This window comes from Sphingobacterium sp. UBA2610, assembly GCF_002339225.1.
Classification (GTDB): domain Bacteria; phylum Bacteroidota; class Bacteroidia; order Sphingobacteriales; family Sphingobacteriaceae; genus Sphingobacterium; species Sphingobacterium multivorum.
Genome location: NZ_DDKA01000022.1, coordinates 1 through 52,149, shown reverse-complemented (window position 1 = coordinate 52,149; position 52,149 = coordinate 1). Strand labels below are relative to the sequence as shown.

Annotated in this window: 39 protein-coding genes and 1 tRNA gene; 16 read left to right on the top strand and 24 right to left on the bottom strand. The window is 40.4% G+C overall.

The annotated features are described in order from the left end of the window. The first annotated feature begins 128 nt into the window (after positions 1–128). Entirely contained in the window at positions 129–470 is a 342-nt protein-coding gene (locus tag B4Z47_RS15505; RefSeq protein ID WP_112375452.1) for a phage holin family protein, read from the top strand. A gap of 212 nt (positions 471–682) precedes the next feature. Continuing rightward, entirely contained in the window at positions 683–2,599 is a 1,917-nt protein-coding gene (locus B4Z47_RS15500) for a heavy metal translocating P-type ATPase (protein WP_286727528.1), read from the top strand. Between the two features lie 83 nt (positions 2,600–2,682). Here the strand turns inward: B4Z47_RS15500 and pgi are convergent, their stop codons facing one another. After that, complete coding sequence (pgi, locus tag B4Z47_RS15495) at positions 2,683–4,353, bottom strand: glucose-6-phosphate isomerase (RefSeq protein ID WP_070565858.1); 1,671 nt, start codon at positions 4,351–4,353, stop codon at positions 2,683–2,685. A gap of 217 nt (positions 4,354–4,570) precedes the next feature. On the opposite strand from pgi, the gene prfB reads away from it, so the two are divergent. The 3 genes from prfB (at position 4,571) to B4Z47_RS15480 (ending at position 8,890) form a co-directional block, all read left to right on the top strand. Continuing rightward, positions 4,571–5,654 (top strand): peptide chain release factor 2 gene (gene prfB / locus B4Z47_RS15490; protein WP_112375267.1). Its coding sequence is split into 2 segments (ribosomal slippage): positions 4,571–4,630 and positions 4,632–5,654, totalling 1,083 coding nucleotides; the frame shifts between segments, so codons are not numbered across the junction. A 454-nt stretch (positions 5,655–6,108) separates the two neighbouring features. Then, positions 6,109–7,554 (top strand): glycosyltransferase, encoded by a 1,446-nt coding sequence (locus B4Z47_RS15485; RefSeq protein ID WP_286727527.1) that lies wholly within the window; start codon positions 6,109–6,111, stop codon positions 7,552–7,554. A gap of 34 nt (positions 7,555–7,588) precedes the next feature. Beyond that, a complete protein-coding gene (locus tag B4Z47_RS15480; RefSeq protein WP_112375265.1) occupies positions 7,589–8,890 on the top strand; it encodes a nucleotide sugar dehydrogenase in 1,302 nt (433 codons plus the stop codon). A gap of 293 nt (positions 8,891–9,183) precedes the next feature. Here the strand turns inward: B4Z47_RS15480 and B4Z47_RS15475 are convergent, their stop codons facing one another. Together B4Z47_RS15475 and B4Z47_RS15470 are read right to left on the bottom strand one after the other, a co-directional pair. Further along, complete coding sequence (locus tag B4Z47_RS15475) at positions 9,184–9,819, bottom strand: carbonic anhydrase family protein (protein ID WP_070565856.1); 636 nt, start codon at positions 9,817–9,819, stop codon at positions 9,184–9,186. Between the two features lie 164 nt (positions 9,820–9,983). Further along, positions 9,984–10,856, bottom strand: coding sequence for a phosphotransferase (locus B4Z47_RS15470; protein WP_236560332.1), 873 nt, complete (start codon positions 10,854–10,856; stop codon positions 9,984–9,986). Between the two features lie 1,565 nt (positions 10,857–12,421). On the opposite strand from B4Z47_RS15470, the gene B4Z47_RS15465 reads away from it, so the two are divergent. Beyond that, positions 12,422–12,829, top strand: a complete 408-nt coding sequence (locus B4Z47_RS15465) for an Arm DNA-binding domain-containing protein (protein WP_070565854.1) — start codon at positions 12,422–12,424, stop codon at positions 12,827–12,829. Between the two features lie 193 nt (positions 12,830–13,022). On the opposite strand, the gene B4Z47_RS24745 is transcribed toward B4Z47_RS15465, so the two are convergent. The 3 genes from B4Z47_RS24745 to B4Z47_RS15455 all read right to left on the bottom strand — a co-directional run bounded on the left by B4Z47_RS24745 (position 13,023) and on the right by B4Z47_RS15455 (position 14,010). Further along, positions 13,023–13,331: a DDE-type integrase/transposase/recombinase gene (locus B4Z47_RS24745; RefSeq protein ID WP_159333489.1), complete on the bottom strand. Its 309-nt coding sequence runs from the start codon at positions 13,329–13,331 to the stop codon at positions 13,023–13,025. 15 nt (positions 13,332–13,346) lie between these two features. Then, entirely contained in the window at positions 13,347–13,589 is a 243-nt protein-coding gene (locus B4Z47_RS15460) for an IS3 family transposase (RefSeq protein ID WP_262886153.1), read from the bottom strand. A 121-nt stretch (positions 13,590–13,710) separates the two neighbouring features. Next, positions 13,711–14,010, bottom strand: a complete 300-nt coding sequence (locus B4Z47_RS15455; RefSeq protein ID WP_145328042.1) for a transposase — start codon at positions 14,008–14,010, stop codon at positions 13,711–13,713. Positions 14,011–14,281: 271 nt separating this feature from the next. Between B4Z47_RS15455 and B4Z47_RS15450 the strand changes: the two genes are divergently transcribed. The 6 genes from B4Z47_RS15450 to B4Z47_RS15425 all read left to right on the top strand — a co-directional run bounded on the left by B4Z47_RS15450 (position 14,282) and on the right by B4Z47_RS15425 (position 20,259). Continuing rightward, positions 14,282–15,121, top strand: a complete 840-nt coding sequence (locus B4Z47_RS15450; protein WP_286727526.1) for a helix-turn-helix domain-containing protein — start codon at positions 14,282–14,284, stop codon at positions 15,119–15,121. Between the two features lie 69 nt (positions 15,122–15,190). Further along, positions 15,191–16,015: a class I SAM-dependent methyltransferase gene (locus B4Z47_RS15445; protein WP_159332613.1), complete on the top strand. Its 825-nt coding sequence runs from the start codon at positions 15,191–15,193 to the stop codon at positions 16,013–16,015. Between the two features lie 749 nt (positions 16,016–16,764). After that, positions 16,765–17,490, top strand: a complete 726-nt coding sequence (locus tag B4Z47_RS15440; protein ID WP_159332612.1) for a TMF family protein — start codon at positions 16,765–16,767, stop codon at positions 17,488–17,490. A gap of 133 nt (positions 17,491–17,623) precedes the next feature. Further along, entirely contained in the window at positions 17,624–17,896 is a 273-nt protein-coding gene (locus B4Z47_RS15435) for a helix-turn-helix domain-containing protein (RefSeq protein ID WP_145328040.1), read from the top strand. Then, positions 17,889–18,206 (top strand): hypothetical protein, encoded by a 318-nt coding sequence (locus B4Z47_RS15430; protein ID WP_115045974.1) that lies wholly within the window; start codon positions 17,889–17,891, stop codon positions 18,204–18,206. Before B4Z47_RS15435 ends, B4Z47_RS15430 begins: the two co-directional genes overlap by 8 nt. Positions 18,207–18,717: 511 nt before the next feature. After that, complete coding sequence (locus B4Z47_RS15425) at positions 18,718–20,259, top strand: Fic family protein (protein ID WP_070565846.1); 1,542 nt, start codon at positions 18,718–18,720, stop codon at positions 20,257–20,259. 764 nt (positions 20,260–21,023) lie between these two features. Here B4Z47_RS15425 and B4Z47_RS15420 read toward each other — a convergent pair. Both B4Z47_RS15420 and B4Z47_RS15415 read right to left on the bottom strand, forming a co-directional pair. Continuing rightward, positions 21,024–22,232 (bottom strand): site-specific integrase, encoded by a 1,209-nt coding sequence (locus B4Z47_RS15420; RefSeq protein ID WP_286727525.1) that lies wholly within the window; start codon positions 22,230–22,232, stop codon positions 21,024–21,026. A 308-nt stretch (positions 22,233–22,540) separates the two neighbouring features. Then, positions 22,541–22,612, bottom strand: a tRNA-Glu gene (locus B4Z47_RS15415). A 140-nt stretch (positions 22,613–22,752) separates the two neighbouring features. Here B4Z47_RS15415 and B4Z47_RS15410 point away from each other — a divergent pair. Then, on the top strand, positions 22,753–25,269 hold the full coding sequence (locus B4Z47_RS15410; protein ID WP_159332611.1) for a family 20 glycosylhydrolase: 2,517 nt from the start codon (positions 22,753–22,755) through the stop codon (positions 25,267–25,269). Positions 25,270–25,456: 187 nt separating this feature from the next. Here the strand turns inward: B4Z47_RS15410 and B4Z47_RS15405 are convergent, their stop codons facing one another. From B4Z47_RS15405 to B4Z47_RS15395, 3 genes are all read right to left on the bottom strand, one after another. Then, a complete protein-coding gene (locus B4Z47_RS15405) occupies positions 25,457–27,946 on the bottom strand; it encodes a TonB-dependent receptor (protein WP_083295814.1) in 2,490 nt (829 codons plus the stop codon). A gap of 143 nt (positions 27,947–28,089) precedes the next feature. After that, a complete protein-coding gene (gene nagB / locus B4Z47_RS15400; RefSeq protein WP_376746605.1) occupies positions 28,090–30,018 on the bottom strand; it encodes a glucosamine-6-phosphate deaminase in 1,929 nt (642 codons plus the stop codon). Between the two features lie 141 nt (positions 30,019–30,159). Then, positions 30,160–31,308, bottom strand: coding sequence for a methionine aminotransferase (locus B4Z47_RS15395; protein ID WP_286727524.1), 1,149 nt, complete (start codon positions 31,306–31,308; stop codon positions 30,160–30,162). A gap of 72 nt (positions 31,309–31,380) precedes the next feature. Here B4Z47_RS15395 and B4Z47_RS15390 point away from each other — a divergent pair, with 72 nt between their 5' ends. Continuing rightward, complete coding sequence (locus tag B4Z47_RS15390; RefSeq protein ID WP_286727523.1) at positions 31,381–32,064, top strand: peroxiredoxin family protein; 684 nt, start codon at positions 31,381–31,383, stop codon at positions 32,062–32,064. A 151-nt stretch (positions 32,065–32,215) separates the two neighbouring features. On the opposite strand, the gene radA is transcribed toward B4Z47_RS15390, so the two are convergent. From radA to B4Z47_RS15375, 3 genes are all read right to left on the bottom strand, one after another. After that, positions 32,216–33,601 (bottom strand): DNA repair protein RadA, encoded by a 1,386-nt coding sequence (gene radA, locus B4Z47_RS15385; RefSeq protein ID WP_201669844.1) that lies wholly within the window; start codon positions 33,599–33,601, stop codon positions 32,216–32,218. Positions 33,602–33,696: 95 nt separating this feature from the next. Next, complete coding sequence (locus tag B4Z47_RS15380; protein WP_286727522.1) at positions 33,697–34,857, bottom strand: dipeptidase; 1,161 nt, start codon at positions 34,855–34,857, stop codon at positions 33,697–33,699. After that, positions 34,854–36,578, bottom strand: coding sequence for a serine hydrolase domain-containing protein (locus B4Z47_RS15375; protein ID WP_286727521.1), 1,725 nt, complete (start codon positions 36,576–36,578; stop codon positions 34,854–34,856). Before B4Z47_RS15375 ends, B4Z47_RS15380 begins: the two co-directional genes overlap by 4 nt. Before the next feature lie 230 nt (positions 36,579–36,808). On the opposite strand from B4Z47_RS15375, the gene xseA reads away from it, so the two are divergent. Both xseA and xseB read left to right on the top strand, forming a co-directional pair. Next, positions 36,809–38,095: an exodeoxyribonuclease VII large subunit gene (xseA, locus tag B4Z47_RS15370; RefSeq protein WP_070562391.1), complete on the top strand. Its 1,287-nt coding sequence runs from the start codon at positions 36,809–36,811 to the stop codon at positions 38,093–38,095. A gap of 49 nt (positions 38,096–38,144) precedes the next feature. Continuing rightward, the gene (xseB, locus tag B4Z47_RS15365; protein ID WP_070562394.1) at positions 38,145–38,366 is read left to right on the top strand and encodes an exodeoxyribonuclease VII small subunit; all 222 of its coding nucleotides are present in this window, start codon (positions 38,145–38,147) and stop codon (positions 38,364–38,366) included. A 25-nt stretch (positions 38,367–38,391) separates the two neighbouring features. Here xseB and B4Z47_RS15360 read toward each other — a convergent pair whose 3' ends face one another. From B4Z47_RS15360 to B4Z47_RS15315, 10 genes are all read right to left on the bottom strand, one after another. Then, a complete protein-coding gene (locus tag B4Z47_RS15360) occupies positions 38,392–39,036 on the bottom strand; it encodes an MgtC/SapB family protein (protein WP_070562397.1) in 645 nt (214 codons plus the stop codon). A gap of 148 nt (positions 39,037–39,184) precedes the next feature. Beyond that, a complete protein-coding gene (locus B4Z47_RS15355) occupies positions 39,185–39,679 on the bottom strand; it encodes a hypothetical protein (RefSeq protein WP_286727520.1) in 495 nt (164 codons plus the stop codon). Positions 39,680–39,778: 99 nt separating this feature from the next. Beyond that, the gene (locus B4Z47_RS15350) at positions 39,779–40,525 is read right to left on the bottom strand and encodes an aspartate/glutamate racemase family protein (RefSeq protein WP_286727519.1); all 747 of its coding nucleotides are present in this window, start codon (positions 40,523–40,525) and stop codon (positions 39,779–39,781) included. A 58-nt stretch (positions 40,526–40,583) separates the two neighbouring features. Then, complete coding sequence (locus B4Z47_RS15345) at positions 40,584–41,567, bottom strand: DUF4973 domain-containing protein (protein ID WP_286727518.1); 984 nt, start codon at positions 41,565–41,567, stop codon at positions 40,584–40,586. 15 nt (positions 41,568–41,582) lie between these two features. Next, entirely contained in the window at positions 41,583–43,640 is a 2,058-nt protein-coding gene (locus B4Z47_RS15340) for a RagB/SusD family nutrient uptake outer membrane protein (protein ID WP_070562409.1), read from the bottom strand. Between the two features lie 11 nt (positions 43,641–43,651). Then, on the bottom strand, positions 43,652–46,741 hold the full coding sequence (locus tag B4Z47_RS15335; protein WP_286727517.1) for a SusC/RagA family TonB-linked outer membrane protein: 3,090 nt from the start codon (positions 46,739–46,741) through the stop codon (positions 43,652–43,654). 13 nt (positions 46,742–46,754) lie between these two features. Beyond that, positions 46,755–48,221, bottom strand: coding sequence for an IPT/TIG domain-containing protein (locus B4Z47_RS15330; protein ID WP_286727516.1), 1,467 nt, complete (start codon positions 48,219–48,221; stop codon positions 46,755–46,757). A gap of 1,652 nt (positions 48,222–49,873) precedes the next feature. Further along, positions 49,874–50,461, bottom strand: coding sequence for a M15 family metallopeptidase (locus B4Z47_RS15325; RefSeq protein ID WP_286727515.1), 588 nt, complete (start codon positions 50,459–50,461; stop codon positions 49,874–49,876). A 50-nt stretch (positions 50,462–50,511) separates the two neighbouring features. Next, a complete protein-coding gene (locus B4Z47_RS15320) occupies positions 50,512–51,036 on the bottom strand; it encodes a hypothetical protein (RefSeq protein ID WP_115046006.1) in 525 nt (174 codons plus the stop codon). Further along, positions 51,033–51,971, bottom strand: coding sequence for a hypothetical protein (locus tag B4Z47_RS15315; protein WP_286727514.1), 939 nt, complete (start codon positions 51,969–51,971; stop codon positions 51,033–51,035). The genes B4Z47_RS15320 and B4Z47_RS15315 overlap by 4 nt, the downstream gene beginning before the upstream one ends. Between the last annotated feature and the right edge of the window lie 178 nt (positions 51,972–52,149).

Here is a 52,149-nt window from a genome sequence, read left to right as displayed (position 1 = left end):
TCCATCCATCCATCCATCCATCTAACCCCAAAGATTAAAAACGATAATTTAAACAAAGTTTGGCATTGGGTTTGTACGATAAGTATTATATTATTACTTTATTTACTCGTTATAAATTAGCACATATTATGAAATTTATTATTAGTCTTTTAGTTACTGGCCTGGTAGTCGCAATTGCTTGCTGGGTTGTCCCTGGTGCGGAAGTTGCTGGTTTCGGCTGGGCGATCGTTACAGGACTTGTCATTGGATTTGTCAACGCCACTGTGGGATCGATTTTAAGGTTATTTACTTTCCCATTGAATTGGATTACCTTGGGTCTAGTTTCCTTTATTATTACCGTATTAATGGTCTTGTTGACCGATTCACTTCTCGGCTCCAAATTTGATGTACATGGATTTTGGACCGCAGCGCTGTTTGCCATTGTCGTTGCCATATTGGAAATGATTATTGGCAGTATGTCAAAAGATTAAGAGTACATTCATTACATAGCATAAGGGGCTATCCAAAAAATTGGATAGCCCTTTTTCACATTCCTCCATTGAAATAACCTATCAGTTGAAATATATTTTTTACCGGTCCGATTCCTCTAAAATAGTCGTCTTTATGGATGAGTTTATCCCCATTCCCTCGCTTTTTACAGCAGAATTCGCTAAATTTAATTCTCATAAAGAACCGCTGATATATGTGCGAACACAACCACGAGCATAGCCATGCCACACCGGAGCACGGTCTTACAACAAAGGAACAGCCTTGGTGGATTACCCAGCGTAAGCTGGTCATGGCTCTCGTCATCTTACTTACTTTACTCCTATTGAAATATGCGTTTAAGATCAGCCTTCCCTTTGGCATCAGCTTGACCTTAAATAGCGTTGCCTACCTTCTCGCGGGAATCCCCGTTATTCAAATGGCATTGCGCAAGGCAAGCCGCGGTGATATTTTTAATGAATTTTTTTTAATGACCGTTGCAACCTTGGGTGCTTTCGCCATTGGAGAATTTGAAGAGGGTGTCGCGGTAATGGTATTCTACCAAATCGGAGAGTGGTTTCAGGATACTGCCGTCGATAACGCCAAGAAATCAATTAAATCGCTATTGGATATCCGTCCCGATAAAGTAACGGTGCTGCGCAACGGGCAACAGCAGCAGGTAAATCCAAAAACCGTCACAATCGGTGAAATTATCCTTGTAAAAGCAGGAGAAAAAGTGGCGCTGGATGGTAAATTGAAAACGGAGAAAGCTGCATTTAATACCGCAGCATTGACTGGAGAGAGTAAGCCCGATACAAAATATAAGGACGAAGCTGTTTTTGCAGGCATGATTAATCTGGAAACGGTTGTTGAGATCGAGGTTTCCAGTACATTTGAGGATAGCAAATTGAGCAAAATTCTCGAAATGGTACAGGATGCTACCGCACGGAAGTCCAAAACACAATTGTTTATTGCCAGATTTGCCAAAATATATGTTCCTATTATTTTCGGCCTCGCGCTTTTGGTTCTTATTTTACCCCTGTTTTTTGTTCAGGACTATAGTTTTAAAGAATGGTTCTACCGGAGTTTGGTCTTCTTGGTGATCAGCTGTCCCTGTGCCCTGGTTGTTTCGATTCCCTTGGGGTATTTTGGTGGTATAGGTTTAGCCTCCCGAAATGGCATACTATTTAAGGGCGGGAACTTCCTCGATGCCATCACCGCTGTCGATACCATTGTCATGGATAAAACGGGGACACTTACAGCGGGTGTATTTGAAGTAACGGAAGTTTTTGCTGTCCATCGAGATCCAACGGAATTACTGAGTTACGCTAAGGCTGTCGAGGCACATTCAACACATCCCATCGCAAAGGCGATCGCAAGTTATCATCCCGGCAGGCCCGCATTGCAAGCTGAGAAAACCCAGGAAATAGCAGGCCACGGACTCCTCGCCACTGTTAATGGAAAACGTACACTCGCAGGCAACAGCAAGTTACTGGACAAATTCAATATAAGCTATCCTGCAGAGCTAAGGCAAGTGGCCTACTCCATTGTATTGCTTGCCATCGAAGATCAATATGCGGGTTATATCACTGTGGCGGATCGGATTAAGCCCGATGCCAAGGAAGTGATCCAAACCATGCGTGCTCAAGGTTTATATACCGTCATGCTATCTGGGGATAAAACAGCGGTAGTAAATGAAGTTGCCAAAGAACTTGGGCTAGACAAAGCTTATGGGGACCTCCTTCCGGAAGATAAGGTAAATCATGTACAACAACTGATCGATCAAGGTCGCCGTGTTGCCTTTGCAGGTGACGGCGTAAATGACGCACCTGTAGTAGCTTTGGCGCAGGTCGGCATTGCCATGGGTGGACTCGGAGCCGATGCAACCATCGAAACGGCTGATGTGGTGATCCAGAACGATGAACCCCACAAGATCCTGTCTGCCATCAAAATCGGTAAAATTACCCGAAGCATTGTCTGGCAGAACGTCATTCTCGCGATGGGGATCAAAATCATTGTCTTGGTTCTTGGTGCCGGTGGTGTTGCAACGCTCTGGGAAGCCGTTATCGCCGATGTTGGGGTAGCACTTTTGGCTATTTTAAATGCCATTCGAATCCAGCAGAAAAAAGTCTAACTAAAAGCGGGGCTGTCCAAAAGTTGAACAGCCCCGTTTCTTCTATTTCATCCCGGATCTAATTTAGATCACAGAGAGCAATTTTAATCCCGCCAAGCTTTGTACGCATTGATCAATCCATTTGTCGAAGAATCATGACTTGTAACCGGATTGGCGTCGCTTAATTCCGGGAGGATTTGATTGGCCAATTGTTTACCGAGCTCGACACCCCATTGATCAAAACTATAAATATTCCAGATCACACCCTGGACAAAAATCTTATGCTCATACAATGCGATAAGTCGTCCTAAAGTGCGTGGCGTCATTTTTTTGAATAGGATGGAATTCGTTGGGCGATTACCTTCAAAAACTTTATAGGCTTTCAGTGCTTCAATTTCCGGGTCCGACTTTCCGGCTTTCTTAAATTCAGCAACCACTTCGGCTTCCGTTTTGCCATTCATCAAAGCCTCAGTCTGCGCAAAAAAGTTAGACAACAGCAATTGGTGGTGGTTTCCGATCGGATTAAGACTATTGGCAGGTGCAATGAAATCACAAGGAATCAACTTGGTGCCCTGGTGAATCAACTGATAGAAGGCGTGCTGCCCGTTCGTACCAGGTTCACCCCAGATAATCGGTCCAGTCTGATAATCCACCTGTTGACCATTGCGATCAATATACTTACCGTTACTTTCCATATCCCCTTGTTGGAAATAAGCGGCAAAACGGTGTAGGTATTGATCGTAAGGAAGAATTGCGTGACTTTCCGCTTGGAAAAAATTATTGTACCATACACCAAGCAAAGCCAATATCACGGGAATATTGGATTCAAAGGAGGTTTCCTTAAAATGAACATCCGCTTCATAGGCACCTTTCAACAGTTCCTCGAAATTATCGAAGCCTATTGCCAAACTGATTGAAAGACCTATTGCAGACCACAGGGAATAACGTCCGCCCACCCAGTCCCAAAACTCAAACATATTCTGGGTATCTATTCCAAAGGCACGTACTGCTTCTGTATTGGTGCTCAATGCAGCAAAATGCTTAGCGACATCTTCCTGAAGGGCACCACTGGCCAGAAACCAATCTTTAGCGGTATGGGCATTGGCCATCGTTTCCTGTGTTGTGAAAGTTTTTGATGCAATCAAAAACAACGTTGTTTCAGGATCCACAGCTTTCAATGTTTCAGCAATGTGCGTACCGTCTACATTAGAAACAAAATGGACATTTAACCGCGTCTTATAAGCTTTTAATGCTTCTGTTACCATCACAGGGCCGAGATCTGAACCTCCAATACCGATATTAACTACATCGGTAATTTCTTTTCCTGTATATCCTTTCCACTGGCCAGATAGAATCTCTTCGGTGAAAGTTCTCATGTGTGCCAACACTCGTTTAACATCAGGCATGACGTCCTTTCCATCCACATATACGGGTTGGCCGGATTGGTTTCTCAAAGCGGTGTGTAACACCGGTCTGTTTTCGGTCACGTTGATCCGCTCGCCCGAGAACATAGCCGCTATCGCTTCTTCAAGACCACATTCTTTAGCCAGCTGTACCAAGAGCGCTTTTGTCTCTGCAGTAATCCGATTTTTGGAGTAATCCAAAAGTATATCTTCAAAAGCGATCGAGAACTTCTCAAAACGTGCGGGATCTGCGGCGAAAAGTGTGCGTAAATCATTTTTTTCGCTATTGTTAGATAGCCCTGATAAAGAACCAAAATGCTGTGCTAGATTCGTATAGGCCGCAGTCTTTGTAAAATTAATTTTTGGGAACATACTGTTTTTACTGAAATTAGTTGTTTTAAACATCAATAAGAGCCTTCTGTATTTCATTGTTACACATCGTGTAGATCCTTAAATGAAGGTTTATTCTGTTGACAATACCAAAACTAAAAAAAAAAGGTCAAATTATCTCTATTTGACCATCTATAGGACGCGAAGTTATTAAGATAGAAGCGCGAATTTATTAATTAAAATTTCTACTTTAGCGGATATGACAAAAGAACAAATTCAAGACTTGAGGGATCGTGTTACTTCCCTGAGGAGGCATCTTTGACATCGATGCACGCAAAGAAGAAATAGAAAGAGATCAAGCTATTACGCTTGAAGCAAGCTTTTGGGATGATTCCAAAGCTGCAGAAAAAATACTCTTGGCCATAAAAAACCAAAAGGTATGGACAGACCACTTCGACGAAGTTGCAGCGGCGGTTGAAGACGCCTATGTTATGTATGAATTCTTCCAATCTGGCGACGCGAGTGAAAAAGAAGTGGACGATCAATATAGAGTAGCTTTAGAGAAAGTCGAGGAGCTCGAGTTCAAAAACATGCTTAGTGCCGAAGAGGATCAGCTGGATGCAATCTTACAGATTACAGCTGGTGCCGGAGGAACTGAAAGCTGTGACTGGGCTGCCATGCTGATGCGGATGTATATTATGTGGGGCGAGAAAAATGGGTATAGGGTGACCGAACAAGATTCGCAGGAAGGTGATGTTGCAGGTATCAAGAGTGTAACGTTACAGATATCCGGAGATTTTGCTTATGGCTATCTGAAGGGCGAAAATGGTGTACACAGGCTCGTTCGGATTTCTCCATTTGATTCCAATGCAAAACGCCATACCTCGTTTGCTTCTGTTTATGTCTATCCTTTGATTGATGATAATATTGAGATTGATGTTAAGGATTCAGAAATCGAATGGGATACTTTCCGCTCGGGTGGTGCAGGAGGTCAGAATGTCAATAAAGTGGAAACAGCTGTTCGATTACACCACAAACCTACTGGCATTATTATTAAAAATCAGGAATCCAGATCGCAATTACAAAACAAAGAAAATGCGATGCGCTTATTGAAATCACAGTTATATGAGATTGAAATGCGTAAACGCCAGGAAGCTACCGCTGCTATTGAAGGAAACAAAAAGAAAATCGAATGGGGATCCCAAATTCGAAATTATGTCCTCCATCCTTACAAGTTAATTAAAGATTTACGGACCAATTACGAAACCTCCAATACACAAGCTGTCCTGGACGGTGATCTAAATGATTTTCTAAAAAATTATCTAATGGAATTTGGTGGATAAAGACTATTCCGAAACTTGATGATATTGAAGACGTCCCCCTTTGGAGGCGTCTTTTTTTTGTACTATCCTTTGCTTTTTTTATTTGGCTTAAGCTGAATTTCTTCAACCTGCACATTGCCCCCTTTCCTACACAGTTTGTCACAAAAACTGTCAATTTCTTTTAACAATCTGCATGCAAATGTTAAAAAACCTTAAAAGTCTATTGAATCAATCGTCGTTATATTTTGGCATAATTCTGTTACAATAAAATCACAAAACACTAAAAATCAACAGATTAATTACTTATTATTTGTATCAAGAACGTTACAATTAGAAGGGATTGCTTATTTTTGGCACGAAATAAAGGCATGTCTTTTGCGTTTATGGAATCGTAATATTTTCATTACAAAAGATACCGACAGCGGTATCTCTTTAAACACTGAACGAAAGAATGTATATCTAAAATAGAACGGTTATGAATTACATGAAAGACAACTCGATCGTATCCAAGCAGATGGCCAAACAATGGAAGCCTGCGGTATATGATGTAAATGCAGGAGAAAAGCGATCTGATCACACAGTGAGCAAAAACGAGGAAAGCAACTTTGGACCAAAAGAATATGGTATTTTTGGAGCCACTTTTTTTATACTATTTGCGTCAGTTTTTGGCGTATACATGCTTCAACCAGATTTTGACGCATTACGTTTCCAACGTTTAGACAGCATCGGCGGAACATTTTTAATTGCGTTGGGAATATTTCTTGCTGTTGTTGCTATCAGCTTTTTGATTTTTTTGATTGTACTGCATCGTAAATATAAACCCATTGCTTCAGTATCGGACGATGAGCTACCGACTTGTACGATTATCGTTCCAGCTTATAACGAAGGACAATTAGTTTATGATACCTTACATAGTTTGGCTAGCAGCGATTATCCGGAGAAGAAATTGCAGATTATTGCAATCGACGACGGTAGTAAAGATAATACCTTTGCTTGGATACAACGTGCCAAAATGGAATTGGGCGATCGTGTTGAAATTTATCAGCAGCCCAAGAATATGGGTAAGAGACATGCCTTGTACCGTGGATTTAAGTTAGGTACGGGAGAGATTTTCATCACGGTTGATAGTGACTCTATTGTTAAAAAGGATACCATACGTAATATGGCGAGTCCATTTGTAACAAACAAGGAATGTGGGGCAGTTGCGGGTAATGTGCGTGTATTGAATACTAAAAAAGCGATTATACCGCGTATGTTGAATGTGAGCTTCGTATTCAGTTTTGAGTTTGTGCGTTCTGCACAAAGTATGTTGGGTACTGTCATGTGTACACCAGGAGCATTATCTGGCTATCGTAAAGAGGCTGTCATGAACTGTTTGGAAGATTGGATTAACCAGACTTTTATGGGACAACCGTCTGATATCGGTGAAGATCGCGCGATGACCAATATGATCCTGAAACAGGGGTATCATGTTCTATTTCAATCCAACGCATACGTTTATACCGACACACCTGTACGTTACAAAAATCTGTACAAGATGTTTATCCGTTGGGAACGAAGCAACGTGCGTGAAAACATTGCGATGAGTCAATTTGCATTTAAGAATTTCCGTCAGGGACCTAAATGGGGAGCACGTATCTTATTGCTTATGCAATGGAAAAAAGTGTTATTGTCTTATCCGATGATATTACTGATGTTATGGACCGTATTTCATTATCCACTGATGTTCTTAAGCTCAACATTGGTCGGTATCTTAATATTTTCCAGCGTCCAGGCCTATTTCTTTGCTTCCAAAAACTCGGATGCCAAAGAAGCTTTCTGGGCATATAGTTACAGTATATTCTACGCCTTCAGTTTATTCTGGATTACACCCTATGCCATAGCAACAGCTGGACGCAGAGGTTGGTTGACAAGAGGTTAAATTTAAAGCAAAGAACGTATATTTACAGCTATATATGAGAGATTTTCAGGTAAAAAAAATTGCCATCATTGGTCAAGGATATGTCGGATTGCCGTTAGCAATAGCATTTTCCGATTATTTCCCCGTGATTGGATTTGATATTAATGAAACACGTATTGATGAACTTAGGCGCGGTGTTGACCGTACACTGGAAGCTGATAAAAAAGAACTGGAACGTGCAAGAGAGCTATTTATCACATCAAACCAAAGTAAGGGATATGATGCGAGTAATTCTACCGCAGACATTGCTGATGCAAACGTATACATAGTCACTGTACCAACTCCGATAGATCGCTATAATTCACCAGACTTGTCACCATTGTTGGAGGCATCTAAAATGATTGGCGGATTATTAAATCCGGGCGATTTGGTTATTTATGAATCTACCGTCTATCCTGGTTGTACTGAAGAAGAGTGTATACCTGTTTTGGAAAGTTGCTCGGGATTAAAATTTAACCAAGATTTTTTTGTTGGTTATTCACCAGAACGTATTAATCCAGGCGATAAAGTAAATTCACTTCAAAAGGTCATGAAAGTGACTTCTGGAAGTACACCTGAGGCAGGATTGGTGGTAGATGGACTTTATAAGAATATTATTGAAGCCGGGACACATTTGGCGCCCTCAATCAAAGTTGCCGAAGCTGCCAAGGTGATCGAAAATGCGCAGCGCGATGTAAATATTTCCTTTATGAATGAGCTCGCGCTAATCTTCGACCGTGTAGGAATAGATACACAGGATGTGTTAGATGCTGCGGGCACAAAATATAATTTTCTACGTTTTAAACCAGGACTAGTGGGCGGTCATTGTATTTCTGTAGACCCCTACTACCTCGCTCAAAAAGCAACTCAACTAGGTTATCACCCACATGTTATTTTATCTGGAAGAGAAGTAAATGATCAGATCGCCTCCTTCATCGCATCAAAAGTGGTGAAATTGATGATTCAGAAAAACATCAAATTTGAAGGGGCAAAAGCGTTAGTATTGGGCATCACCTTCAAAGAAAACTGTCCTGATATGAGAAATAGTAAAGTTATAGATATGATTCAGGATCTTCAAGAATTTGGTCTAAAAGTCGACATTTATGATCCATGGGTCAATAGAGATGAAGTGAAATCACATTTTAATTTAAAACTATTATCGGATCTTCCCGAATCTGCAGATTATGACAGTGTTATTCTGGCTGTGGGACACCGAGAGTTCTTACATTTAGATCTCAATAATTTAAAAAAGAACCCATCCGTTGTTTTTGATATCAAGGGCATACTCGACAGAAAATTTGTAGATGCCCGCTTATAAAGATCCGTTCTAATTGTCTTTTTTCAAATCCTGATCTACTTGTCAAAAATTTAAGCAGATCAGGATTTTTAGTATCTGGCATTTTGTGCAATCGTTTGATAAAAAAACATTACTATATTTCTGTTTTTAATATTAACTCAACACCACAATTATAATTTAACCTAATTAAACTAGGGATGTTACACAAATTGCGGTAATCATGAAACAGTTAGATGACACAGAACTATTCGCATGGATTCAAGCAAATGACCGTCATGCTTTTTATTCTTAAAAAGTATACACGACCTTTCGGCTTATAGCCAACTTACGCTACCAGTTTCGACGTCATAGTTCGCTCCGACAATTTTAATTTTACCCTCTTCTTCCAATTTCCGGAGCGTTGAACTCTGTTTGCGAATGTCACGGATTGCATGTTTAATATTCTGTTGATTTAGTTTTTCAAGCAGTACACTATTTTTAGAAGAACGTTCTTCCCCCTGCTCGATCACTTCATTGATGATCGGGTCGAAATGATTAATCAAATGATTTAGGTTATCCATTCCCATACCCTCGATCTGCGCCGCATCCAATCCTCCTTTTAATGCCCCACATTTGGTATGCCCCAAAACGACAACAAGTTTAGAACCGGCCACATTGCAACCAAACTCCATCGATCCCAAAATATCCTGATTGACAAAATTTCCGGCAATCCGGATACTGAAGATATCACCCAGTCCCTGATCAAATATAAGTTCAGCTGAAGTACGGCTATCGATGCAGCTTAGCACCACGGCGAATGGCCACTGCCCTTCACGTGTAGCATTCACCTGTTCGAGAAGATCGCGGTTAGCTTTCAGGTTATTAACAAAGCGCTGGTTTCCTTCTTTCAGGAAGTCCAATGCCTTTTGTGGGGTAATTGTTGATTGTGTTTCGTACGTATGTGCCTTCATAAAATTATATTATTTGGAATAGTAAAGGTAAAATTAATACGTTACATTTTAATTACCAACAAGACAAAATACCTGTAATTGGTTTATAGTTTCACCCAACGCTTATGCAAGAGTTGTTTTCCAGCCTTCAACGTAAAACCGAATTAATATTCCTTAATCTTGCCTTATTTAACCACAGTGACTTCTTTCTTTTCGTAATAGTCCATCCAAGCTTTAATTCTTCCGACAAACATTTTAAGATAGTTTTCTGTCAAAAATATATTGGACCAATCAAATCTTTGCGCCTGTACGCCAAGATAAAAAATAAAAATAGCAGCGCCAGCTTTCGGTATTAACCTGAGCTCTTTTTCAGATAAAGGTCTATTACTTTGGTATCCACGCAGGAAACTTTGGATTTTTAATTCATACTGCTCTTTATCTGATTCTATGAAAAACAGCTGTTTGCAGAAATATCCAACGTCTAAAATTTGCCATCCATTTCCACAAAAGTCAAAGTCAAAAATGGTAATCTCATGCTCGTCTGTAACAGCCATATTATCATACCAGATATCCATATGTATAATTCCGGTTTTCGTATGATCAAAATCTGAATTTTGAAAATTTCTGCCAAACTCCTTGATGAATTCCATTTTTGGCAACTTGTCTGAGAAGAATTGTTGTAAATACGCATAAGGTAATTCTATAAGCGACTTCTTATTGTAAGACACACGGTTAATGTTCTTGTTTTCGGTATGGTTATGGATATTTGCCATTAGAGAACCTATCCGAAAGCACGTTTCGATGTCCATAAATCGAATTTTCTCCCCTTGAGCAAAGGAAAAAAGTACAACGTATCTGATTCCTTCAGGCGCATTTATTTCTTGAATGAACCCTCCGTCTTTATCTTCAATTGGAAAAGAAACGCTTAAATTATTCTTCTTCAATGATTTCAAAAGTTCAAGTTCTTCAATAATTTCGGATTTTGACCGCCAATTATGACTATAAATGCGCAAAACGTATTTCGTTTCGCTGTTGGAAAGAAAATACGTATGGTTCATTCCTGTTCTGAATAAGGAACATTGGTATTTGTCGTCTAGGCCATATCTATTTATCACAAAATCGCCTAATTGTTTGGCAGAAAGAGTAGAAGCTATAACAGGAAATGTTGTCATTTTTTTTCTGGAAGTTCGTATTGGTTTTGTAGATACTCAAAGATAAAAAAAGCTTGCAATATGAATTGCAAGCTTTTTTAAGTTTTTAATCTTTCGATCTGTAGCCCGTAGGGGAATAACACTCTTCTGGCAATAATCTCTTTATCAGAGTTTTACAAACTTTCGTTTTCCCAACTCACTGAATCCCTCACTGGTTTGACATACGTTTTAGCTGCAATTGCTATACAACTTAAATATAGCAAATTGCGTTAAACTTGGCAAGTTAAAATTTAAAAAAGCCTCCTGATCTTTCAAACAGGAGGCTAACAAACACTTCGAAACAAAATGTCGGTGCAAAAGCCAATAATTAAGATGTGCCAGATTCTTCCGAAAGAATAGGAGGCTACAAAACTTGGTACCTTGATCTTGGGCACTAAAATTTTATTGCAGAGAAATTCGTTGTCGACGATCTGAAACAAGGTTGAGGGGAATGTTGAAGGACTGAGATGTGAGAATTAAATGCAGAAAAGTCCGGCCTCGCAAAAGGGTGTTTTCCCTTTTTTAATTCATGCGGATGATATATTAAAGGACACGTTAACCAATAAATTTTTTGTACAATTGTGTTTGTCTCACGAAAAAAAGTATAGAAAGGCTCGATGATGCTCGAACCATCGAAAATCACTGCCACAAGAGGCTGATCTGGCGTTGCTAAGAGAAAAACCGATTGAATTCCTCGTCCGTATAACTTAAAATGTGTAAATCTATCGGCCAACAAACAAGGATACACTTGACCTGAAGATGCGCAACCGTTATGTCGATTGTCTTGTCCAGAGAGTCTTCACCTCTAACAGAGAAATGTCACTAGACCTCCTATTGCGATGAAAGAACTGAGGTACAGCCAGTGGAACGCAAAGTTTTCACTTATTTAGAGCATTATTGTCATAATTTTCACTTGCATGTACACATCGAGGAATAATATGCATGTATTGGATTAGGAATCGATGCGTAACTATAAATTCCGGAACCGAAGGAAAATAAGAACAGCACTCTTGCGAAGATAAAACCTTTGACTATTTGTCTCACGTTATTAGGCAAAGTGTCTGCTTTGTATCGCTGAAAATCAAAAAAATATACAGTGTTTATCTAAGGAATTTCTGTTGTTTTTGGACTCCAAAACAACAGAAAAGATATATCAGTTCATTTTTTTTCTTAAAAAATACTAGAAGAAAGCAAAAATAAGCAAAATGGTTAAGACCATTCATATACAGTAGTTTAGAAAACGTGAGGCAAAATTTGGAAGTAGGTGTCCGACAAGTTTTGGGCTTAAAATTACAAGGTTAGGTTACTAAATCGTTACTGAGTACAACCAACCGAATGATAATATAACAATCTATATTTCAGTCATTTGAACAAATTTTCATATTCCCTTGTAACTCAATAAAATTTAATTTTAAACGTTAAACAATTGAGTTATGGAACAAGAGAAAAGATCCACGTTCAAACTGCTTTTCTACCTGAAGAAGAATGAACCTAAGAAGAACGGAAACGTGCCTGTTATGGGACGTATCACTATTGACGGAATACCAAAATCCTTTAGTACCAAACTGGACATCAACCCCAATAATTGGGATTTAAAGCACGGAAGAGTTTTAGGTAAAAGTGCCCAGGCCCTGGGTACCAATCTCAAATTGGACAATATTCGTGTGCGTATCAACAAGATTTACGATGATATGCTCAAGGATGAAGGCTTTGCAACTGCACAAAAAGTAAAGCTGTCCTTTTTAGGGGTTGGTGTAATGGATGATGCCATTCTTAAAGTATTTAAAGAACAGAATGAGGATTTTGAAAAGATGGTCACTTCACGCCCCGTGGGGCGGTGAAGCAAGCCTTGACACAGTTCATTTTACAGACCCTTTCTCTTTCCAATAGCATCTCCTCGATCTGCTTAGGGGTTTTATACCGCAGAGCAGAATGTATTCTTTGGGTATTGTAAAATCCCTTTAATGTATCAAAAGATTTCCAATCTAGCTGACTGCTGATCCATTAATTTTCTATGGTAGACAATTTCAGCTTTTAATGTCTTGAAAAGCTCTCAGCTGCTACGTTGTCCCAGCAATTCGCCTTCTTGCTCATGATTTGAAGTCTCCTGTTTTCTACAATTATCTTCCTGAATTCATCGCAAGCATATAGCATCCCTATATCCGAATGGAAGATAAGGCCAACTTTGACACCTCCGTTTCTAATAGCCATCCTGATGGCTTCTACGGTAGTGTTTGTAGCGGTCATGTCAGTGCTCAAAGACCATCCGATCACTTTTCTGTCCGCTAGATCGATGAATGTTGTTAGATAAAGCCATCTTGTACTTGTATGGATGTAAGTAATGACTCCATCCCATTTCTACGACAGGGAATCCGCCGAAAGATCTCTTTTGAGGAGATTTTCAGCTATCCTGTAGCTATGGCTCGAATCTGTGGCCACCCTAAATTTTTTCTTCACCTTACTTCGTATTCCATGTTTCTTCATCAACCCTTCAACATAGCTTCTTGACACCTTTTCACCTTTTTTGTGCAGCTCTGCGGATATCCGTGGGCTACAATAGATATACTTACTATCCATGTGTGCCTGATTTATTTTATCCACGAGTGATTTACTTTGCTGTTCCCTAGGTGACTCGGGAGAAACTTGCCAACGGTAAAAACAACTGCTGCTAACGTTCAATACCTCGCCATCTTCTCTACGTAATTTACCTCTCGGTTAGCCTCTATGAATCGGTATATGTATCGTCTCCCCTGGAGAAGATGGCTATGACCTTTTTTAATATATCACACTCTAACTCTGCATCTCTTAATTTTTTACGTAAAATCCTCAACTCCTGTTCCCCAGTGCTAATTTTAGGATTATCAGGGAAAACTTTATCCTCATTATAATGAGGGTTTCTACACCTCTTACTGAGCAAACTGGGTCCTATATCCAGCTCCTTTGCAACTTCTGCCACTGACCCTCTAACAACGCTCAGATCCACTGCCATTATCTTAAATGAATCATCAAACCTTCTATGCAACTCTACAAATTTTAAATTACTTATTAAATCTGTCTCGCACCAAAAGTAGCAACTCCACACGATGCTGTCTATGATTCAACTGATATAGATTTACCTACAGAAAGTTAGTCTTAGTATTCGACTTTTTGTCAACTGACATTAAAAATATTGCCGAAGAATCGAGATATTAGCCCCTTTCGGGAATGATTGCTACGGTCTGAACATCTCCTGTACACAAAAAGGTTGGAAAAAATAAGTTAACTTACCGCTATCAGAATTCACGAAGCCCCTGTTGCGCGACTGGCCCATTATTCCGATATTTGCTTTTTTACATGCCGGCATGCAGTATTATCCCGTACCTGACAGTTTATCTCCATTGATTGAGTCCATCTGGTCGTTCGAAAGCCCGGAGCAGCTCCCCGAGCACGAGCAGGCCCTAGTGATCCCGACCGGTAAATGCGTATTGCTGTGGAACTACCAAAGTACTTACGAGCATGTCGTGGACGACACGGTCTTTCATCATCCGCTGTACGACCTGCATCTGGTGGGCCCTCACAACAAAAATATTGTGCTCCGCGGTTCTGTCCCGGTCAGCTCCATCGGCATCACCTTCAGGCCCTATGGCTATTATGCCATCGCAGGTGCTGCCATGCCCACATTAGTCAACAGGGTAGCGTCCATCTCCCGCCTGAAGCGGGACGGCAGCATGGTACTGGACTCCTGCACTGGTTTGCCTGCGGACAGTATCGGTTCGCTGCTGCAGCTGCTGGCCGAGCGGATACAGTTTGCAGCCGATGGGCGCGTCATCAGTGCAGTGGATGCCATCGACCAGCATAAGGGTAATATCCGAATCCGGGAGGTATTCGAAAATATTCCCGGCTCGCAGAGACATCTCAATAAGCTGTTCAAGCAGCAGGTCGGCCTGACACCGAAAGAATATGCTTCCATCGTGCGCCTGCAGGCGATGTACAACCTCTATATCCGTGATCATCAAAGGGAAAACAAAGACCATCTGTATGACCTTTACTATGACGAATCCCACTTCCTGCAAAACTTCCGCAAGGTATTCGCACAGCGGCCCCGGCAGTTCATGCGCGCCCCCAACCAGCTGGGCAATGCCTTCAACAAATAACGATAGGTCTACTTTTTCCTATTTTGCCATCCCGGGGAGCTGTTACTTTGCAGAAAAAAACACACAATCATGAGATTAAAACAAGTAACAGATACCGCCAGCGCCTTGCTGGCCTTCAAAGCGGCCTCAGGCTCCATTCCCTTTGCGGAAGAGGTAGCCGCCTATTTCGGCATCGAAATCCCTGCCGCTCCGCAACAGGATTTTGGTTTCTGGGCAAGCGTGGTGCACTTCGAAATGCGGTACCGCTCCCTAGATTACTTTCTGGAAAAGACCTCAGCACCTACCGTACTCGAGCTTTCCGCGGGCTTCTCGTTGCGCGGTCTGGACTACGCCCGCAAGCACCCCGACGCCAGCTACATCGACACGGACCTGCCGGCCATCATCAGCCAGAAGAGTGATATGCTGAGTACCATGCAGCAGGCTGTCCCGCAAAACCTGCAGTTACAGCCGCTCGACGTCCTGCACGCCGAAAGCAATCCGGAGACCAGCAGCGACCTCGCCATCATCAATGAGGGGCTGCTGCTGTATTTCGACGATGAAGACAAAAAGCAGATCCTACAGCATATCCGCAGGCTGCTCGAGCGGCAGGGCGGCACCTGGACCACCGCCGATATTTATATCCGGCATGAGACCCATGCCGTGGGAAGCGACAGAGACGGACAATGGAACGATTTCTTCCGGAAAAACAACGTGCACGCCAACTACTTCGAGTCTTTCGACCAGGCCGAGCAGTTCTTTTATGATCAAGGCTTCCGGGTGCTCGAAAAGTACCCGCCCGAATTTGACAAATACAGCAGCCTGCACAAGCTACTGGCGGCAGCCACGGGTGAACAGCTGGAGCTACTCAAAAGCCGGGGCAAAGTCCAGGAGACCTGGCAACTGGGACTGAGGTAAGTCCCCCGCCTCAATGGCTGACAAGCAGCCTTTACATACACTACCTTCCGGAAACATACCCGGAGGTAGGCCGCTCTGCTTGGTTACCTGATGCTTGCGCAATACCAGTGCGCATCTAGCCTACAGGCTGATCTAGATTCCTAGATTCACAACACACTGGTTCTAGTAGGCGTCGCCTGCACTGTTGGCCGTCACCTCCGGATCCTGCTGGTACAGCGAATAGTTGGTCCAGGTCATTAAGCTGTAAAGCTGTTTCAGGAAATTGATTAAATTTTAAAAGAAATGTGTAAACTTATTTCAGGACGAGTCATTAGAGCAAGCAGAAGTTGGGCAGAGCCCTACTTTTCTTGCCCCATGCCCTGCAAATGGGGTTTAGAGTATCCTCCGGGGATACTCTATAGCCTCTACAATATCGTAAAGCTCATTTTTGGTATACTGAGTAGTATACTTTAAATCATATTCGATTCCTTAACAATAGGCCAGATAACTATATAAAAATATGAGGAGTTAATAAGGGGACTGCATAAAAAACTCCTGCCTGTCATTGGGAGACTAAAGCAGGAGTTTCATTATAAAACCTAAATATGAAAAAATTCATTAAAGAAGATGAAACGCCTTGGCGTCCTTTCTCTCTTTAATATACAAAAAAGTTGAAAACCTCAGACAGATTTGCCGAATATAACTTCTTACACTAAACAGGCCATATCCATCTTTTTATTAAGAAAATATTTTTTCGCTAAATTAGAGTTATGGCATTATATTACTTTAAACCCAGAAGAGCTTTCGATTTCGATCCACATCCATTTAAACTGGGAACTATCATGGGACTTAAAAGGGGCTATGAAGACAATCATTTCCCACTGAAGATATACGGTATGAAAGAGAAATCTTTTGATGATTACTATAGGTACCATCTAAAATATTATCTATCGGCTGGAGACCGAACAGAGAAGGAGTTCTTTTCCCACCTTTGGTACATCGTTTCTACCAGGATAGATTACTTCAATCACCAGAACCCATTTTCCAAGAAACATCCACTTTACGTTTCCAATATCAAAAAGCTGAGCGGATTTCTGGATTTCCTATCACCAAAGGACAGGTGGAATGTTCGCCCAAATGATATTCTTCTCAAGGAAAAAGATGAACTGATCGCAAAACTACAGGAGGAGAATAAAAAGCTATCCGATTTCACGATAATGCGCAAGATCGAAATATACGATGATTATCATACCACAGTGATCGACCTATTTCAACAGATGCAAAAATTAAAGCTTCCTAACGGCGCCCCCTTGTTACGAAAGGATATGCTCAGTCCCTATTATAAAATTGTGTCCAATTATTTTAGCAATAACAAAAAGAAGATCAGTATAGATACTGCTAAAAATTATTTTGTAGGTAAAGATAATTCACAGAAGGAAGTAAAAATTCCAGAAGATCGGCAACTATTCGTCATCGTTCCTAAAAAGAAGGATTGATCCCATCCTGTTTGATCCCTGAACATGACCATCGCGCCGAGTTGGTCATCCAAACTTCATCGCCAGATCCCAACTTTGTAGCAGTGGCCCCGCGTATAACCGGGGTACATATTGTTCACAAAATTGGTATACCATGCTATTAGACATCCTGACAAAAGAAGACCTGTCGCAGTTCAAGAAAGAACTGCTCGAAGAAATCAGACAGATCCTAACAAACGAAAAAACTGACGCCGAAAGGGAATGCTTCCGCAGCCGTGAGGTAAGAAAGAAACTGAAAATATCTCCGGGTACGCTACAAAACCTGCGGATCACAGGCACGCTCCCATTCAAGAAAATCGGCGGTAGCATTTATTATCGCGCCAGCGATGTGGATAAGATGATGGAAGGAGGAGAAGGTAATGGATAACAATACACAAGACCATGACTTTGAAGTTTACTTTGAGCACATCGCAAAAGATAATAGACTGCTGCCATCACATATCGAACTGGTTATGGCACTTTTTTATTTTCATAAGCAACCCGGCTTTCATGATTTTTTCTATACCAGCCGCAGGAAACTGATGCATTTTTCGCGGATCCGTTCAATCGCTACCTATCATAAATGCCTTTCCGAACTCGTCTTATATGGCTATCTGGAGTACATCCCCTCCTGGCACCCTACCAGGGCCAGCAGATTTAGGTTTATCGCTAACAATAATTCTGACAGCAATGGCTAGATCTAATGAAAACACAAGACGCGTCCGCTTCTCTATGGAAGTGAATCGCAGACTTAAACATCTTTCCCCTAAACTCGGCAGGACAAAACTTCTATTCCTGATAAAGATGTTTAATTATTTCAATAGAATCAAAAAGGATACTGCCGATCTGAATGACGGGGTGCTGAAAAATGAACTTTACAGTGGCGTATACTTTCCTTTCTCCAAAAGCAGGAATCCGGTCTCCCTGAGTTCCTATGTACCCCTTGATAGGAGAGCTAACCGCTCCATAATTAAAATAATTTGTAAAACAGACGGGTTTATCCGGAAAAATTTGTAGACCAAAGCTTTTTTGAAGAGTTTAGTAGGAAATTTTTGAAAAAAGTAATTATAGCTTTCCAATACAAATCTGAAAAATCTGTATTTTTACTTAAATTAGTTTGAAAAATTCGCATAAATACACTTTGTTAGTTTGAAAAATTTGTTCTGACATGTTGATTACTATAATTAATCTCAAAAGTTTGTAAAGATCATGGACAAGGATATCCCATTACACCTACAGGAGATACTGTTTTCTTCCAGCGATTCCAACATAAGCAGAGCCATTGGCAAGCTTGTCAAAGAAGGAAAACTGAAGAAGATTGCACCGAAGATATATACCCCAAATTTGGAGGAAGCTCCGGAGGCTATCGTGCTTCGGAATAGGTTCAAGATCATCGGGCATCTATATCCAGGTGTTTTGCTCAGTCACCGCTCCGCCCTTGAATTTAAACCTACTGATACTGGTGATATCTTTCTAACTTATTCCTATGATAGAAAGGTCAAACTCCCGGGCCTTACGTTGAACTTAATGCAGGGACAAGGGCCACTCCCAGGAGATTTACTTTTTTCCGATGGACTCTATGTCTCAGGACAGGACCGTGCATTATTGGAGAATCTTCAGGAATCCCGTAAAGTTGGAGGGGAGTCCAAAACATGGACAATTCCTCAGATAGAAGAAAAATTGGATCAGATCGTACGGGTTAAAGGCGAACAGGGACTAAATGAATTGCGGGACCGTGCAAGTGAAATCAGTACCAGGCTGGGTATGGATAGGGAGTTCGATAAGCTGAACCGGATGGTCGGCGCAATGCTGTCGACTAAGCCCTCGGGTATCCTGAAATCCCCGGTGGCCATTGCCCGGGCATTTGGGCATCCGTATGATCCGGCACGGTTGGACCTCTTCGAAAAGCTCTTTGTGGAATTGCAGCAGCGTGAGTTTGCGGATATATATGACGCAAACCAAACAACTAGGGCCTTCCGCAATTTTGCCTTCTACGAAGCCTACTTCTCTAACTTTATCGAGGGTACCCGTTTTGAGGTAGAAGAGGCTCTGAAGATCATTGATAGCGGAAAACCCTTGCCCGCAAGGGGAGAAGATTCTCACGATATACTGGGAACTTACCAAATGGTCAGTAATCGTGAGGAAATGCAGGTTGTCCCCAAGAATTCTGATGAGCTCATTCATATCCTTCGCTATCGGCATAAGACCATGCTAACTGCCAGACCTGACAAAAATCCGGGCGAGTTCAAGGACCGCAACAACCGGGCTGGTGATACTGAATTTGTCGACCATGAGCTTGTTGGAGGTACATTGGTACAGGGGTTTGATTTCTACAGAGCATTAAGGCACCCTTTTGCCAAAGCTGCATTCATGATGTTTATGATCAGCGAGGTACATCCCTTTTTGGATGGAAATGGGAGATTGGCGAGAGTGATGATGAATGCTGAGCTGACCAGCCAGGGACAGACCAAGATCATTATACCAACCGTTTTCCGGGACGATTACCTTGGCGCACTCAGACAATTGACACGCAGGCAGGAACCTGATACCTTTATCCGAATGTTGCAAAGAGCACAGTTGTTCAGCGAAACGATTAAGGGAGAAGATCTCTCCGCTATGCACCATGTGCTTGAAGCGAGTAACGCTTTCAAAGAAGACGACGGGTATATTCTTCGAATTGCTACCCCAGACCGAAAGCCATGGGAACAGGATGACGATGGACAGGACAGGGGTAGTAGTCTCAGACGTTAATTTCTCAAATAAGTCTTGAGAAAATTAGTTGAATAGGTGATACAAAATACCACATTTTAGCATTTTGCAAATCCTATTTTGCGCTATCCCCAGATTTGGAAAGAAAGACCGAGTTGCGAAGGTTGTTCTCCCTTTACCCTGCAATGCCCCAATTGAGGCATTGCAGAGTAAAGGCAAGATGGTTTTCGGGGTCCCCGAAAACACAACTTGCGCGTATTAAAACACTTCATTTTTTTGTACTCAGAACGAATCTCAGTTCCAAACAGCGTGATTCGATAGCAGGAGGGCAAGCCTAATAGCATAAAAGCAATATTGCCCAATAGCTTATCTTCCTAGTACCCTATTCGAAAGTTTGTTTATTATGTTCCTTGTTAAGATTCTTTAACTGTTGCTGGCATATCAGATGGGTCTAGAACATCGCTCAGCTGAACAGCATGGATAGCTTCCGTATAGTAATCCACTCGGATAGGGCCCGTCAATTTTCTGGCTGGTAGTGATAATACCTCCTGTAGGATTGATCAGGCTTATCCGGTACTAGGTACAGGCATGTCGGTTCATTGAGCAATTGGCGATAAATAAACTATTATATCTAAATTTCTAAATTCTTACTACAAATATGTAATATGAAAGCGATGTATGAAAACATCACTTTCTTCCTGAATTAAGCAATATTTCTTCGACTATGATTTGCCTTTATTAGAGTAAGCACCTTAGGTGGCCCATAGCGCTGCGATTTTAGCATGACCTGTTGGCGCAGTTTTATTCTAGATCGTTCTTTCCAGTTTTTCCATGTCTATTGCGACCCTATTGTCCAATAACTTCGCATAATGCTGCGTAGTCTTAATGTCCGTATGTCCAAGCATCTTGGAAACAGTTTCGATAGGTACACTATTTGCCAATGTAACAGAAGTGGCGAACGTATGACGTGATTTGTGAAAAGTGAGTTCTTTTGTTATCTCACACACATCCGCTATTTCTTTAAGATAGCTGTTCATTTTCTGATTGCTGAGAACTGGAAGAACCATATCCTTGGCTATGCACGGCGGATAATCACGATACCTTTCAATGATTTCAAGAGCTTTGGGAAGTAGTGGAATATTTGACGACGTTTCGGTTTTTTCTCTGCTGGTGAAGATCCAGAGTTTTCCGTCCACTCCTTCAGAAATATCAATCCATTTTAGTTTCTTTACATCTGCATAGGAAAGTCCAGTGTAACAACAAAAGACAAAGATATCGCGGACATGTGCAAGTCTTGGTATTTTGAAGTTCTTTTCTTCTATCCTCCGAAGTTCCGCATCTGTCAGAAATTCCTTCTCTTTAGCTTTGACCTTGATCTTATAAAAGGCAAATGGATCGTCCGTTATCCATCTGTGCGCGATACATACCTTGATGATCTTGCGAAGGTGCTTCATGTATTTTGCTGCCGACACGGCTGAACAGCCTATCGTGGCACGAAGAAAGAATTCGTAGCCTGTGACAAAAGCATGGTCAATCTTTCTTGTGTCGATATCTGCTAGTCTAAATTCTTTCTCAAGGTATTCACAAACATGCAATAAAGAGGTTTTATATCCTTTGAGTGTATTGGGCTTGAATCCATTGCCGAGCAATGCTTCCATCTGCATATTATGCTCCCTGAAGACATCTAAGAAATTTTTACATTTAGTATCCTTTCCCTGATACTTAAGTTTGATCGATTCCGCTGTGATTTCCTCTGCGGCAGCCGTCATAGCGGTATGGATCGTACTTATTTTAGTTACGAGGGTATCAAGATAGCTGTTCAGGGTCTTGACAGCTTCTGTTGTGCCTTTCACACGGTTGGCTTTAGAATTCCATTTGGACGGATAGCATTCTCGTCCAGTGGAAACTTCTTTTGGGATACCATCTACGGTAATCCGCATGTAGATCGACTTGGGGCCGCTAACATAATTTTTTGGTTTCTTCAGATAGAAAAGCAAGGAATAATTTGTACTCATGACAACATCATTTAAGTGAAACAAACCGAGCCGCCTTTGCGGCGAGCTCTGCATCACCACTGAAAAACAGATTTCAGCGATGCAAAATTAGCCTTGCAACTAAAACAGATCAAGATGTTTGATTTTTAAACATCTTGATTATAAGAATGTTATTGTCATTTCAGTGAGTGAGTAAATGAGCGAAAATGACTCACTGAATGACTCACTTTTTTCTTTGGATTTATTATAGGTTTTGTAGATACTGAAAAACAAAAAAGCCTGCAAATTAAACATTTGCAGGCTTTTGTACGTTTTGACTTTTAGATCTGTAGCCCGTAGGGGAATCGAACCCCTGTTTCAAGAATGAAAATCTTGCGTCCTAACCCCTAGACGAACGGGCCGTTTTCTGTTTCGGTGTGCAAATATAGAAATATTTATAAATCTGTCAAAATTTTTATCTTTTTTTTATTCATTTTTTTTGAAATAGATCATAAAACCCTCTAAAATAGCTATATTTAAAGTCATTGAAAAAGTAACCAACATGACTAATTTAAAAAAAATCAAAAAACCGCTACTCTATGCCGGACTAGGCTTGGCTTTGTTAAGCCAGGAAGCCTATGCTCAGAAATCGAGTGCAATCGCAGATCAACTGCAGCTCACCTGGAAGGTCAAAGACGGAGAGAATATCCGTAAAAATCCGGTTTCTACCCTAATTTTAAAAAACAAGGGGAAAAGTGCTGTTCAACTCAACGACTGGAGCCTTTGGTTTAATTTTATCCGATCTATCGATCCCGATAAGGTCGACAAACGTTTTGCGATAGACCACCGAAACGGGGATCTCTTTCAGGTTAGCTTTAAGAAAAATAACTTTTCATTAAATGCACAAGATACGGTCCACATCGATTTTATCACAACCGGACTGGTCAATTATACGGATGGGCCAATTGGTCTATACCTAAAAAATAATAAAACTGGGCTTGCAACAAATATTTCGGATTATTCTGCTGTTAAAATCGCTCCCCAGTCGGACGCTGAAAAAACAGATTACTTTGCTTATAAATACGATCAAAACAAGCTTGTGGAGGGGACAGCAGCACAACATGTCATTCCTTTACCAAGTAATATCAGCATCAATAATAACGAGAAATTCAATCTATCGACAGGTACAAAACTTTTTGTCGATAAGGATTTTGCGAGCGAATCGGACTTTCTGACAAACTTTTTTTCAGCATATTCAGGTATTAAGCTAACGGCTTCATCTAGCCCTCAGGGTGGCATCGAGATTGTCAAAGCAAATAACTTAAAGCCGGAATCCTATCACTTGACGATTGGTGCAAAAGGTATACGAATAGAAGCTTCCGATAAAGCCGGTGCATTTTATGCCATACAATCTTTAAAATCGTTGATCAATCACAATCAATGGAATAAAGCCACAAAATCAATCGCTTTACCATACGGTAACATTGAAGATAGTCCACGTTATGGCTACCGTGGATTTATGCTGGATGCTGCCCGTAATTTCCATAGCAAAGCCGAGGTTTTAAGAATATTGGATCTCATGGCTTTTTACAAGTTGAACAAATTCCATTTCCACTTCATTGACGACGAAGGTTGGCGATTGGAAATTCCTTCGCTACCTGAATTAACGGCTATCGGAGCCAATCGTTCGGCTAATTTTGAGGATGGAAAAGCGATACAGTCTGCTTATGGTTCTGGAGCGACCACCAAATCGCATCAATTCTACAGTGTTGCTGACTATATTGAAATTTTAAAATATGCACAGGCAAGACATATCGATGTCATACCCGAAGTAGAAACTCCTGGTCATGCGCGTGCAGCGATTAAAGCAATGCGGGCGCGTTTTGCCCATTATTCAAAACTTGGCGATAAACAGAAGGCAGAGGAGTTCTTGCTGGACGATGCAGAGGACAAGTCCGTTTACAACTCTGCACAAAACTGGAATGACAATGTCATGAACCCTGCCCTACCTTCAACCTATCACTTCCTGAGCAAGGTGATCGATGAAATCAAAGCAATACATGATCAAGCTGGAGTTCCGTTGAAAATTATCGATCTGGGCGGCGACGAAACGCCAAGTGGTGTTTGGGAGAAATCGCCCAAGGTGTTGGCCTTTATGAAGGAGAATAATATCGCCAATGTACTCGATGTATGGCCACTGTATATTGCCAAAATTAATAGCCTTGTTCAAGAAAAAGGATTGACGATGTCGGGATGGGAAGAAATGGGTATGCGCAATAAAGGAAAAGGCATGGTTGTAAATGCCGATCTAGGAAAATCCGGCATCCATTTGAATGTATGGAACAATCTCCCTGGCCAAGGACAGGAAGACCTCGCTTATCGATTGGCAAATGCTGGTTATAAAGTTGTTTACACGAGTGCGGCAAACAACTACCTCGATATGTCTTGGGACCGTGACTTTGCAGATCCAGGACACAGCTGGGTAGGCACGGTTAATCTGAACAGAACCTATTCGTTCTCTCCTGAAAATTTCTTCATCAACCTTCGGAAGGATGATACTGGAAAAGGTCTTAAACCAGAGGCTTACACCAATAAAGAACAGCTTACAGCCGAAGGGAAGAAAAATCTCCTTGGTATTAAAGGTGCTTTATGGGCAGAAAAGGTATCCACTGACCAACGTCTTGAGGAAATGATATTCCCACGTTTGATAGCGATTGCTGATCGCGCGTGGGCGCCCGAACAAACTTGGGAAAAAGGAAATTCTTTTGACGAGGCCACTTATCGCAAATCGTATACCGCCTTTATCAAAAAATTAGGTGAGGATGAATTGAGAAAACTGGATAGGGTAAATGGGGGCTATACCTATCGACTTCCAAAAATTGGGATCAAGAAAGAGGGCAGCCAACTTCTTATCAACACCGATTATCCCGGTTTCAAAGTCTATTATAGCGATAATGGAAGTACGCCAACATTGAAATCAAAAGTGGTGAACGGTCCGATACCTTTCCAGAACGGAAAAAAATACTTATTTAAAGTATTTGATGCCAAAGGACGGTCAGGTGATGTAATCAGCTATTAATTCATCGGGATTCATCATGGTGAACGCTATTGGTGTCGATAACGCAAAAAAAAGCTGCCTAAAATAACATCAGTCGATCCAGCGTCCACTAGATGAAAGGATACTTAAGCTGATAAAAGAAAATAGCATAAAAATAGGGCTGTCCAACTTCTTTGGACAGCCCTTCTGTTTATATAGACTTATATCTTTAAAACTTATAACTCAATGCAACCGCAGCATTTCTTGGATCGATCTGATTAATAAAACCACCGCGGAAGTATGAATTCAATCCGATCTCATTGGTGATATTATTTACAAAGACTTTCGCATCAAATTTGCGCCATTTGTATCCCACCTGCGCATTTAATGTGGTATATGCTGGCATATTGAAAGGTTCTGTACCATAATATTCGCCGTGCCCATTTGGGGTTAAGCTATATTCATTGACAGGTCGGTCTCCAACATAATAAACTCCGGCACTTAAGCTCAGGTTCCGAAGAGCTCCTTGATTAAATACATATTGTATCCATGCATTTGCCGTATGTTTTGGCGCATTCATCGGTGCCGATCCATCCATATAAGATGGTGAATTTTTATAACGTGCGTCTAAATACGCATAGCCCAACATCACTGTCAAATTTTCCAATACACGACCGTTCAACTCTGCCTCAATACCATCGCGCACCAAATCCCCGGCCTTAAAGTATAATCCTGTGGCGACATTCGTGCCTGGTGTATACTCCGCATTCGTCAAGTTTGAGGTATAAATATGGAAATAGGTTAAATTGAAACGTAAACGATTATTCAGCCAATCGGATTTAATTCCCCCCTCAAATTGTTCGGTTTTAGAAGCACCTGCCGCTGTACCATCTGTTAAAGGATTTGCCGCATTTCTTAAATTCGTTGAGTTTGTATAAGATCCAAATACGTTGAAATTCTCAAATGGCGTAACAATCACTCCCGCCATTGGATTCCAAGCCGACTCCCTTTTATTACCGTTTGATGTAAAATCTTTTGTTGTAATTTCGGAATAACGTAAACCTAATACAGCCTTAATGTATTTGTTAAATTCAATAACGTCTTGCCCCATAAATCCTATAGAAGAATAATAACTCCGTACAGGAGTTCCTGCTGTATAGACAATTTGCTTTCCTTTCCGCTGGTTACCCAACGAATCGACGTATACCACTTCCGAAAGATCATTCACCCAATCACCATGGATATCAATAATATCAATTACATTGCTATTTTGATCGGCTTTTTTCAAAAGAACATTTTTCTCCAGTGGACTTAATTTTCCGGCAAAAGAAGTTGTTGTCGCATCAGCAATACGATAGTCCACCCCTGCCTGAACCAAATGTTTTACCTTACCCGTATAAAGATCTTTTCCGATCAAGTCAAACTGGAAAGTTTTATTTTTGTCATCGCGCAGGCTCTTACTCATGGAACGCGAGAAGGTATTATATTGTTTTGCATCATCTTTAATCAATGAGGAAGATGATGATTGGTTATCAACCTGATAAGATGACGTTGCGATAGAGGCTCGGATGCTCCAGCGATCAGTCAGTTCATGATTGATCTGCGCCATAAAGCTCTTCATCTCTGTATTATTATTATCGGAATTGAAGCCCAAAAACTTATTGTTCGGGATAACATATAGCGCATTCACCCCCTGTGAAGGATTTAAATTGACAGCGGAATTAACCGGCGTGCGATTATCATTAAAATAATCACCCTCCAAAGTAATTGTTGTCTTATCCGTTGGTTTCCAAGCTAACGATGGATTTAAATAAACACGGTTAGAGGATACACTTTTACGGTAGCTATCACTACGTTCATACGCGCCATCCATTCGAAAAGCAACGGTCTGTTTTTTATCCAGTACCGTTTGGAAATCAAAGGTTGGGCGGAATTGTCCCCAACTTCCTGCACGAACACCCACCTCACCGGAATTCGTGAAATTAGGGGTTTTAGTGACCACATTAATTACACCACCGGCATTACCAATATCGGTAATAACACCCTGTGTAACGGCAGCAGACCCTTTAATCATTTGAATAGACTCCACACCTTGCATATCAACAACTCCAGATGCAGTTTGAAATTGAGAGTCCATCCGCACGCCATTCTTCAATACAGGCACCCCTCTGAACCCACGGGTTGACAAAGATTCTTTAACACCCCCATAAGAACCAAACAAGGTTACACCGGGAATATTTCTTACAGCATCCGTCAACGTAAGAATACCCTGATCTTGAATTACCTTATTGGAAATGACAGAAATACTCTGAATTTGATCCGAAGGTTTTAATGGCATACGTGTAATCATCTCCAAGCCTTTTGGCTTTTTGTTGCGTTCACCAAACACTTCTACCTCATCAATGGCCTGCTCATTGCTCACTAGCGTAATGGGATCAATAATCACTTCAGGGCTTTTCGTGCTAAAAACATAATCGATAACGGTTGTTTGGTAGCCCATGTAGGTGAATTTAATCACCGTATTTTGGTCGATGCCATGCAGTCTAAAATGACCTCTATGGTCCGTACGTACTTTTTTATCTCCGATTGAAACGGTTACTGAACTTAAAGGATTATTTTGTGTATCGACGACTTTACCTTTGACGATTCCCGAAGTTTGACCATATACTGCACCTCCGATTAAAAATGTAGAAGCAAGAGCTAGTAAGTGTTTGTCCATGTTAATAATTTTGGGTAATTATTTTTAATTATTCTAAATAATAACGCAAAGGTATAAAAAATAAGCTATTTAGAATGATTAAAAACAAAAAAGTCCTGAACCAACTCAGGCTCAGGACTTTTTTGTTTATTTAGACAATTATTTTAGTCAAATTTCCATCTTACAAACGCTTCGATAGCTTCATAGTTTGCCAAACCTAGTTGGTCATATAAAGCTGCTGTTTCGCTTGTACGATCTTCAGCACGCACCCAGAATTCACGTGGATCATCTCCAGGGAATACAGGCAAATCTTTTTGAGACTGGTGTTTAAAGATGGCTAAACGTTTGCGATAAACTTCTTGTGGTGATAAAGGAACGGCCATTTGGATCTCGTGGATAGGATATTCATGCCATGCTCCACGGTATAACCATAACCAACAATCTTTGGTCCACTCATCCGTTTTACTCAATCTGTTTAATGCTTCAAACAGAATGTCGAAACATACTTTATGTGTACCGTGTGGATCTGCAAAGTCACCCGCAGCAAATACCTGATGTGGTTTTACGTGGCGCAACAATTCCATTGTTTGTTGAATATCATCTTCAAAAGATACATTTTTTGAAAACTTCTGTCTATCATAGAAAGGTAGATCCTGGAAATGGATATTCTCATCTGGCAAACCAACCAAACGGGCTCCTGCGATCGCCTCACCCTTACGGATTAATGCTTTGATTTTACGGACAAGTTCAGTATCGATCTGATTTGGTTTTTTTGTTGCAAAAATTGCTCTTTCTTCATCATAAATGCGGCCGATCTGAGAAGCTTCTGCCTCTGCCCCAATTTGTTTTGCAAGATCTTCAGCAAACTCCAGATAACGTACCACATCATCATCCCAAACTGCTGTATTACCACAAGTTTGGTAAGCAACATGGACATTGTGTCCTTGATCTGCCAGGCGAATAAATGTACCGCCCATTGAGATGACATCATCATCCGGATGTGGAGAAAATACAATTACATTTTTCTTCGCTGGGTTAGCACGCTCAGGACGTTGTGAATCGTCAACATTGGGTTTACCTCCTGGCCATCCCGTGATCGTATGTTGAAGTTCGTTGAATATACGGATGTTGATATTATATGCCGGACCGGTTTCTGTAACCAACTTCGCCATCCCGTGCGCATTATAATCCTCGTCGGTAAGTTTCAGGATTGGTTTTTTGATCTCCAAAGCCAACCAAACGACTGCTTTTTTAATTAATGAAGGTGTCCAGGTAACATCTTCTGCCAACCAAGGAAGATCAAAACGTGTCAATAATGATGCTGCCGCTTCATCAAGAATAAATTCAACGTTGTCCGATAACTGAAGATAAGTTGCAGGAATCTCCGAGGAGATTTCACCTTCAACTGCTTTTTTAATGATCTCAGCCTTTGTCTCGGTCCAAGCCATTAAAATAATCTCTCTCGCTTTAAAGATTGTACCTACTCCCATGGTAATCGCTTTTGTTGGTACATTTTCTTTTCCACCAAAAGCACGGGAAGCATCGCGACGAGTTAAATCGTCCAACGTTACCACACGTGTACCTGAGTTAGGTGCAGAACCTGGCTCATTGAAACCGATATGGCCTGTACGGCCAATACCTAATAATTGAATATCTAAACCTCCTGCTGCTGTAATCTTCTGTTCGTAAGCTTCACAGAATGCATTTACTTGGTCAGGAGCTAAGGTACCATCTGGAATATTTACATTAGCCGCATCAATATCTACATGATCGAACAAGTTTTTGTTCATAAAGGTCACATAACTCTGATCGGCATCAGGTTGCATAGGGTAGTATTCGTCAAGATTGAAGGTAATCACGTTCTTAAAGCTTAAACCTTCTTCTTTATGCAAACGAATCAATTCTTGATAGACTTTTACCGGAGTGGCACCGGTAGCAAGGCCCAGAACAGCTTTCTCACCTTTCTCTTGCTTTGCACGAATAATTTCAGCAATACGATTTGCAACGTTTTTCGAAGCTGAATTTTGATCTGGATAGACGCTCACAGGGACTTTTTCGAAGCGTGTTTCTTCCAATAAATTTAATCTAGCCATTTTATGGGTATGTTGATAAACGTGAATTACAAATTTATAAAATTAGTACCTCAAGTTGAAGTAAAATTTTAATAAAGTGGTTCTTTCTTAGCGATATTTTAAATAAAACCTTTTAGCTATTCTTTTACCCCAATAATACAGCTATACCTTATTCAGAATCTCGACAGCTTTTAATAGCGTTTCATCCTTTTTAGCAAAACAAACCCGCAAAACTTGTTGATTTGTAGCTTCTTTATAGAACGCTGACAGTGGGATGGTTGCAATTTTGTGCTCCCTGGTTAACGAGCAAGCAAATTCAAATTCCTTCTCCTGACTGATCGCGCTATAATCGATATTCAGGAAATAAGTTCCTTCGCAGGGAAGAATCGTAAACCGGGATCCCTTTAATCCGTCTTTCAATAGGTTTCTTTTTCGCTCAAAAAATTCCGATAGACCTTTGACATAGCTTATATCCTCCAAATATTCCGCGATAGCGAATTGCATGGGTGTATTTACGCTAAATACATTGAATTGATGCACTTTTCTAAATTCCTGCGTTAATTGTGGCGGAGCAATGCAATAACCTATCTTCCAACCCGTGGTGTGCAATAGCTTTCCAAAGGAAGCAACAACAAAACTTCGCTCGCGTAAGGAGGGTATTTCCAATACCGATTGGGGCGAGACACCATCGAAAACGATATGCTCGTACACTTCATCACTCAATAAGAGTGCGTTGGTACCTGCCAACAAGTCCCCAAGTTTAATTAACTCTTCTTTACCCAGCACTTTGCCTGTTGGATTATTCGGATTATTAATGATCATTAAACGAGTTCTGGAATTAATTAACGTAGCGACGTAACCCCAGTCAATCTGAAAATCAGGTGCCATTAATCGCACGGGAACAACTTTACCGCCAAACAATTCGATAGTCGGCGCATAACAATCGTATGCCGGTTCAAAAATAATAACCTCATCTTGCGGTCTAACGACTGCGGCAATAGCTGTAAAAATTGCTTGGGTACCACCTGATGTCACAGTAAGCTCCGCCGTTGCATCGACCGCCACGTTATAAACTTCCCGGTATTTTTTGGAGATCGTATCACGTAATGTCTGTGCTCCGATCATTGGCGCGTATTGGTTATGTCCCGCTTCCATTGCCTTAGAAACCAATTCCACCAACTTCGGATCGGTCTCAAAGTCAGGAAAACCTTGCGACAGATTTAAGGCTTGCTGCTCATTAGCAAGCATCGTCATTTTGGTAAAAATCGTCGTGCCGACATGTGGAAGTTTAGAAGTTAGGTTGAAGTTCATTTTTTGACATTTTATTAATCTACTAAATTAGTGGATTTTCTTATATTTGTAAATATATATAAGAATAATAACATGATAAAATACATCACACTACTTTTTTTAGTTCTGCCATTCTTTGGTTCTGCACAAAAAAAAGAACTTACCAAAGAGGAGTATATTGCACGCGTTAAGGCCGCCCCGGATTCTATATCGACATTGGTTGACTTGCGTAGAGTCGGCGGTTATGACCCTGTATACCCCGAGCTTCAGGCGCTTTATAATACCTTGAGTAAAAATGTCAAGAATTCAAGTGAAGGGAAAGAGTTCCAAGACTACTTAAATACATTGGAAACGGTTCAAGTTGGAAAAACAGCTCCCGCGTTTACGCAAAATGATACTACTGGTAACCCTGTAAAGCTTTCGGACTTTAAAGGAAAGTATGTTCTCCTTGATTTCTGGGCATCTTGGTGCCCCGATTGCCGTGTCGAAAGCCCGGATCTTGTCAAAACATACCAACAATTTAAAGGTGAAAACTTCGAAATATTGGGTATATCCTTTGATAAGGATCGCAATTCTTGGATTAAAGCCATCCATGCAGATAAATTGCACTGGCGTCATGTTTCGGATCTTAAACGTTGGCAAAATGATGTCGGAACCTTATACGGGGTAAAATCTATCCCGCAGAATGTCCTGATCGATCCCAATGGGAAAATTGTCGCGAAGAACTTACATGGTGATGCTTTACGTGCAAAATTGAAAGAAGTATTGAAAAAGTAAACGATAGGCAATACATAAAAAGACCATGCTTTAAGAAAGCATGGTCTTTTAATTTTTATTCTTTGAAGAAGGCCATTTTTCTGAAAAAATCTATTTTAAGATGATCCCAGTAAATTAGGATATTAAACGATTGATTACCCCTCTTTGTCGCTTAGCCAAACAAAGCACTGAAGATATCCTCCAATTTGGCAACCGGACGAATGGCAATATTATATTTTTTAGCATCCAATCCTTTGGTATTGAATTTAGAAATAAAAATACCATCAAAGCCCAACTTCTCGGCCTCCTGTATACGCTGTTCAATACGATTTACGGCCCTTATCTCACCCGATAAACCAACCTCACCGGCAAAAGTCAGATTGGATCGAATCGCGATATCTTGTTGTGAAGAAATAATTGCAACAACAACAGCCAAATCGATCGCAGGATCTTCGACACGTAACCCACCGGCAATATTCAAAAACACATCCTGTGCACTTAACCTAAAGCCAAAGCGTTTCTCCAAAACAGCCAGCAGCATATTTAATCGTTTCGTATCGTAGCCTGTAGAAGAGCGCTGAGCATTTCCAAACGCCGAATTACTCACCAGTGCCTGCACTTCAATCATCATAGGGCGCACTCCTTCGAGCATCGCCGCAATGGAAACGCCACTAACAGGTTCATCGCGCTGGGAAATCATAATCTCCGAAGGATTTGACACTTCCCTAAGCCCCGACCCCTGCATTTCATAAATACCCAGTTCTGAAGCAGATCCAAAACGATTCTTTACGGCCCGTAAAATTCGGTATACATGATGACGATCACCCTCGAATTGAAGCACCGTATCCACCATATGTTCTAAAACCTTGGGACCTGCAATAGATCCGTCCTTGGTAATATGTCCTACAATAAAAACTGGTGTACTGGTTTCTTTTGCAAACCGCAGCAATTCTGCGGTACATTCGCGTACCTGAGAAACCGATCCTGGCGCCGATTCAATTTGTGAGGAATGTAAAGTCTGTATAGAATCTATGACTATGACATTGGGCTGTACCGTCTCGATCTGCTTGAAAATATTTTGAGTAGATGTCTCGGTAAGAATATAACAATTTGCTTTGGATGATTGTGACAATCGTTCTGCCCGCATCTTAATTTGCTGTTCGCTTTCTTCCCCAGAAATATAAAGGGTCTTGACTTGTGGGATTGACAAAGCGAGCTGTAACATCAACGTCGACTTCCCAATACCCGGTTCACCTCCAATAAGGACCAATGACCCTGGAACAATACCGCCGCCAAGAACCCGGTTAAACTCCTGATCAGGAGTCAATATCCGTAATTCATCCTGATAGACAATTTCGTGGATGATCGCAGCTTTATTCGCTCTCTTTGTGCTTCCTCCTGTAGTAGAACTACGCCATTCAGGCACTTTTGAACTCGCCTTTTCGACGACTTCCTCAACAAAACTATTCCATTGCTTGCAAGAAGGGCATTGCCCCATCCATTTGGGAGACTCGTAGCCACAGTTTTGACAGAAGTATGCAGATTTTGATTTTGCCATACTACGAAATTACAAATTTATAGCTGTTAAAAGCGCAATATCATCGTCGTAAGTATTATATATTCATCAAGACAATACGCAAGGACTGGTTAGCCTTATCCTTCATTTTCTTTTAAGATCCGCAAGAAATTTTGTCCCATAATCTTCGCAACATCCGTCTTTGTATATCCTCTTTCCAACAGCGCTTTGGTCAGTAACGGAAATTTAGAAACATCTTCTAGACCTTGGGGTGAGGATTCTATGCCATCGAAATCCGAGCCTACAGCAACATGGTCTATACCCACTTTTTTGACCAAATAGTCAATATGATCCAATAATTTCGACAGTGGAGCATCGGCTTGCCGTTGAAGTTCCTTTGGCAACTTTTCATACATGGCCCAGGTACTCAATTTTGTATCTCCGGTATCGCCAAATTTACTTGCATACAAACCCTTAAGCCTTGTTTCATAGGCAGGATCCAAAAAACCTGAATAAAAATTCACACCAACAACGCCGCCATTTTTTTTCAGCGCCTCTAATTGTTCATCTTTCAGATTACGGAAATGTGGACATAATCCATAGGCGTTGCTATGCGAAACCAAGATCGGTTTGGTCGTTATCGACAGCACGTCATAGAAAGTCTGCTCTCCTCCATGAGACAGATCAATCATCATCCCCAATTCGTTCATTTTGCGAATAATTGCTCGCCCTTGCGCTATCAATCCCTTATCTTTGGAACGCATATCTCCCGATTCCATCGCGGCACAGCTTGCCCAAGGCAAATTGTAGTTCCAGGTCAAAGTGAGGTATTTGGCGCCGCGCTCATGAAGCCGGACCAGATGGTCAACACTTCCTTCAATCATATTTCCACCTTCCACACCGATCAACGCAACTATTTTACCTGTTTTTAAGATCGCATCGATGTCACCTGAAGATTTTGCCAAACTTATTTTATCGGCATTTGCTGCAATCATCTTTTCTAATGCATCGATCTGGTCATTGGCGTGCTTAAATGCCCCGGATTTCCACTTCGCATCATCGGACCACACAGCAAATACCTGCACATCGACACCTCCCTCCCGCAGTCGCGGTAAATCAGTAGCTCCCGTACTTATTCGCTGACCAATATTTTTCCCTGGGAAAATGGATTCGTAAATCACATCATTGTGTCCGTCGACGACCACCAAATCTTGGTGTATCTGTTTATAGTCTTGACTATATCCAACATTGTTGAGTGTCGTCATTGCTAGTCCAAGTAATAAGAGGCTTTTTATCATTTTTGACTTTCATTGATCGTTTCATAAATAGCGTCCTGAATCCTGCTTCTGATATTTAGATCCAACAGCCTAGTACTCACCTGAGGATGTACGCGATTAGACAAAAAGATATAGATCAGTTGATTTTGTGGATCAATCCAGATACATGTCCCTGTATAGCCAGTATGTCCAAATACAGAGCTATTTGCTAACTTAGATGGATATTCATTTTTTGGGTTTGGATCCCAACGGTCAAAACCTAAGCCTCGACGACTGCTTGTCGATTGCCTGGAGGTAAATAAATCGATGGTTTCGGTTTTAAAGTAGCGCTCCCCCCCGTACTCTCCTCTATTCAATAACAGTTGACCATAGATTGCCAAATCATTTGCTGTAGCAAATAATCCGGCATGCCCGGCAATACCGCCAGCCATTGCCGCACCCTGATCGTGGACATAGCCTTCTAGTAATGTTTTCCGAAAGGAGGTATCCTGCTCGGTAGGAACGATTTCATCATTTGCAAAACGCTCTCGGGGAAGGTAACCCGCACGCGTCATCCCCAATGGCCTGTAAAAGTTCTCCTGCACATAATCTTGCAGCGGTTCAGCGGTCTGATGTTCTGCAACTTCCTTCATCACGTACATACTGATATCACTATACACATAATTTCCAGTGGGTTTTACAGGTGATTTTAGCATCTCGGGCCACATGACATCGCGGTAATAATTATTGAGGATATAGCTATTGTCGGCCATTTTTACTTGATGGTTATCATCGCGGGCCGAAACCACGTCTCCAACTTTCAGATATTTATAGAAGGGAATAAAAGGTGTAAATCCTGCTTCATGCAACATGACGGAACGAAGCTTGATATCCTTTTTATTGGTATACTTTGCCTGCCATAGGTAATGTCCCATGGTACTATCCAAATTAATAATATTACGCTCGGTAAGACGCATAATCACAGGAGTAGTACCAGCAATCTTACTGACAGATGCGAGATCAAAAATATCAGTTGTTTTTGTGGGTATATCTTTGGAATACGTGTGAAAACCGTAAGATTTCTCCAAGAGTACTTGTCCGTCCTTCACGATCATGACTACAGCTCCTGGAGTTGCCTGCTTATCGATGGCTTCTTGTGCAATGGCATCAATTTTCTTCGTCAATTTGGTCAGGTTCAGATTAGAACTTGAGGCAGCGCCATATTGTATTCTTGTCTGTGTGGTTTTGACGTTACCGGCGGTAATAGAAATCCCACCAAAAATAGACATTGCCATCTGCTGCTGTCCAATTTCTGAAAAAGGAGCAAGCAATTCGATCAAATCAGATTGTGGATGCTCAGATAGGCTCTTTTTGTTTTTGTCATTTTCAAAAAAATGGCAAAGGATAACTTTTTTATTGTTTAATACAGCCTGCTTCAACTGTGTTAGACAATCGGCATCTAAATCATCTTCCTTTCCCGCCACAATAATGGTATTATAATATTTGATGTCCTCATCAAATTTATTAAAATCGAAAACTTTGGTGTTTGCATAACGAGCCAGTTGGTCCGTAAACATCCTATATTTTGCCGCGTTAGGAACAACAACTGCGATACGAAGTTGATCCAGATTTTTTAAAGGCAGCAACTGATCAAGGTTATTAAACAGTATCGTTTCGTTTTTAATTGTAGACTTATATTGAGCAAACAGGGGGCTAATACAGAACAAACCTGCAAATAATGCCCCAAAAAATCGTTTTTTCATTCTGCTTTTATCGTTTTTTAGGTTCTATCAAATAAAAATACGAATTATATAACGAAGGAATAGGTTCGTACGAAAAAAAATCAATTTTGTTACTTATACCTATTGCGCATTTCCAAATTGATGTATTATTATTTGCCATCCTCTTCAGGCTAAACGCAGCGACGTTCCTGAAACCTGAATTGGCATTGCCCCCAATTGCATCATGAAGGTTTTTTCTGTAAGTTTGACTAATGCCAGAATTGATTCAAGATAAAACGATATTTTCCTTACTGGAAGTCAGCCGCAGTATCCAAAAGACACTTGCAGAGCGGTATAAGAGTTTGTACTGGATCAAGGCTGAAATGAACAAGCTCAATCATTATACGCATTCTGGCCACTGTTATCCTGAACTGGTAGAAAAACAGGATGGTAAAATTGTCGCTGAAATTCGGTCGATCCTATGGAAAGCTGATTACAATCGTATCAACAACAATTTTCTTAAAGTCGCGCAAGAACCTTTACGAGAAGGGATTACGATGTTATTTCAGGCAAGTATTTCCTATGACCCTATGTATGGGTTAAGCTTGCGCATTGTTGATATTGATCCGACTTTTACCTTAGGCGAACTTGAAAAGGAGAAGTTAGACAGTATTCGAAAGCTGAAAGCAGAGGGCATATATGAGTCTAATAAATTATTGGACTTTCCTGTGGTTCCCAAAAGATTGGCAATTATTTCAGTAGAAACAAGTAAGGGGCTTTCTGATTTTTACAAGATTATTAATCAAAACCCTTGGGGTTACCGCATCGAATCCACCCTCTTCCCTGCATTGTTACAAGGAGACAAGTCAGTACCTTCTATTATAAATCAGCTTGCCATTATTGCTGAAAAAATAGACAGGTACGATGTGGTCGCCATCATCCGTGGTGGAGGCGGTGAGGTTGGTCTTTCCAGTTATAATAACTACTTGCTAGCTCGTGCTATCGCTATATTTCCCATCCCCGTATTGACGGGTATTGGGCATTCGACGAATTATACAGTTAGCGAAATGGTAGCCTATAAAAACGCGATTACGCCCAGTGAGCTGGCCGATTTTCTGATTCAGAAGTTTCATAATTTTGCTATTCCAGTCGATCGGGCTGCAGAGCGCATACAGCAACTCATTCTTACCCGATTTAAAGAAGAGCACAATATATTATCTCAACTGGCAACGCATATACAATGGATCGGAAAGAGAGAAATTCAGACCTCGAGGGCGGCCATCCAGCAATTTCAACATGATCTTAACGCCTTGTTAAAATTGCGCTTTTATGAGCACAAAACGGCACTGGCTCATACCGAACGAATTATTCAGCTATCTGATCCAATTAGACTATTAAAACAAGGGTTTTCAATTACTAAGGTTAACGGAAAATTACTGCAGTCGGTGACACAAGTATCTCAAGGCGATGTAATACAGACGATACTCGAATATGGAGAGCTTACCAGTACTGTGACAGATAAATCTCCGAAGGAAGACCTAGATGAGAACAATACTTAATTTGGCATCGCCATACAAAATTTAAAGAAAGCATATCAAGCATAGCATAATGGGACAGAATTATACCTACACAGATGCCTTTAACGAGTTACAAACTATCGTGAGGGAAATAGAAAATGGCACAACAAACATTGATGAGCTCGCGGGAAAAATCAAGAGGGCTTCCGACCTCATTCAAGTCTGCAAAGCCAAGTTAACAGCGACGGAGGACGAAGTAAACAGTTTATTACAGCAGATAACCCCGACTCAGGAAACGGATGATGATGAATAAATAAAGCAAACAATATCGTAATTCCTTAATATTGATAGGCCACCACCTGCCTATCACGCCGCAGGGTTTCTACAAGCGCTCTATGCTGGTTAACATTCCCCGTCAATCGCCATACGGTATTCAAACTTTCTTTGTTATACCGTTGACTTATGACGACAGCTTTAAAGCCCATACTTCGGATTAACTGTTCCGTATGTTCAAAATCTGCCTCAGATAAGGTCTGCAGTTCATAGTCTTTTATCTTGTGATAATTGTCAATATAGGTTTGTAGATAAGTTAGCAGCGCTAATATCATCAGAACCAAGCCCACACCAATAAAAGCTAAAAATATATATCCGGCACCAACACACATACCTAAAGAAGCTGTAGCCCAAATTGTCGTAGCGGTCGTTATACCACTTACTTTATTGTCTTCTTTGAAAATCACGCCTGCACCTAGGAAACCGATACCCGTAATAATATTTGCGGCTAATCGATCTGGATTTGCCAAGCCAATTTTTAACGAAAGAATCGTAAAAAGACAAGATCCAAAGCTCACCAATATAAACGTCCTCAAACCCGCAGACTTATTGCGATATTCACGTTCAATCCCGATCAGTAGGCCTATTAAGACTGATAACATAATAAGCAAAATGTCTCGCGTTTCGAAAGGTTGAAATAGGTTATCCATGAGTTTATATCTTCTTCATCCAATTTAAGAAAAATAGGGAGATCTATCAAATGACCTCCCTATTCAAGAATAACTCTTTATCGATCCAATACATCGGAGCTTTAATCAGCAATAACGATATATCATAGTAAGCTTCATTTTCATCGACCTAATACATCGGCACTTCAATTAGCAGCAATGATGCATCATAGTAAGCCTCAATGCTTATTTTTTCTGTTTCGTATAAACCAATGGCATCCCTTCTTGAAAGCATTTCATTTGCTACAGCGATCTTTCCTTCCAAAACAAAAAGATAAAGTCCATTTTGCTCAGAATGAACAGTATATTCTATCTTTTTACCCGCCTCGATGTCTGCCAAGTTAAAATATGCATCCTGATGGATTTGAACGGCATTGTGATCCGCTTTATCTGGTGACACAATGGTCACAAACTTATTGTGCTTATCCAGCTGAAGATAAGATTTGTGATCATGTCGGTCAAAACCCTGCCCTCCTTCTACTTGATCATCATTCAATACGCGCAATGCACCAAAACTCATTCTTTCGGGATCAAGATACTGTCCAAAACTGAATGAATGTGCACTTTTCAACCAGCCAAAATCGACGTGACCACGGTCATTTTCCCGATGTATTATCTTTTGCATGTTGTCCTCCTTACTGCATAAGCTTCTCGCTATCAGGAGGCAAAACCCATACCAACGGTAATACGAAACCAAAATCTGCCAATTTGTCAAAAGACATTGCTACAGCGCTTTTAATTTATCCGGAGCAAACGAATGAACAAGTGCACGAGCGAGAATTCTATTCGGGTCTATGAGAATCATCCCATTGTGATCCCGTTCGGGAATAGCAAAAGGCAACTCTGCACAACCCAAAATAATGACCTGTGCGCCTTTCTTTTTCAGGTCGTCCATAACCAACAATAGATCTTCTCTCGCTTTATTCGCGATCGGTACCGGCTGGGCCTTTATTCCATAGTCTTCATCATAGATTGCATTATTTACCTTCTCTTGTTGTGTTCCTTCTGGCTCAACAAAAACGAAACCTTTTCGAATAAAAGCTTCCCGATATAAACTGCAGATCTGCTCTCCAGCGGTAGATAAAATGCCTACTGTTGTGTCGGGATAGTTTTCCACTACAAACCGAACCGTTTCATGAACGATATGCAAGAGTTTCAACCCACTTCCCACACGCGCCATTTCATCTTGAACGACGGAAAAAATAGGCTCTGCATGTGCTGTATTGGATGGAATCGCGGCTATCGTCGCTCCAGCCGTTTCAAGTTGTCTTAAAATTGCAGCAATAGCCTTACCGGGATTAACATTGGATTTATCAAATAAATAAGCCGTTCGGTCAGGGATCAAATTTGGACATGAGAATAACAAGAGCGGCAAGTGTTCCTGATCGGACCTTGCCGCCGTCTCATCTATAATTTTCTTTGCAATATCTAGACCTCCATAAGGGCCCAATCCACCTACTATTCCAATCATAAAAACTATTTTTTTATATCTAGATATAACCAATAGTCTTACAAATAGTTTGTAGAAATTACCATTCTATTGCCTGGTCTTCGTCAGGAATCTGCGTATTTAACTTCCGTTCTAAAGTAAGCGATCCAGCAACCTTATAGCGAATCGGCACATTTGGAATCATGGTATAATCCGTAAATTCATAATCAATATTATTGATCGTAAGCCAACGCCATTTCAAATAGGGGCGAACTTTGTCCATTGCTTCTGAGATGGTATAACTTGCGTCTTTATTTACAACAAATTTAATATTCGGATTATCTGACCGGAAAGTCACTGTGCCAGTCTTGGTAAAGGTTGCATATATTTTGTAATTCCGTCGGTCTTGTCGTTCTTCGTCAATATTTCCTGCATAGAAAAAAACAGTGTTTTCGTCAACAACATAGCTCCTAATTTCACTTTTCACTACGGGGGTTTCATTCTCTTGCCCCTCCATTCTGGTTAAGAGGGCAGCCCCCGAATAATTACCCGAATAATCGTTGAAGGGATTAACGCGAAGAATCGCTTTCCTGTAGTACTTACGCGGATGTCCTTTATAATTCGCTGAAGGGTCGTCCATAATTGTAAGCGGCAATACCCACTTTTCAGTCATATCAATGCCCTTTAAAGAGAAATCTATAGCCAGTAAGCCTGTATTTTCCCCGGCATTAATGTTTACTGTAGCAGGGAACGAATAATAATTGCTACTTAATTGTTGATAATAGAAATCTTTCCGGTTTTGAAATCTTTCAAAATTCAGCACATTCAAAGTATCCGCATCCACTCCAACCTGAACCGAAAAATTTGATTCATTATTGGTCGATCCGCTCACAATCAAAGGTTGTAAAAAGGTGCTTTTAGCAGCATCCTTATAACGAACATGAATATTAGCGACCCCGTTGTTATCTAAAGGAGCTTTAAAGGAAATATAATGTTCATATTGTTCTTCCTTCCATTCATCATTGCATGCTCCAAAAATGGAGAGTATCAGCAATAGAAAGAATTGTATATATAACTTGTTCATAAGATATCTATTTGATTAATCGTTATAAGTCCATCCTGGATTTTGTGTTAAGTTCTTATTGCGTTTTAGTTCGCTATGACTAATCGGCCAAAACCACATTTTATCTGCAAAAGTTGTTTTCAAAGCCCATACCGCAACTGGCTGATGAAAGAGATCCCGATCTTTTTGGTTCATGAGGATATTACAACCATAGATAGGCAGAGCCTCTTCGACGGGAGCATCCATCCAACGGCGTAAATCATAGTAACGTTGCCCCTCGCCCATAAGCTCGATAAAACGCTCGCGTTTTAATGTTTTTCTCAGCTCGACTTTATTGCTATATACACTTACACTGTAATCTGGTACGCCACCGCGAATCCGTACAGGCTGTATTCCTTTTTTCATCTCTGCGATATCTCGGCTAATGGTGTAAACACCACCTCGCCAAGATGGAATACTATAGGATCCGCCCAGCTCATTTAATGCTTCAGCGTACATGAGTAAAATATCCGCATATCGAATTGCTGGCTCCGCTTTTGGCACGATACGAGCCATACTTCCTCCTTCATAAGTATCATTTTGATGAACAAACTTTTTAACACCGAAACCTGTGCGGAGCCAATAGGCATTGGACGAGTTAAACCCATTCCCCTTGTCATTATCGCGGTAATAAAACACCTGTTGGTTCCGATTGCGTTCTTGTGTTTCGTTCAACAATGTCCAGAAACTACCATTGAAAGCAACAGAAGCATAAAAGCGAGGTTCGCGATTCGCATACTGCAAAGAGACTCCCGGGCGCAAGGGCTTGTATTTTCCCTTGTCATAATCTTCTTGTGAAACATAGCCGCTCAAGCGATTTGAACCATTTCCACGACCGATTTCTTTATCCATTCCCGGTACATCCAAACCATTATCCATATAGTAAGCGTCTACAAGTTTTTGCGTCAGCCCGTGTGTGTTCCATCCCGTTGCCGAACGTGGAAGCTGATGGGCAACCATAGCATCAATCCCTTCGTTCTCCTGATTGGTACCACGTGTGAAGATTAACTCAGGGTTTCCAGAGGCTGGCAACGTACCGTCAAATACCTGGGCATAAGATTTAGCCGGGTCGATATTTGCCCAGCCATCGGGCCAGCTCTTTTCCGAGAAATTGTTGTCTTTAGGCGGTATTACGGTGGCATCATTTCCTGTTGTTTGTAATCCTGTCCAATACAGTTGATACACGCCTAGTTCCATAACATCTCGCGCCGCTGCCGCAGCCTTAGCCCACTTCTCTTCTTTATATTCTGCGGAAAGGAGACGTTTTCCTTGATTGTCAACCAACCTTGCCCCAATACTTGCATTATTACCATTGGCCAGCGGACTTGCAGCATACAGTAAGGCTTTGGCTCGCGTTGCCAAAGCTGCACCTACACTCGGACGGGCAGAACCGTCTTGGCTCCTTTTCATACCTAAAGCTTCCATTTCTTTTGCCGCCAACAACATTTCATCACTAATATAGTTAGCGCACTCTTCATACGTATTACGTGGAACCGCCAAATTATCATAGCTATCCGTATAGTCTAAGCCCTCATCTGGCAACAATGGAATCGGTCCATATTTACGAAGCAAAAGCCAGTATAAATAGGCCCGTGCAAAACGCGCTTGCCCGCGGTAATCCGCAATTTCAGCAGTAGACATTTCAGTATTCATATAAATATGCTGAATAAAGGTGGTTGCATTCCGAATCCCACGGTAACATTGCGCCCATGTCCCCTGTTTATCATTCTCCGTATAAAGGCCCATCTTAAACATGTTGTAAGACAATTCATTTTTTGATGGATCATAATCTTTATCGCGATCACCATAGTACATATCATCTGCAAAACAATGCGGAGTAAGCCCTTTACTTGCTACATCTGCATTTTCACCCTTGAATTCTAAAAATACATTGGCAAGCCACTCTTCCGAATAGAGCTTGCTCTTAAAGACTTTCTCGGTTGTGAGGCGGTCTTTGAAATATTGATCAGACTTTAAATAATCTTTTGTACAGGAAGAAATGACGCCTGTGCCAAGTAGAAGCATCAATACAACATATAATTTCTTATTTTTCATTTCTTTAAATTTTAAAGGTTAACATTGACACCAAAAGTGAACGACTTTGGCAATGGATAATCTTCTCCCCTTGGGCTTGCTAATTCGGGATCCCATAATTTAAATGTTGACCAAGTCAGGAGGTTGCTACCAATGACAAAAAATCGAATGCTATTTGCCCGGATACGATTGGCCAGATGTTTGGGCAAGCTATAACCAATATCTACAGTTTTAAGTCGGAGATATTGACCATTACGCAGCCAAAAGGTAGACTCCCGGAAGTTATTCGGATTAGGGCCATAACTCAGGCGCGGGTACGAAGCATTCGGATCTTCCGTCGCTGGATTTCCAGAAATATCGGCTGAAATCCACCGATTATCGCCCATACTTCCTTTCATCACTTGCCCCCACTCGCCTTCACTAAAGGCATATACAGTCTTTCCATAGGTGAAGAAAGTAGATTTACCTGCTCCCTGAAAATGCACACTGATATCCAAATTTTTCCAGCTTGCCGACGCGCCCACACCATAGATTAGATTGGGTCTTCTGGTTGCTCCGACAGCGACCCGATCGCCATCATCGATAACGCCGTCGCCATTTACATCTTTGTATTTGATATCACCTGGTTGGTAGGTCCCAAATGTTTGTTTTGGACTATTGCGGATATCATCGTAATCTTTAAAAAGCCCTAAAGCGATCAATCCAACCGCCTGATCTACACGGTAGCCTTTTCGATTTTGATAACCATACACATTATTTTCTTCATCGATTGTCGTAATTTCATTTTTACTATAGGTAATATTACTTCGCCCTGTCAGATTCACCTCGCCCAATTTTCCCTTATACTCCAACCGTCCATCGAAACCACGTGATTTAACCGCCCCCACATTTGCCCTTGGTGTACTTTCCAAGCCCACCAAGCTTGGCAAATACCTACGTTCCATATAAATTCCGGTCCGTTTTTCATCAAAGAAATCCAAGTTGGCAATAACTTTATCCTTAAACAAGGCGAGGTCAAAGCCTAAATTTTTCTTGACAGCCATCTCCCAGGTCACATATGGCGAAGCAACTTGGCTATATCTTAAGCCCGTATAATTCCGATCAACGCCATAGTCTCCCCACTTGTAAACACTAGAAATTCCAGAAATTGTGTATAAATAAGGGAAACGCTCTTGATCGTTTCCAATTTTTAGCTGATCGTTCCCCACTTTACCCCAAGAATAGCGGATCTTGAACATATTCATCCAAGGCATATTTTCTTTGACAAATGTTTCTTCTGAAACATTCCAAGCCCCTGAAAATGCCGGAAAAAATCCATACTGCTGACCGATGGCAAAGTTCTCTGATCCATTATAACCGAAGTTAAAATCAACAAAATAACGTGATTTCCAATTGTAGGTGACTCGACCGGCCATTCCTTGATTACGTCTTGCTATACCATTTTTTATATCATCGCCGAGATCTACCGTTTTTACAAGAGCATCGCGTGTAAATCGAGCAACCGCTCCGATATTATGATCACCAATATTTCGATCATAATTAAACATCAGATCATAGAATTCACGTCGATCTCCCTTGGAGAAACTGTATTGATACATTTCTCTCGGATCTGATATATGCCGATAAACTATTTGACCATTTTCATCTCTTGCACGTTCGGCAAGCCATTGCTCAGGCCATTTTCGTCGCTGTATATTATTTTCGTTAAAAGTGTCGTAGCCGACAATTCCCCGGAAGCGAAGGCCTTTAGTAATAAAATCAAAATTTTGTTCGAGGGTAATATTGGTCTGCACTTTATTGGTCCAATTCTCATTGAAACCTGTTTGTGTTGCCACGACCCATGGATTTGTCATATTGCCTCCACCGATCGCCGGAACTCGGCCATCAGAGTACATTATCGGGGTTCTTATGGGTGAATATCCAAATAATACTCCCCAAAAGAAATCATCACCTAATCCGGGGCTATTCCTTTTACTGAGATCTCCAGCCACACCAACCTTAAGCAAAGTCGATTTTGTTATATCGATATCGGTATTTAAGCGATAGTTCCAACGTCTAAAATTCGCATTTGTATTATAGTCTTTACGCAGGGCTTCATCTGTTTTGTACATCCCGCCCTCATCAACGTAACTTCCTGACACAAAATAACGGGCAGTTGGTCCGCCGCCACTTAAATTTAAATTCGCACGATAGGTCATCGCTCCTTTTTTGAGCAACATATCTTTCCAGTTTACATTCGGATAAAGATCGGGGTCTAGGCCCAATCGCAAGATTTCGAGTTCTTCGGGTTGATAGACCGGAGCATTGTTTCGCGTAATACGCGCTTCATTCAGTAGGTTTGCATACGTTACACCGTCCTCAAACTCGGGCGTAATGGTCCGCGTGTTGTAAATATTTTCATCTTTTACGTTAATGCTAATTTTTCCCTCTTTACCATGTTTGGTTGTAATTAAAATAACACCATTAGCCCCCTTAGATCCATAAATAGCCGTTACAGCGGCGTCTTTGAGCACTGTAATGGTAGCAATATCTTCGATATTAATATCATTGATATCCCGTTCAATATTGTCAACGAGGACCAAGGCAGCGGTCCCACCGCCAAAAGTTGAGATCCCACGTATCCAAAATTCAGAAATGTTTTTACCGGGTTGGCCAGATTGCATCATCGCCATCACGCCGGGTACATTTCCGGCGAGCGCATTTGTAATGCTGGATGTAGGATTTGATTTCATGGTCTCGACATCCACTGTACTGACAGCCCCTGTTAATGTCAACCTTTTTTGTGTACCGGTACCCGTTACAACAACCTCATCTAATACACTCGTTTCCGCCTCCAGCAAGGTTACGTTGATAGTCAAGTTATCTTTTACCAAAACCTCCCTTTTTTGATAGCCAACAGAGGAAAAAATAAGTGTTTTATAGCGATCGACTTTAATTTTATATCGTCCATTATTATCGGTTACCACACCCCATCCCGGAGCATCTTTTACCGACACGCTCACACCGATCATAGGTGTCTTCTGAGCATCGGAGACTAGCCCAATAACCTCCACGCTTTCTTGGGCCATGGTTAAGCCAATTACCGTGAGCAGTAGCGTACATAGCAGTAATAATCTTTTCATAATTCTTTTTAGTTTATTGGTTTTGGCTAGCTTGGTCCATCTCCTCTAGCGCAATCTTACGAATACGACGATTGGCTTGATCTCCAATATAAAACGCTCCTTCCGCTTCATTATAAGCAATACCTGAAGGGCGATCAAAACGTGCTTCTAGTCGCAGGTCCCCGTTTACATAACCGTAAGGATTACTATTGAGGCTAGAACTTCCCCTACCTGCAAAGGTTGTAACGCTTGCTTCAGGGGTTAAAATCCGTATCGCATGGTTCATCTGATCCGTGAAATAGAAATCATACGCATCATTCTTACCCGCATCAACATAGGCTTGATTTTTTACAAATACACCTTGATAAGGATTATTTAAGCGCGCTGAAGAGCCGACGCCATCTTGATAACCAAAAGCTCTAATTTGACCACACACGAGGTAGGGCTGTGTAAATCGTTTCTTTTCCCAGTTGTAGTTTACCCGGAGAATATAGCCTTGATTAATGACAACGATATAGGCATAGTTGCCCGTCGGATGGATGAAAATCTTGTACTCCCACTGTGGATCATGCACCACAAATAATGTCTCATAATCTTTAACACCCAGCCCTTCGCTAAAATATTTATTGAGGTCGAATCGAAAAAATTGTCCCTTTTCATAACTATTGAAATACATTTCTCCATTCACAGGATGGATTGAGGCACCATTACACTGTTTATAAGTCGTCAGCACTTCTCTATCCTGCCAGTTTCTATCACGCGATAAGCGATAAGTCGCCCGATCATTTTCTCCGCCACGATCCTCCGCAATAATCATATACTTTTTATCGAGCGTAAAATCAACACTACGGGGGCGGTCAAAATCCGAACGTTTTTTGGTGATGGTACTATCCTCGAAATTGACGAGGTATAAGCCATTATTGTGATCAAAGGTCATCCAGAGATGTTTGGGGTTGGCAGGATCAAACTTCATAAAAGAAGGCTCCCAGAATCCACTCGCCATTTTATTTTCATCAGCATGCTTAAATTTTCCATCCCGCCAGGGTTCATCACCACGCGCATTTCTGTAGCCTGCTAATGTGGACACAACCATCTTTCTTTGATAATCAAATATTTTCTCAGCTTTACCGACAACTTGCTTGTCCTGATTACCGACCCGGACCTCAATATCCCCCTTAAATGCCTGTTTAGGCACAAGGCAATACAGTGATTCCCCCAAGGCGTTGACAACGACAGCCTGTTTTCCACCGATAAAGACCGCTACATTCTTCGGATCATTACCAAAGTTTTTACCGTAGATTACCAGACGCTGGCCTACCCCGCCAGATGATGGAGCAAAGTCAGATACAACCACAGGTTGGGAAGGATCAAAAGGGATCCCCTCATTGACACTGACAGGCTTATCATCTTTACAACTTACAACGCTTAAACTTAGCCCGACAATAGCCCAGATTAATCGATACAATAGCCAGCTAAAGCTCGCTGCTTGTTTAGTTTTCATAAGATATTATTATTGGTTAGAATTTATTCTATAAACATTACATATCACCGCCAATGAATCCCAGAGTCATTGATCTTCTGATACATCCATTAAAATTTCGTCAGCATAAAAGCTATTTTAGGGAGTATTTTTAGGACGAACGGATTGAGGCCCGCCTCATCATCGAGCGAACGCTTAGTTTTAATTTCCACATAATTGGTTACTTTTATATTAAGCTAAATGGTATTAGCTTTTTTAAGCTAAAAAAGACTTTATGACAGTTTCTTCAAAGTCTTCTGGTTTTTAAAATTACTTTTCTACTAATTTTCTATTTTATACACCCAATAGATATTGGCCTTATCCGCTCCCATTCCAACGTTCTACATTATTTTTCTTCAACAAGAAAATGGACGAATGATTCTGATTTGATTTTCTAAATGGTTCTCTAAGGTTTTCTTTCTATAATTGATTACTCAAATTTAGGGATTGTAAAGATGCTGATACTATAGAATTTTCTCAATAAACTGCCTATTTGTATCACACAAAATAAAGACGATACGCATATTTATGCATACACCTTTCTCTGGCTGTTATCTCGAAAAAAGTATTGTTAAGTGAAAAACTCTTCTCTTTGGCTAATTTGGGAATTATTCGGTCTTCAAGAATTGTTGATAGTGAGGTAAAATTTCCGATTAGGATCTTATGAATCAAACGGTATCATATATTGTTCTCTCGAATACAAACAAAAAAACCTGCAAAAATATTTGCAGGTTTTTATCTTTTGTAGCCCGTAGGGGAATCGAAATCTACCTACATCAATCTATTTATCAGTAAATTACAAGCCTACATTTCCCCTGCTCACCGAATAACTCACTGGTTTGACATACGTTTTAACTGCAAGTGCTCATAAACTAATTTATAGTTTTATAATGAACTTTCAAAATCATTTAACACTAGCAAGCTAATAGATCATTTGTTTTACATAAAATTTTCCTTTAAACCCGCGAACCAAATAATATTCTAGTGCAAAATTTTCTGACTTAGTAATTGACATTATATATTTAAACAATAAATTTTTATCGTTAGCAATGTTCATTTACAGCTTTAATATAATATCAAGGTAGATACTATTTCAAATTTTTGTATAAAGTATCCCATATCCTTCTAAATATGGACTTATCCTGTGCTATGATTTAAGCATCTCCCCAGATTCCCGGTTTAAGTCGAATTAAGGAATCTTTTTCACTTCTAGATAAGGTAAGCTTAGCAAAAATTAGAAAAGTCCAATCCAAGCTATAGGAAAAATGGGGCATTAACAACAATGGGGGCACTGAAAAACTATCAACAAAAAAAGGGCTTATGAATTTTTATGTTCGTAAGCCCTTTTCCTTTGTTTATTTGAAAGCTTTTATCAATAATGCTACAAATAACCGATTTCTCAAAGGGTTTAATCCGTGATTTTCGACCTTCTTGAAAATGCTAATTTTTCAAGGGGACTTTTTCAGTGCCCTCCTAACAATCGAACCATTTTTTTGCATCTTAAGAAATGGAACATAGGTGTAACTTGAAGAGGTATAACCAATTTATAATATTTATTTTACATCATAATAAATTTGGATTACATACGGGGGATGACCTATTTTCGGTGAAATTTCCAGTTTTTTAGACCACAATTAGATTTTCAATAAATGACCAAATCTCTTTTCCATTGTATTATTGATCTCTTGCCAAGAGAACATTTGTGATGGGGTAGCGAAGTTCGCTTGTAAATGGCAACTATCTTTTAGGGTTGTCCAACTATGACCCGAACAGATATTTAGTCGTTCAGCTTCATTAGCTAGAATTTCATAACCGTTTATACCATTAAATAAAAATTTGTTATCCCAACATAACTTATCCCCGATAAGCCACGCACAGTCAACCGCAAGACCAAACTGATGCCAAGATTCTCCAGGTAATGCATTAGTAGAAGTATCATTAATACTTGTTAAATCATCAATTTTCAATAGGCAGTTCGCTATGAAAGAAGCGTTTTGAATCCTTAAAAATTCAATTTTTTCTGCTATGTCAATATCTGAACGACCATTTTTCCAAAGATTTGCCTGTTTATAAGGATCTCTTAAACCTTCTGTTAATAGAAAGTCGACACCTTTACTTTCACAGCTTCTTAATAGAAGAGTGACTTTAAACGCAAAACTTGGATCTACCCCATTTAATACCATTTTGCTTCTTCTCCTATACTTCAATTTTAGCGTTTGCATAATACTAAAGTTAAATAACTTCAAACATCCATTAAAAGGTTCTTTTTCAGTTAATAATTGTCTTTGTAAACTTTTGAACTAGAAAAGTATGCGCTAATTTTGGTTGCGCAAAAAATAATTGTCATGGATAATAGTAATTTGATACCTTGAGTGACAAAATTAATAAATTCAAATTCTCTATTTCGAACGTCATTCTGAACTAAATATATGTATTTAAACAGATTCACTATAAAGCTAGGTAATGATAAAATAACCAAAGTGATACCAATTAAGATTAATCCACATCTATATGCTTCAAATTTATTGCAAGCTAATGCTTTATTATTTGTAGGATCATCGTTAATAAAAAAATGTACAAATACTTCAGATTTTAGTAGGAAGAGAAAGGCGATCAATAGTTGCAGAATCAGATTTGACAAAAGAATAAGAAGAACCGAATTTTGTTCATTCATATTGGCACTGCTATTTGATACAGCGTTATATAATAATAATTCTTTGCTTGAATTGATACTAAATAAAACTAGAAATATTCCTATGATTTTTATTGAAATATCAAATAGATCCTTTTTTTTCATAATTGAAAATTTTTATTTTTTATTGACCTTATGCTATTAATCTTTTTGTTTTTGTCAAATCCTACCTCTAGAATAAAATTTTCTATACCTTTTCTGCCACCTTGATATTTGTAATTCAGAAAAACATAATCTTCAGAGAATGTTGCTAATTTCTCAATCTGATTTATAAACACCATATCTTCACTTTGATTAAACTGTTTAGAAAGGTTTTGCCAATCACTTTGATTAATTTTCCCATTTAATCTTTGGGTAATGTAGTAGGAAGCATTTTTTAATTCATTACTTTTTACTTTTTTATAGAACTCTTTGAAGTTTGTGTCTAGCTCTAATAATTCATTTTGCTTAAGCAACCAAGATCTCTTCTTACTTAAATATACACTAATCTTATAAAATGGCTTTTTCCCTGCAACATTTAGAGGTAAATCTATCAGTTTTAGAGATGACTTAATCGAAATCGAATCATTTACTTTCCATGAATCTGATTGTACTATATTAACAAATTCTTTTTTTATATCATCAGGTGTATAATAGCCCTCTTTTTTACCAATTCCATGCTTTTCAGTAATTTCTTTTACTATATCTTCATATTTCAAGCACATTGCATAAATAAATTCTTTTGGTTTATTGCTCTGGGTACCTGTTTGAAAATTGCTGGTATCCCAGTCATATTGTATTTCTGCGAGGGCAGAGTCTTTTTTAAACGTTGTATAAAAAACTAATAGATTAGGAATAGTATTTTGCTCCCTTTGGAATATAATTGGTTGATTCCAACTGGCAACTGTTATGATTTTTGCAGTTGGCAGAAAAATTGCGTTCCCCATTTCTTTTTCTTTAGCTAGAAAATGCTGTAGCTTTTGGTTTATATCCGTATCTATCAATTTCTGTGATAGAACAAAATTAGGGATTAGGAGCAAAAGGATAATAAAATGTTTCATTTAGATTTTTCGATAGTAGTTTATTAAATATGTCGACAGCTTTTTTATGATATTTGAGGTTTGCAGACATGTATTTTATCCCCAATGTTTCATTGATAATCTCTAAAATAATCTTATGAAAACCAATTTTGTTGTTTGTAATTTTTATACTGGTGAAATCACTTGCGTCCTAAACGTT

What these genes read in the sequence shown, in the direction of transcription:
- B4Z47_RS15340 (WP_070562409.1), bottom strand. Translation starts at nt 43,640, where the DNA reads ATGAAAAATAAGAAATTATATGTTGTATTGATGCTTCTACTTGGCACA.
- B4Z47_RS15325 (WP_286727515.1), bottom strand. Translation starts at nt 50,461, where the DNA reads ATGCAAACGCTAAAATTGAAGTATAGGAGAAGAAGCAAAATGGTATTA.
- B4Z47_RS15375 (WP_286727521.1), bottom strand. Translation starts at nt 36,578, where the DNA reads ATGAAAAAACGATTTTTTGGGGCATTATTTGCAGGTTTGTTCTGTATT.
- B4Z47_RS15380 (WP_286727522.1), bottom strand. Translation starts at nt 34,857, where the DNA reads ATGATAAAAAGCCTCTTATTACTTGGACTAGCAATGACGACACTCAAC.
- B4Z47_RS15360 (WP_070562397.1), bottom strand. Translation starts at nt 39,036, where the DNA reads ATGGATAACCTATTTCAACCTTTCGAAACGCGAGACATTTTGCTTATT.
- B4Z47_RS15480 (WP_112375265.1), top strand. Translation starts at nt 7,589, where the DNA reads ATGAGAGATTTTCAGGTAAAAAAAATTGCCATCATTGGTCAAGGATAT.
- B4Z47_RS15355 (WP_286727520.1), bottom strand. Translation starts at nt 39,679, where the DNA reads ATGCAAAAGATAATACATCGGGAAAATGACCGTGGTCACGTCGATTTT.
- xseB (WP_070562394.1), top strand. Translation starts at nt 38,145, where the DNA reads ATGGGACAGAATTATACCTACACAGATGCCTTTAACGAGTTACAAACT.
- B4Z47_RS15345 (WP_286727518.1), bottom strand. Translation starts at nt 41,567, where the DNA reads ATGAACAAGTTATATATACAATTCTTTCTATTGCTGATACTCTCCATT.
- nagB (WP_376746605.1), bottom strand. Translation starts at nt 30,018, where the DNA reads ATGGCTAGATTAAATTTATTGGAAGAAACACGCTTCGAAAAAGTCCCT.
- B4Z47_RS15330 (WP_286727516.1), bottom strand. Translation starts at nt 48,221, where the DNA reads ATGAAAACTAAACAAGCAGCGAGCTTTAGCTGGCTATTGTATCGATTA.
- B4Z47_RS15470 (WP_236560332.1), bottom strand. Translation starts at nt 10,856, where the DNA reads ATGAACCATACGTATTTTCTTTCCAACAGCGAAACGAAATACGTTTTG.
- B4Z47_RS15395 (WP_286727524.1), bottom strand. Translation starts at nt 31,308, where the DNA reads ATGAACTTCAACCTAACTTCTAAACTTCCACATGTCGGCACGACGATT.
- B4Z47_RS15505 (WP_112375452.1), top strand. Translation starts at nt 129, where the DNA reads ATGAAATTTATTATTAGTCTTTTAGTTACTGGCCTGGTAGTCGCAATT.
- B4Z47_RS15475 (WP_070565856.1), bottom strand. Translation starts at nt 9,819, where the DNA reads ATGAAGGCACATACGTACGAAACACAATCAACAATTACCCCACAAAAG.
- B4Z47_RS15350 (WP_286727519.1), bottom strand. Translation starts at nt 40,525, where the DNA reads ATGATTGGAATAGTAGGTGGATTGGGCCCTTATGGAGGTCTAGATATT.
- B4Z47_RS15410 (WP_159332611.1), top strand. Translation starts at nt 22,753, where the DNA reads ATGACTAATTTAAAAAAAATCAAAAAACCGCTACTCTATGCCGGACTA.
- B4Z47_RS15485 (WP_286727527.1), top strand. Translation starts at nt 6,109, where the DNA reads ATGAATTACATGAAAGACAACTCGATCGTATCCAAGCAGATGGCCAAA.
- B4Z47_RS15465 (WP_070565854.1), top strand. Translation starts at nt 12,422, where the DNA reads ATGGAACAAGAGAAAAGATCCACGTTCAAACTGCTTTTCTACCTGAAG.
- pgi (WP_070565858.1), bottom strand. Translation starts at nt 4,353, where the DNA reads ATGTTCCCAAAAATTAATTTTACAAAGACTGCGGCCTATACGAATCTA.
- B4Z47_RS15390 (WP_286727523.1), top strand. Translation starts at nt 31,381, where the DNA reads ATGATAAAATACATCACACTACTTTTTTTAGTTCTGCCATTCTTTGGT.
- B4Z47_RS15500 (WP_286727528.1), top strand. Translation starts at nt 683, where the DNA reads ATGTGCGAACACAACCACGAGCATAGCCATGCCACACCGGAGCACGGT.
- B4Z47_RS15435 (WP_145328040.1), top strand. Translation starts at nt 17,624, where the DNA reads ATGCTATTAGACATCCTGACAAAAGAAGACCTGTCGCAGTTCAAGAAA.
- B4Z47_RS15445 (WP_159332613.1), top strand. Translation starts at nt 15,191, where the DNA reads ATGAGATTAAAACAAGTAACAGATACCGCCAGCGCCTTGCTGGCCTTC.
- xseA (WP_070562391.1), top strand. Translation starts at nt 36,809, where the DNA reads ATGCCAGAATTGATTCAAGATAAAACGATATTTTCCTTACTGGAAGTC.
- B4Z47_RS15440 (WP_159332612.1), top strand. Translation starts at nt 16,765, where the DNA reads ATGGCATTATATTACTTTAAACCCAGAAGAGCTTTCGATTTCGATCCA.
- radA (WP_201669844.1), bottom strand. Translation starts at nt 33,601, where the DNA reads ATGGCAAAATCAAAATCTGCATACTTCTGTCAAAACTGTGGCTACGAG.
- B4Z47_RS15430 (WP_115045974.1), top strand. Translation starts at nt 17,889, where the DNA reads ATGGATAACAATACACAAGACCATGACTTTGAAGTTTACTTTGAGCAC.
- B4Z47_RS15315 (WP_286727514.1), bottom strand. Translation starts at nt 51,971, where the DNA reads ATGAAACATTTTATTATCCTTTTGCTCCTAATCCCTAATTTTGTTCTA.
- B4Z47_RS15320 (WP_115046006.1), bottom strand. Translation starts at nt 51,036, where the DNA reads ATGAAAAAAAAGGATCTATTTGATATTTCAATAAAAATCATAGGAATA.
- B4Z47_RS15425 (WP_070565846.1), top strand. Translation starts at nt 18,718, where the DNA reads ATGGACAAGGATATCCCATTACACCTACAGGAGATACTGTTTTCTTCC.
- B4Z47_RS15420 (WP_286727525.1), bottom strand. Translation starts at nt 22,232, where the DNA reads ATGAGTACAAATTATTCCTTGCTTTTCTATCTGAAGAAACCAAAAAAT.
- B4Z47_RS15405 (WP_083295814.1), bottom strand. Translation starts at nt 27,946, where the DNA reads ATGGACAAACACTTACTAGCTCTTGCTTCTACATTTTTAATCGGAGGT.
- B4Z47_RS15335 (WP_286727517.1), bottom strand. Translation starts at nt 46,741, where the DNA reads ATGAAAAGATTATTACTGCTATGTACGCTACTGCTCACGGTAATTGGC.